This window comes from Mesorhizobium sp. GW821-FHT07A06 (assembly GCF_059419085.1).
The window spans coordinates 729,663-782,158 of record NZ_JBWKRC010000002.1; the positions used below are offsets into that span (position 1 = coordinate 729,663).

At 64.7% G+C, this 52,496-nt stretch carries 60 protein-coding genes, 1 tRNA gene and 1 pseudogene (1 of these 62 only partly in view); 34 read left to right on the forward strand and 28 right to left on the reverse strand.

What is annotated here, in order from left to right; all coding sequences use genetic code 11:
• Nucleotides 1–525 precede the first annotated feature (525 nt).
• The 4 genes from AC07SZ_RS08970 (at nucleotide 526) to AC07SZ_RS08985 (ending at nucleotide 1,816) form a co-directional block, all read left to right on the forward strand.
• Complete coding sequence (locus tag AC07SZ_RS08970) at nucleotides 526–705, forward strand: DUF3606 domain-containing protein (RefSeq protein ID WP_027052489.1); 180 nt, start codon at nucleotides 526–528, stop codon at nucleotides 703–705.
• 41 nt (nucleotides 706–746) lie between these two features.
• A complete protein-coding gene (locus AC07SZ_RS08975; protein ID WP_494913981.1) occupies nucleotides 747–1,190 on the forward strand; it encodes a GFA family protein in 444 nt (147 codons plus the stop codon).
• Between the two features lie 116 nt (nucleotides 1,191–1,306).
• Nucleotides 1,307–1,543, forward strand: a complete 237-nt coding sequence (locus tag AC07SZ_RS08980) for a DUF982 domain-containing protein (RefSeq protein WP_494913982.1) — start codon at nucleotides 1,307–1,309, stop codon at nucleotides 1,541–1,543.
• A gap of 27 nt (nucleotides 1,544–1,570) precedes the next feature.
• The gene (locus AC07SZ_RS08985) at nucleotides 1,571–1,816 is read left to right on the forward strand and encodes a DUF982 domain-containing protein (RefSeq protein ID WP_494913983.1); all 246 of its coding nucleotides are present in this window, start codon (nucleotides 1,571–1,573) and stop codon (nucleotides 1,814–1,816) included.
• Between the two features lie 310 nt (nucleotides 1,817–2,126).
• Here the strand turns inward: AC07SZ_RS08985 and AC07SZ_RS08990 are convergent, their stop codons facing one another.
• Nucleotides 2,127–2,420 (reverse strand): hypothetical protein, encoded by a 294-nt coding sequence (locus AC07SZ_RS08990; protein WP_494913984.1) that lies wholly within the window; start codon nucleotides 2,418–2,420, stop codon nucleotides 2,127–2,129.
• A gap of 488 nt (nucleotides 2,421–2,908) precedes the next feature.
• Here AC07SZ_RS08990 and AC07SZ_RS08995 point away from each other — a divergent pair, with 488 nt between their 5' ends.
• From AC07SZ_RS08995 to AC07SZ_RS09010, 4 genes are all read left to right on the forward strand, one after another.
• On the forward strand, nucleotides 2,909–3,205 hold the full coding sequence (locus AC07SZ_RS08995) for a hypothetical protein (RefSeq protein ID WP_494914168.1): 297 nt from the start codon (nucleotides 2,909–2,911) through the stop codon (nucleotides 3,203–3,205).
• Nucleotides 3,206–3,242: 37 nt separating this feature from the next.
• A tRNA-Gln gene (locus AC07SZ_RS09000) sits at nucleotides 3,243–3,316 on the forward strand.
• A gap of 154 nt (nucleotides 3,317–3,470) precedes the next feature.
• Entirely contained in the window at nucleotides 3,471–3,677 is a 207-nt protein-coding gene (locus AC07SZ_RS09005; protein ID WP_056571572.1) for a hypothetical protein, read from the forward strand.
• 137 nt (nucleotides 3,678–3,814) lie between these two features.
• On the forward strand, nucleotides 3,815–4,060 hold the full coding sequence (locus tag AC07SZ_RS09010; RefSeq protein ID WP_056571570.1) for a DUF982 domain-containing protein: 246 nt from the start codon (nucleotides 3,815–3,817) through the stop codon (nucleotides 4,058–4,060).
• 59 nt (nucleotides 4,061–4,119) lie between these two features.
• Here the strand turns inward: AC07SZ_RS09010 and AC07SZ_RS09015 are convergent, their stop codons facing one another.
• The 3 genes from AC07SZ_RS09015 to AC07SZ_RS09025 form a co-directional block, all read right to left on the reverse strand.
• A complete protein-coding gene (locus AC07SZ_RS09015; RefSeq protein ID WP_494913985.1) occupies nucleotides 4,120–4,521 on the reverse strand; it encodes a hypothetical protein in 402 nt (133 codons plus the stop codon).
• A 74-nt stretch (nucleotides 4,522–4,595) separates the two neighbouring features.
• Nucleotides 4,596–5,684, reverse strand: coding sequence for a sensor histidine kinase (locus tag AC07SZ_RS09020; protein ID WP_494913986.1), 1,089 nt, complete (start codon nucleotides 5,682–5,684; stop codon nucleotides 4,596–4,598).
• A gap of 97 nt (nucleotides 5,685–5,781) precedes the next feature.
• Nucleotides 5,782–6,021 (reverse strand): hypothetical protein, encoded by a 240-nt coding sequence (locus AC07SZ_RS09025; RefSeq protein ID WP_056571560.1) that lies wholly within the window; start codon nucleotides 6,019–6,021, stop codon nucleotides 5,782–5,784.
• 270 nt (nucleotides 6,022–6,291) lie between these two features.
• Here AC07SZ_RS09025 and AC07SZ_RS09030 point away from each other — a divergent pair, with 270 nt between their 5' ends.
• Together AC07SZ_RS09030 and AC07SZ_RS09035 are read left to right on the forward strand one after the other, a co-directional pair.
• The gene (locus AC07SZ_RS09030) at nucleotides 6,292–6,600 is read left to right on the forward strand and encodes a hypothetical protein (RefSeq protein ID WP_494913987.1); all 309 of its coding nucleotides are present in this window, start codon (nucleotides 6,292–6,294) and stop codon (nucleotides 6,598–6,600) included.
• Between the two features lie 65 nt (nucleotides 6,601–6,665).
• Nucleotides 6,666–7,667: an aldo/keto reductase gene (locus AC07SZ_RS09035; RefSeq protein WP_494913988.1), complete on the forward strand. Its 1,002-nt coding sequence runs from the start codon at nucleotides 6,666–6,668 to the stop codon at nucleotides 7,665–7,667.
• Nucleotides 7,668–7,764: 97 nt separating this feature from the next.
• Here AC07SZ_RS09035 and AC07SZ_RS09040 read toward each other — a convergent pair whose 3' ends face one another.
• Both AC07SZ_RS09040 and AC07SZ_RS09045 read right to left on the reverse strand, forming a co-directional pair.
• Complete coding sequence (locus AC07SZ_RS09040) at nucleotides 7,765–8,277, reverse strand: hypothetical protein (RefSeq protein ID WP_494913989.1); 513 nt, start codon at nucleotides 8,275–8,277, stop codon at nucleotides 7,765–7,767.
• 364 nt (nucleotides 8,278–8,641) lie between these two features.
• Nucleotides 8,642–10,615, reverse strand: coding sequence for an AI-2E family transporter (locus AC07SZ_RS09045; protein WP_056571523.1), 1,974 nt, complete (start codon nucleotides 10,613–10,615; stop codon nucleotides 8,642–8,644).
• Between the two features lie 173 nt (nucleotides 10,616–10,788).
• Here AC07SZ_RS09045 and AC07SZ_RS09050 point away from each other — a divergent pair, with 173 nt between their 5' ends.
• From AC07SZ_RS09050 to AC07SZ_RS09060, 3 genes are all read left to right on the forward strand, one after another.
• Complete coding sequence (locus AC07SZ_RS09050) at nucleotides 10,789–11,358, forward strand: TetR/AcrR family transcriptional regulator (protein ID WP_494913990.1); 570 nt, start codon at nucleotides 10,789–10,791, stop codon at nucleotides 11,356–11,358.
• Nucleotides 11,359–11,479: 121 nt separating this feature from the next.
• Nucleotides 11,480–12,349: an SDR family NAD(P)-dependent oxidoreductase gene (locus AC07SZ_RS09055; protein ID WP_494913991.1), complete on the forward strand. Its 870-nt coding sequence runs from the start codon at nucleotides 11,480–11,482 to the stop codon at nucleotides 12,347–12,349.
• Nucleotides 12,346–13,293: an SDR family oxidoreductase gene (locus AC07SZ_RS09060; protein WP_494913992.1), complete on the forward strand. Its 948-nt coding sequence runs from the start codon at nucleotides 12,346–12,348 to the stop codon at nucleotides 13,291–13,293. Before AC07SZ_RS09055 ends, AC07SZ_RS09060 begins: the two co-directional genes overlap by 4 nt.
• 8 nt (nucleotides 13,294–13,301) lie before the next feature.
• Here AC07SZ_RS09060 and AC07SZ_RS09065 read toward each other — a convergent pair whose 3' ends face one another.
• The 7 genes from AC07SZ_RS09065 to AC07SZ_RS09095 form a co-directional block, all read right to left on the reverse strand.
• The gene (locus tag AC07SZ_RS09065) at nucleotides 13,302–13,769 is read right to left on the reverse strand and encodes a helix-turn-helix transcriptional regulator (RefSeq protein WP_494913993.1); all 468 of its coding nucleotides are present in this window, start codon (nucleotides 13,767–13,769) and stop codon (nucleotides 13,302–13,304) included.
• A gap of 169 nt (nucleotides 13,770–13,938) precedes the next feature.
• Entirely contained in the window at nucleotides 13,939–15,018 is a 1,080-nt protein-coding gene (locus AC07SZ_RS09070; RefSeq protein ID WP_172373023.1) for a D-alanine--D-alanine ligase family protein, read from the reverse strand.
• Nucleotides 15,019–15,036: 18 nt separating this feature from the next.
• The gene (locus AC07SZ_RS09075; RefSeq protein ID WP_494913994.1) at nucleotides 15,037–15,654 is read right to left on the reverse strand and encodes a C39 family peptidase; all 618 of its coding nucleotides are present in this window, start codon (nucleotides 15,652–15,654) and stop codon (nucleotides 15,037–15,039) included.
• 120 nt (nucleotides 15,655–15,774) lie between these two features.
• A complete protein-coding gene (locus AC07SZ_RS09080) occupies nucleotides 15,775–16,203 on the reverse strand; it encodes a VOC family protein (RefSeq protein WP_056571508.1) in 429 nt (142 codons plus the stop codon).
• Nucleotides 16,204–16,373: 170 nt separating this feature from the next.
• Nucleotides 16,374–17,198: an outer membrane beta-barrel protein gene (locus AC07SZ_RS09085; protein WP_494913995.1), complete on the reverse strand. Its 825-nt coding sequence runs from the start codon at nucleotides 17,196–17,198 to the stop codon at nucleotides 16,374–16,376.
• 205 nt (nucleotides 17,199–17,403) lie between these two features.
• The gene (locus tag AC07SZ_RS09090; protein ID WP_494913996.1) at nucleotides 17,404–18,120 is read right to left on the reverse strand and encodes an outer membrane protein; all 717 of its coding nucleotides are present in this window, start codon (nucleotides 18,118–18,120) and stop codon (nucleotides 17,404–17,406) included.
• 253 nt (nucleotides 18,121–18,373) lie between these two features.
• On the reverse strand, nucleotides 18,374–19,333 hold the full coding sequence (locus AC07SZ_RS09095; protein WP_172373015.1) for an AraC family transcriptional regulator: 960 nt from the start codon (nucleotides 19,331–19,333) through the stop codon (nucleotides 18,374–18,376).
• Between the two features lie 387 nt (nucleotides 19,334–19,720).
• On the opposite strand from AC07SZ_RS09095, the gene AC07SZ_RS09100 reads away from it, so the two are divergent.
• The 3 genes from AC07SZ_RS09100 to AC07SZ_RS09110 all read left to right on the forward strand — a co-directional run bounded on the left by AC07SZ_RS09100 (nucleotide 19,721) and on the right by AC07SZ_RS09110 (nucleotide 21,553).
• Nucleotides 19,721–19,981 (forward strand): hypothetical protein, encoded by a 261-nt coding sequence (locus tag AC07SZ_RS09100; RefSeq protein ID WP_056571499.1) that lies wholly within the window; start codon nucleotides 19,721–19,723, stop codon nucleotides 19,979–19,981.
• A 193-nt stretch (nucleotides 19,982–20,174) separates the two neighbouring features.
• Entirely contained in the window at nucleotides 20,175–20,924 is a 750-nt protein-coding gene (locus AC07SZ_RS09105) for a DUF4142 domain-containing protein (protein WP_056571496.1), read from the forward strand.
• Nucleotides 20,925–20,950: 26 nt separating this feature from the next.
• Nucleotides 20,951–21,553, forward strand: a complete 603-nt coding sequence (locus AC07SZ_RS09110; protein ID WP_056571493.1) for a general stress protein — start codon at nucleotides 20,951–20,953, stop codon at nucleotides 21,551–21,553.
• Between the two features lie 116 nt (nucleotides 21,554–21,669).
• On the opposite strand, the gene AC07SZ_RS09115 is transcribed toward AC07SZ_RS09110, so the two are convergent.
• The 3 genes and pseudogenes from AC07SZ_RS09115 to AC07SZ_RS09125 all read right to left on the reverse strand — a co-directional run bounded on the left by AC07SZ_RS09115 (nucleotide 21,670) and on the right by AC07SZ_RS09125 (nucleotide 24,281).
• Nucleotides 21,670–22,839: an aminotransferase-like domain-containing protein gene (locus AC07SZ_RS09115; protein WP_494914169.1), complete on the reverse strand. Its 1,170-nt coding sequence runs from the start codon at nucleotides 22,837–22,839 to the stop codon at nucleotides 21,670–21,672.
• Nucleotides 22,840–22,998: 159 nt separating this feature from the next.
• Nucleotides 22,999–23,450 (reverse strand): annotated as a pseudogene (locus tag AC07SZ_RS09120) (GNAT family N-acetyltransferase).
• Nucleotides 23,451–23,561: 111 nt separating this feature from the next.
• Nucleotides 23,562–24,281 (reverse strand): pyridoxamine 5'-phosphate oxidase family protein, encoded by a 720-nt coding sequence (locus AC07SZ_RS09125; protein WP_494913997.1) that lies wholly within the window; start codon nucleotides 24,279–24,281, stop codon nucleotides 23,562–23,564.
• A 38-nt stretch (nucleotides 24,282–24,319) separates the two neighbouring features.
• Here AC07SZ_RS09125 and pdxR point away from each other — a divergent pair, with 38 nt between their 5' ends.
• Complete coding sequence (pdxR, locus tag AC07SZ_RS09130) at nucleotides 24,320–25,783, forward strand: MocR-like pyridoxine biosynthesis transcription factor PdxR (protein WP_494913998.1); 1,464 nt, start codon at nucleotides 24,320–24,322, stop codon at nucleotides 25,781–25,783.
• 66 nt (nucleotides 25,784–25,849) lie between these two features.
• Here pdxR and AC07SZ_RS09135 read toward each other — a convergent pair whose 3' ends face one another.
• Nucleotides 25,850–26,347: a hypothetical protein gene (locus tag AC07SZ_RS09135; protein ID WP_494913999.1), complete on the reverse strand. Its 498-nt coding sequence runs from the start codon at nucleotides 26,345–26,347 to the stop codon at nucleotides 25,850–25,852.
• Nucleotides 26,348–26,452: 105 nt separating this feature from the next.
• Between AC07SZ_RS09135 and AC07SZ_RS09140 the strand changes: the two genes are divergently transcribed.
• Nucleotides 26,453–27,049 carry a DUF922 domain-containing Zn-dependent protease gene (locus AC07SZ_RS09140; RefSeq protein WP_494914000.1) on the forward strand — a complete coding sequence of 199 codons (597 nt, stop codon included), beginning with the start codon at nucleotides 26,453–26,455 and terminating at the stop codon, nucleotides 27,047–27,049.
• 123 nt (nucleotides 27,050–27,172) lie between these two features.
• Here the strand turns inward: AC07SZ_RS09140 and AC07SZ_RS09145 are convergent, their stop codons facing one another.
• Complete coding sequence (locus AC07SZ_RS09145) at nucleotides 27,173–28,702, reverse strand: acid phosphatase (RefSeq protein ID WP_494914001.1); 1,530 nt, start codon at nucleotides 28,700–28,702, stop codon at nucleotides 27,173–27,175.
• 199 nt (nucleotides 28,703–28,901) lie between these two features.
• Between AC07SZ_RS09145 and AC07SZ_RS09150 the strand changes: the two genes are divergently transcribed.
• Nucleotides 28,902–30,188, forward strand: a complete 1,287-nt coding sequence (locus AC07SZ_RS09150) for a cytochrome-c peroxidase (protein ID WP_494914002.1) — start codon at nucleotides 28,902–28,904, stop codon at nucleotides 30,186–30,188.
• Nucleotides 30,189–30,195: 7 nt separating this feature from the next.
• Here the strand turns inward: AC07SZ_RS09150 and add are convergent, their stop codons facing one another.
• Nucleotides 30,196–31,188 (reverse strand): adenosine deaminase, encoded by a 993-nt coding sequence (gene add, locus AC07SZ_RS09155; protein WP_494914003.1) that lies wholly within the window; start codon nucleotides 31,186–31,188, stop codon nucleotides 30,196–30,198.
• A gap of 308 nt (nucleotides 31,189–31,496) precedes the next feature.
• Nucleotides 31,497–32,201: an SDR family oxidoreductase gene (locus AC07SZ_RS09160; RefSeq protein ID WP_056572128.1), complete on the reverse strand. Its 705-nt coding sequence runs from the start codon at nucleotides 32,199–32,201 to the stop codon at nucleotides 31,497–31,499.
• A gap of 127 nt (nucleotides 32,202–32,328) precedes the next feature.
• On the opposite strand from AC07SZ_RS09160, the gene gcvA reads away from it, so the two are divergent.
• Nucleotides 32,329–33,228, forward strand: a complete 900-nt coding sequence (gcvA, locus tag AC07SZ_RS09165) for a transcriptional regulator GcvA (protein WP_494914004.1) — start codon at nucleotides 32,329–32,331, stop codon at nucleotides 33,226–33,228.
• A 261-nt stretch (nucleotides 33,229–33,489) separates the two neighbouring features.
• Here gcvA and AC07SZ_RS09170 read toward each other — a convergent pair whose 3' ends face one another.
• A complete protein-coding gene (locus AC07SZ_RS09170) occupies nucleotides 33,490–34,107 on the reverse strand; it encodes a helix-turn-helix domain-containing protein (protein WP_056572126.1) in 618 nt (205 codons plus the stop codon).
• A 135-nt stretch (nucleotides 34,108–34,242) separates the two neighbouring features.
• Between AC07SZ_RS09170 and AC07SZ_RS09175 the strand changes: the two genes are divergently transcribed.
• The 3 genes from AC07SZ_RS09175 (at nucleotide 34,243) to AC07SZ_RS09185 (ending at nucleotide 38,216) form a co-directional block, all read left to right on the forward strand.
• Nucleotides 34,243–35,376, forward strand: coding sequence for an NAD(P)/FAD-dependent oxidoreductase (locus AC07SZ_RS09175; RefSeq protein WP_494914005.1), 1,134 nt, complete (start codon nucleotides 34,243–34,245; stop codon nucleotides 35,374–35,376).
• Nucleotides 35,377–35,426: 50 nt separating this feature from the next.
• On the forward strand, nucleotides 35,427–37,031 hold the full coding sequence (locus AC07SZ_RS09180) for an ABC transporter substrate-binding protein (RefSeq protein WP_494914006.1): 1,605 nt from the start codon (nucleotides 35,427–35,429) through the stop codon (nucleotides 37,029–37,031).
• Between the two features lie 84 nt (nucleotides 37,032–37,115).
• Nucleotides 37,116–38,216 (forward strand): serine hydrolase domain-containing protein, encoded by a 1,101-nt coding sequence (locus AC07SZ_RS09185; protein ID WP_494914007.1) that lies wholly within the window; start codon nucleotides 37,116–37,118, stop codon nucleotides 38,214–38,216.
• 3 nt (nucleotides 38,217–38,219) lie between these two features.
• Here the strand turns inward: AC07SZ_RS09185 and AC07SZ_RS09190 are convergent, their stop codons facing one another.
• Nucleotides 38,220–38,795: a cytochrome b gene (locus tag AC07SZ_RS09190; protein ID WP_494914008.1), complete on the reverse strand. Its 576-nt coding sequence runs from the start codon at nucleotides 38,793–38,795 to the stop codon at nucleotides 38,220–38,222.
• A gap of 236 nt (nucleotides 38,796–39,031) precedes the next feature.
• Between AC07SZ_RS09190 and AC07SZ_RS09195 the strand changes: the two genes are divergently transcribed.
• Nucleotides 39,032–39,715, forward strand: a complete 684-nt coding sequence (locus AC07SZ_RS09195; RefSeq protein ID WP_494914009.1) for a YoaK family protein — start codon at nucleotides 39,032–39,034, stop codon at nucleotides 39,713–39,715.
• 2 nt (nucleotides 39,716–39,717) lie between these two features.
• Here AC07SZ_RS09195 and AC07SZ_RS09200 read toward each other — a convergent pair whose 3' ends face one another.
• Nucleotides 39,718–40,437 (reverse strand): 3-keto-5-aminohexanoate cleavage protein, encoded by a 720-nt coding sequence (locus AC07SZ_RS09200; RefSeq protein ID WP_494914010.1) that lies wholly within the window; start codon nucleotides 40,435–40,437, stop codon nucleotides 39,718–39,720.
• A 187-nt stretch (nucleotides 40,438–40,624) separates the two neighbouring features.
• On the opposite strand from AC07SZ_RS09200, the gene AC07SZ_RS09205 reads away from it, so the two are divergent.
• Nucleotides 40,625–40,819 carry a hypothetical protein gene (locus tag AC07SZ_RS09205; RefSeq protein WP_056572122.1) on the forward strand — a complete coding sequence of 65 codons (195 nt, stop codon included), beginning with the start codon at nucleotides 40,625–40,627 and terminating at the stop codon, nucleotides 40,817–40,819.
• A gap of 16 nt (nucleotides 40,820–40,835) precedes the next feature.
• Here the strand turns inward: AC07SZ_RS09205 and AC07SZ_RS09210 are convergent, their stop codons facing one another.
• Both AC07SZ_RS09210 and AC07SZ_RS09215 read right to left on the reverse strand, forming a co-directional pair.
• A complete protein-coding gene (locus AC07SZ_RS09210) occupies nucleotides 40,836–42,929 on the reverse strand; it encodes an EAL domain-containing protein (protein WP_494914011.1) in 2,094 nt (697 codons plus the stop codon).
• 140 nt (nucleotides 42,930–43,069) lie between these two features.
• A complete protein-coding gene (locus AC07SZ_RS09215; protein WP_244494080.1) occupies nucleotides 43,070–43,258 on the reverse strand; it encodes a hypothetical protein in 189 nt (62 codons plus the stop codon).
• Between the two features lie 207 nt (nucleotides 43,259–43,465).
• On the opposite strand from AC07SZ_RS09215, the gene AC07SZ_RS09220 reads away from it, so the two are divergent.
• The gene (locus AC07SZ_RS09220; protein ID WP_172372989.1) at nucleotides 43,466–43,915 is read left to right on the forward strand and encodes an ester cyclase; all 450 of its coding nucleotides are present in this window, start codon (nucleotides 43,466–43,468) and stop codon (nucleotides 43,913–43,915) included.
• A 259-nt stretch (nucleotides 43,916–44,174) separates the two neighbouring features.
• Nucleotides 44,175–45,245 (forward strand): phosphatase PAP2 family protein, encoded by a 1,071-nt coding sequence (locus AC07SZ_RS09225; protein WP_494914012.1) that lies wholly within the window; start codon nucleotides 44,175–44,177, stop codon nucleotides 45,243–45,245.
• Between the two features lie 79 nt (nucleotides 45,246–45,324).
• Here the strand turns inward: AC07SZ_RS09225 and AC07SZ_RS09230 are convergent, their stop codons facing one another.
• Together AC07SZ_RS09230 and AC07SZ_RS09235 are read right to left on the reverse strand one after the other, a co-directional pair.
• Entirely contained in the window at nucleotides 45,325–45,825 is a 501-nt protein-coding gene (locus AC07SZ_RS09230) for a hypothetical protein (protein ID WP_056572119.1), read from the reverse strand.
• A gap of 151 nt (nucleotides 45,826–45,976) precedes the next feature.
• Nucleotides 45,977–46,303, reverse strand: coding sequence for a DUF1330 domain-containing protein (locus AC07SZ_RS09235; RefSeq protein WP_172372983.1), 327 nt, complete (start codon nucleotides 46,301–46,303; stop codon nucleotides 45,977–45,979).
• Between the two features lie 177 nt (nucleotides 46,304–46,480).
• On the opposite strand from AC07SZ_RS09235, the gene AC07SZ_RS09240 reads away from it, so the two are divergent.
• The 5 genes from AC07SZ_RS09240 (at nucleotide 46,481) to AC07SZ_RS09260 (ending at nucleotide 50,183) form a co-directional block, all read left to right on the forward strand.
• Nucleotides 46,481–47,173 carry a winged helix-turn-helix transcriptional regulator gene (locus AC07SZ_RS09240; RefSeq protein ID WP_494914013.1) on the forward strand — a complete coding sequence of 231 codons (693 nt, stop codon included), beginning with the start codon at nucleotides 46,481–46,483 and terminating at the stop codon, nucleotides 47,171–47,173.
• 67 nt (nucleotides 47,174–47,240) lie between these two features.
• On the forward strand, nucleotides 47,241–48,368 hold the full coding sequence (ada, locus tag AC07SZ_RS09245) for a bifunctional DNA-binding transcriptional regulator/O6-methylguanine-DNA methyltransferase Ada (RefSeq protein ID WP_494914170.1): 1,128 nt from the start codon (nucleotides 47,241–47,243) through the stop codon (nucleotides 48,366–48,368).
• 21 nt (nucleotides 48,369–48,389) lie between these two features.
• Nucleotides 48,390–48,599, forward strand: coding sequence for a hypothetical protein (locus AC07SZ_RS09250; RefSeq protein ID WP_246738964.1), 210 nt, complete (start codon nucleotides 48,390–48,392; stop codon nucleotides 48,597–48,599).
• 298 nt (nucleotides 48,600–48,897) lie between these two features.
• The gene (locus AC07SZ_RS09255; RefSeq protein WP_494914014.1) at nucleotides 48,898–49,443 is read left to right on the forward strand and encodes a methylated-DNA--[protein]-cysteine S-methyltransferase; all 546 of its coding nucleotides are present in this window, start codon (nucleotides 48,898–48,900) and stop codon (nucleotides 49,441–49,443) included.
• Complete coding sequence (locus AC07SZ_RS09260) at nucleotides 49,440–50,183, forward strand: 2OG-Fe(II) oxygenase (protein ID WP_056571391.1); 744 nt, start codon at nucleotides 49,440–49,442, stop codon at nucleotides 50,181–50,183. The genes AC07SZ_RS09255 and AC07SZ_RS09260 overlap by 4 nt, the downstream gene beginning before the upstream one ends.
• 7 nt (nucleotides 50,184–50,190) lie before the next feature.
• Here AC07SZ_RS09260 and AC07SZ_RS09265 read toward each other — a convergent pair whose 3' ends face one another.
• Nucleotides 50,191–51,093, reverse strand: coding sequence for a LysR family transcriptional regulator (locus AC07SZ_RS09265; protein WP_056571388.1), 903 nt, complete (start codon nucleotides 51,091–51,093; stop codon nucleotides 50,191–50,193).
• A gap of 116 nt (nucleotides 51,094–51,209) precedes the next feature.
• Here AC07SZ_RS09265 and AC07SZ_RS09270 point away from each other — a divergent pair, with 116 nt between their 5' ends.
• Complete coding sequence (locus AC07SZ_RS09270) at nucleotides 51,210–52,124, forward strand: alpha/beta fold hydrolase (RefSeq protein WP_494914015.1); 915 nt, start codon at nucleotides 51,210–51,212, stop codon at nucleotides 52,122–52,124.
• Between the two features lie 106 nt (nucleotides 52,125–52,230).
• Nucleotides 52,231–52,496, forward strand: partial view of an alpha/beta fold hydrolase gene (locus tag AC07SZ_RS09275; protein WP_494914016.1) — the beginning only. 496 nt of this gene lie beyond the right edge of the window; 266 of the gene's 762 nt are visible here — the first part of the coding sequence; it begins with the start codon at nucleotides 52,231–52,233; its stop codon lies beyond the right edge, outside the window.

Genomic DNA, 52,496 nt, shown 5'->3' on the forward strand with positions numbered 1-52,496 from the left:
AGGCGGTCACCCCGCTTCAAACGCCCTTCCGCCCCGGCCGAGTCGCTCGCCACAAAAATCGCGAAACTTGTTCGTAACCATGATCGTGGTAGCCTTAGCTTGGGCTAATGCACAGACTTGTCTGATGCAGTGTTTGGGTGGGTTGAGAATTGGGCGCGCGTGTCAGGCTGGGGACGGGACCCTTTCTGGTCGGGTCATCGGTGGTGGAGTGCAATGGCTGCGGCGGCAGCGGGCAGGTTTTCCAATGCCCGCGCTGGACAAGCTCCAACGGCCTTTGCTGTCCCGCGGGCACCCACCATCGTGGCTGCCCCGGCGCCAGCGCGCCCTGTGCCGAATGCGGCGACACCGGTCAGCGCGACGCCGGCCCGGTTCATTCGCCGGCCTGAACAACGGCTTGCAAGCCGTTCCTGCCGGGGCGATCCGCCGTCATGGAACCAGCAGCGCCGATCGCTGTTATGTCTGATCGCGGCATCGCGTGGTACAATGTCCGCGCGACCATGCGGCTGACAGAAAGCGAGGCCCGCCATGCCTGACGACAAATCGAAGATCAAACAGGACCGCAAGCTGGTTTCGAGCGAGGAAACCTACGAGGTTGCCGCGTTTGCCCGCAAATACGGCATCCCGCAGAGCGAAGCCCAGACCATCATCAAGCGCTACGGACCTTCGCGCAAGAAGCTCGACAACCATATGGCGGCGCGCGGATAGAGGGCGGCTGCCGCGAGCCGCGAGAACGGAGGGCCGCGACCATGTCCGACACCATACGCAGGACCGGCAGCTGCCTGTGCGGCGGCGTGCATTTCGTCGTCACCGGTCAGCCGACGCGGGTCGGCCTCTGTCATTGCAAGGACTGCCGCAAGGCGGGCGGCTCGGTCTATTCGGCCTTTGCCATCTGGCCGCGCGATGCCTTCGAGACATCGGGCGAAGTCGCCACTTACGGGACGCGCAGCTTTTGCCCGACCTGTGGCGGCCGCGTGGCCTGGGTCGGCGACACCGAGGCCGAAATCATGCTTGGAAGCCTCGACGTCGTGCCGACCGACCTTGCGCCCGAATATGAATTGTGGATCAGCCGCCGCGAGACCTGGCTGCACGCCCTGCCCGGCGCGGAGCAATTCGAGCATGACCGGCCGCGGGGCGAAGACGCCGATCCGCCCGCGCCGCGACCTTTGTCGGACGCCGTCGCTGGCGACTGAAAATTGATCCTTCGGGTCTGGAACCCTCCCCTGCCAGCGACGTTATCCGGCGCCCCTTAGGCATGCCGCGGTTTCCTCGAACCGCGGGCCAAACCTACCCGTCACGGAGACTTCAGTTGAACGACAAGATGTTTCCCCGACCGATCCGCCTGAAATTTGCCCCCGAGCGCGAGCGCGTGGTGCGCAGCGCCTGGGAGGGCCTGGAATGCCTCGGCGACTGGCCGTCCGGCCAGGGCCGGCGATACCGGGCGGCGTTGCGCAGCTGCCGCGATGCGCTGGATGGCTGGACGCCGCCGGAAAAGGCGATGCGGGCCATGATCAATGCCGCGCGCGAAGCAGACATCCTCCGATAACTGAAAACAAATGGGGCGGGAAAAACAATGGCCGATGTGATGCTGTCGACACCAATGCGCATCAAACCGCACGGCTCGGACACGATCCGTGAGGTGGTGAGCCTTCAGGACGCCAGCGAGATCCTGATCGACTGGCCGCATGCCAGCCGCGGTCCCTTCTACCAGGCCGCGCGCGAGAAGGTGGAGGCGGCGCTGGAAAACAAGGACGGCGCGGCACAGGCGCAGGAAGCCTTCACCGCGCTGTGCGATGACGCCGGCGTTCTGGTTCGCTAGAACATTCCAGGAAACTGCGAAGCGGTTTCGCCTGACAAAAAAGCAGGCGATGCCCTCGCCTGCTTTTTTGCGGAGCGGGTCTTTTATTGGGCCGGCAGGTCGCCATCCACGATAGGATGAGACGTTTCGAACCCGAAACTCTTCGGCGCCATCAGCATAAGGACGATCACGATTGCGATGGTGGCAATAAACGTGGCTGTGTTGGCAATATCCCTCAAGTTTCCCGTCCTTTCAAATCCGATTCGTTAAAGAAACGTTTCCCGATCTGTGAGGTTCCATTACCCCGGCGGCAAAGCCGCCAGCCTGGCTTCTACTTGGACGGCGGCTGCGCCGGCACTTGGCCGGGCTTGATCACCGGCGTGTTGCCTTGGTCGGGCGCTGGCGCCGCCATTCCCTGGTCGCCGGTGGCCGGCGGCTTCAGCACCCCGCCGCAATCATTGAGCTTTTCAGTCAGATTGCCGTCGCCGGACGGCTGCTTGCCTTGCTCCGGCTGGACACGGCATTTGTCGGCTTGCTGGGCCGGGTTCTGCAGCTGATCCGTCTGTGCCGCCGCCGGCAGCGCTGCCAACACCAGCATCAGGGACGCGATGGCGAGAGGTTTCATCTCGGCCTCCTTCTCCTGCGCGGCCGCCCCGTGGCGACCTTTCCTTTCGCAGGGACAACGCCTGTCGGCGCAAAAGGTGGCATCCAAGGCGGTGATAGGATCAAGGCGGACGTCGGCCACCTGCAAACCGGATCAGCGGGTTTCCCCGGCATCGTCCTCGGACGGGGCAGCCGGCGGGTCCGCCCTTTGCGGGCACTCCTCATAGCGGTGGTCGCGGCCGCCGCAGAAGGAACAGCACATCGCCTCGCGGCCCTCGTCTCCGGGCCACCACCGCGGTGTTTCGTAAGCTTTCCTGTCCATTCCCAGCAATGCGCGACACGCGATTTGGTTGCGCCGATGGCCGCGCCGCGTTCAGGCCTCATGCTTGGCCTGTCGCGGAACCGGCGGGACGAAGGATGAGTTCTGTGGACAATGAGAGCCCGCTCGGGGATCCTCCGGCAAAAGTGAAGCGGCTTTCGACCGAAACCGCGTTAGAAGAGGTAACAATGATGTCGGTTCGCTTTCGAATCTTGTTGATGACCTTGGGCACCGTGCTTGCGGCAACCGGTCTGGCCGAGGCGCGGCCCGACAGCCGTTCCATGAACTGCGCCGAAGTCCAGGCCATGATCCAGAGCCGCCGCGCGGTGGTGCTGACCACCGGCCCGAACACCTATGACCGCTATGTCAGGCAGTTCGGCAATGAGTGCGACTGGCCGGAAGTGCCGATGTCGGCCTATATTCCGGCGCGCGACGGACACTGCCCGGTTTATCGCTGCGAAGAGCCGGTCAACAACTTCCCGAATTGACGCTTCGCCGTACTGGCGCCATAACCGTTCCAGCTTCTCCCGCTTCGTCTAATGGTAGGACAGCGCCCTTTGAAGGCGTGAATCGTGGTTCGAGCCCATGAGCGGGAACCAGTCTTCGACCGGCTGGAGCAATTCCGGGAAACCGTGAAACGGTTATCCCATGGAATTGCGTCAACGAACTCCCGGTTTTGGAACCGGTGCTCCTGAAACCATTTCATGGACCCCGCGTTGACGACCTGGCATGGCCAGACACAGGAGGCATTTCATGACCGTCAACTGCCGCATTTCCATCGACAACCGACCGGACGCCACCGACGCAATTTTCCAGGCGGTGCCCAGGATCGGAGAAAGCGTTTCGCTGTCGGTCGACGGAAGCCCGCAGGACCTGCGGGTTTCGCGCGTCGTGCATGTCCCCGACGGGACACTGGATGGCGCAGCGATCATCGTCGAGGTGACGACCAACATCCTCTAGCCCTGCCCGCCGCCGGTCGGGGGATGGTTGCCGTCGCCGCCGACGGCCACCACCGAGCCTCACGCGACAGTGACTGGCAGGGATGAAACTTTGCGCCGACGCGAACGTTCAATATCCGCAACGCCGTCGAGGTTCCAATGCAGACCGCTTGGTTTTCCAAACCCGTGGTGGTTTCTGTCGGTGTCACCGGTGCCACCCGCAACCTGTCCAACACGCAGCAAGCCATCGAATTGCTCACGACCCATTGGCGCGATGCCGGTAGCCTGAAACATCAGTCCGCGCTGCGCGCCTGCCGCCGGGCGACCAGCGGCGACATGTCCCCCGATACCGCCAGGGAGGCCTTTGTCGAGGCCGCGCGCGAAGCGCACATACTGGTCGAGTAGGAACTGGCTGGTCGAATGGGAACCGGTCGCCGCCCGAATTCACGGGCCGCGGTCCCTATTCACAATCTCGTGATTGATGGAACCGACTGAAACGACAGGCGTTTTTTTGCAGGCGTCTTTTTGTCAGGCAACATCAGGAGGCGTTTATGCGCATCATGAATCTCGTCACGCTCGCCCTCATCATCCTTGGCGGCCTCAACTGGCTGGCCATGGCTGTGACCGGCCATGATATAATCGGCACGATCCTTGGGGGCGCCATGCTGGCCCGCCTTGCCTATCTGATCATAGGCCTTGCAGCGATATGGCAGCTCATGCCGGGCTTCCAGAGCTTCACCGTTGGAGAAGTCGATGCCGAGAGGCATCTCCCGCATCATCGGTGACCGGCAGGCCGGGGCGGCGGAAAAACCTGCCGCCCCACCTGAGCGCAACGCCGCTTGAGCAGCGCTCGTTATTACGCGCATCGCGCATGCTCCGCGATTGCCATCGGCAGGTGCCCGCCATCGGATAAGCGCGACACCAAGGTCTCTGACGGGCGTCAGATGCCGAAGCCGCGCGCTTCGTCATCGGGCTCGGTGCCGGGTTGCGGCACGATGATCGCTGCCAGCGGCGCGGCCAGCTGCCATCTGAGATGCCCCGCGGACCGCTCGAGGACGGCGGAGCCGCCAAGCGACTGCGGCGCCACCCGCTGCAGGACGACGGTGCCGAATCCCTTGCGCGTGGTCTCTTCGCGTCTGTCGTCGGGACGGGGCGCGGATGTCTCGTTCCAAAGCAGTTGGAACTCACGCTCGCCCGAGCCGCCGGCATCGTGGGTGCCGGAGCCGATCGTCCAGGTGACTTCGATCCGGCCGTCTTCGCTGCCAAGCGCGCCATATTTGGACGAATTCGTGCCGAGCTCGTGGAAAGCCATGCCGAGATGCTGCACCGCGTTCGACTGCAGCGTCAGGACCGGACCGGAGAGCAGGATCTGCTCCTCGCGGCCGAAAGGCTTCAAATGTTCCTGGATCAGGTCGAACAGGCTGGCGCCGGCCCATTCCGAGGTGACAAGCAGATCATGCGAACGCGAAAGCGCCATGATGCGGGCACGGATCAGTTCCTCGAACTCGCGCGGGTCATTCGAGCGCTTGCTCGTCTCCCGGACCATCGACAGGATGACCGCGAACTGGTTCTTGACGCGATGGTTGACCTCTCGCATCAGCAGCCTGATCTTGCGCTCGCTCTCCTTGGCTGCGGAAATGTCGCGGGCGATCTTCGAGGCGCCGACGATCTCGCCATTGGCGTTCTTGATCGGCGAAACCGTCAGCGAGACAGAAATAAGCGCCCCGTCCTTGCGCTTTCGCGTCGTCTCGTAGCTGGCCACCCGCTCGCCGGCGCGAACCCGGCTGATAATCTCTATTTCCTCGCTCTTGAGGTGATCGGGAATGAGCATGACGATCGACTGGCCAATCGCTTCCTCGGCGCTGTAGCCGAACATGCGTTCGGCCGCCAGGTTCCAGCTGGTGACGATGCTGTTCAGATCCTTGCTGATGATGGCGTCGAAAGAGGAATCGATGATCGCCGCAAGGCGCGCATCCGCGGTCGCGCTCTGTTTTTGGTTGGTTGCTCCGATGTCAGCTGTCGCCGCCACGATATCGCTCATTTGCATGAGGTAGCGCGCAAACGGATCAAGGCAATCTCGCCCCAGGACAATCCGTACGGGCCGCGCGTCACGACCGAAACGGATTTCACTCCGAAGGCCGATCGTTTATCTTGCCGTCGCTCTCGGGCAGCACGCCGAAGTCTTGCGATTTGACGCCCTGCTCGGCCGTCAGGAAGCCATCCGAGGCAAGGCCACGTCGCAACAACTCCCTGACCGCGGCCGAGCGGCTTGGCATGCGCTTCTCGAATCGCCAGTTTTCCAAGGCCGCCAATTCGTCGGCGGTGAGCATGATTTGCAGCCGTTCGGGCCGTTCCAGTTCAGCCATGTGCGCCTCTCGCTCAAGACTAAAAATACAGCGAGTTAGTATCTAACTCATTATTCTATAATTGGGGTAGTGCGTGTCACACGTCAAGATCGGCCAGTGAGCGCTCCGCGTATCAGGCTCATGATGCGTATCAAACGCCGGACACACATTCCTGTAACTATCATAACTAATTGATTTATTTATGTATTTTATGGAAATTTACTTGTCATCCCGTCACGCTGGGCTCATGTTTCGATCTTGACAGAAAACCGTTCCCCCTGGGAGGTTTCAATGCGGTACGATTACTCCACGCGCTTGCGCGACGACGTCCATTCAGCGGTCCAGAAGGCATTCAAGACGGCTGGGATCGTCAACATCTCGGCGACGGCGGAACAGGTCCGGATGAGGAATCTGGTCGAGAACGTCGCCCTTGAGGACATTGAACACCTGGTGCTGCAGGCCGCCCAACTGCTTGGCGCGGCGATCGAATTCGACGCCTTGAACAGTGGCTTGATTGTGCTTGGAAACCATCTCGTCGAGGATGACGAGGAGAGCGCGATCACCGCAGTCGATCTCGGTCAATCCGCATCGATGCAGTAATCCAGGGACAGTGCCGACAGGCGCCCTATATGATCCGGGAAGCCTTTAACCGGAGACGCCCTGCCATGACCCTTGCCACGCGAAAACTCGGCAGCCAGGGGCTGCAAGTCTCGGCTATCGGCCTCGGCTGCATGGGCATGAGCCAGTCCTACGGTCCGGCGGACGAAGCCGAATCCACCGCCGCGCTGCATAGGGCCATCGAACTCGGCTGCACCTTCCTGGATACCGCCGAGGTCTATGGCCCGTACGGCAACGAGGCCCTGCTCGGCCGGGCGCTGAAGGGCAAGCGCGGCCATGTCACCATCGCCACCAAATTCGGTTTCCGTATCGAAAACGGCAAGCAGGTCGGGGTCGATAGCCGGCCCGGCCATATCAGAGACGTTGTGGACGCCTCGCTCGGCCGGCTCGGAACCGACCATATCGACCTCCTCTACCAGCACCGCGTCGACCCGGCGGTGCCGATGGAGGATGTCGCCGGCGCGGTCGGCAAGCTGGTTGACGAGGGCAAGGTTCGCTTCTTCGGCCTGTCGGAGGCAGGCAGCGCCAACATTCGCCGCGCCCATGCCGTGCATCCCGTCTCTGCGGTGCAAAGCGAATATTCGCTGTGGGAGCGCAATCTGGAGCCAGAGATCATCCCGCTGCTCGGTGAACTCGGCATCGGCCTGGTGCCGTTCTCGCCGCTCGGCCGTGGCTTTCTCACCGGCGACGTCAGGCGCGCCGAGGATTATCCCGAAGGCGACTACCGCCGCAACGACCCGCGCTACCAGGGCAGGAATTACGACGCCAACGTCGAGGCGGCCAGCACGGTGCGCGACGTGGCAACGGCCCGAGGCGTCAAGCCGGGTCAGGTCGCACTCGCCTGGCTGCTGCACAAGGGAAGCGATTTCGCGGTCGATATCGTGCCGATCCCCGGCACCAAGCGGACAAAATACCTGGAGGAGAACATCGCCGCCGCCTCGCTGAAGCTCGACGCCGCCGAAATGGCCGCGCTCGACGAGGCGCTCGCGCCAGGGAAGATCGCCGGCCCACGCTATGGCGAACGTGGCATGGCGATGGTGGACCGATAGAGATGGTGGAGATCGGCAGGAAGCGGATATTGGAAGCCGCTCGGACGAAAGGCCGCTCTGCGGAGGCCGCATCGGGGGCCTCCGATCCGGACTGCATTCAGGATGGCCAAAGCGGCTTCACCCGCTCAATGCGATATCTCTTCTCGAACTCACGGAGCACCATTTCGAGCGTTGCCTCAAAGGCACCCTGATCGAACATCATCGATTTCTTTGCCTCATGAAGGTACCGCCAGTCGGTGAAGGCGTCTTGGTGCTGAGACAGAATGTGACTAATGCTGTAGTCGACGTAGAGACAATTGGGATGATACGGGGCCACTGATCTTTTGAACTCCGCGTCGAGTTTTTCTTGGCTTTCGGGCTTTAGGCGATCAAACAGCTCCATCAGGTTGTGCGATTTGACAACCCTTGGATCGTCGTGGTCGAAGACGAACCACGCTTTGAGTGCCAGTTCCATCGAAAGCGCCAAAAGCATCGGTTCAACACCGACGTGTTGGCGTTCGCTCAGATCTGCATGCTCTCCGAATTCTTGGCTTGGAAAGCTCTGAGTTTTTCGCAAGATCGCCTTTGCGGCTTCCCCGATCCTAATTGCCGTCGATAAGCGCGCACTCATTAGAGGGTCCATTGGATTAATGTAGACTAGCTCTGGAGCTTGAGCTGAGATATCGCAAGAAGGCAATCGCTTAGGCTAGGTGGCACGGAATTACAACTTAACGACAAGTTCGAGTAAGTTCACCGCCGACGACCTGTTTTTCTCGCCTCTCAGGAGGCGAATGCTATCTGGAACTGCGGGCGGTCGCGCGAGCTTACCAGGCTATGTCAGCTCGTCTGCATTCAAATGCTGGCGTCCGGCGAATGAGCAGACTGTTCGCCTTCAGGAGCTCCCCGGAAGGTGGATGAACGTCCGACATGACGCGCGAAGTCGTCATGAGCACCTTTACCGGGAGAGCCGCCCACTCGGTCGCTCGGCTTCATCCCTAGCCAGCCGCCGCGGCCGCCACCTTCCTCGGAGCCGCCCGCCGTCGCGCGCGCCGTTTGGCGACGAGCTTCAACGCGATCGGCGGCTCTTTCGACAGCGCGCCCGTCACCGCGCCGGCCATGCCGTGCGCGACGAAATCCGCGCTGATGTCCTCGGCCAGCCTGGCGGCCGCTTCCTTGTCGCCGTTGCCGGTCTCCGACCAGAACACGATGCCCACCCGAAGTGCCGCCTTCGCCCGCTTCAGCCGGCGAACCAGGAAGCGGGCGTGCTTGACGGAATCGCGGTTGAGGAAGCCGACCACGACCGTGTCGATGGCTTCGAGTTCGAGCCGGCGGATGCTGGCGGGTTCCATGTCGGCAAAGCCCGCCTTCGGCGCGGTCGCCCCCTGGACTTCCAGGACCTGCGCCAGCATCGCGGCCGCGGCATCGTCGAGTTCGCCTCGCCCGCCGGCGCAAAGCACCGACAGGCCGGTGCCGTCTGGCAGGTCGGCCGCGTCCTCATCGGCCGCGTCGCCGGGCTCGCCCCCCTCCTCGGCCTGCTCATCCTCCTCACCCGCTTCCTCTTTCGCTTCGTCCTCCAGATTGGCCACCAGCACCAGGGCGCTGGCCGCCACTTGCCGTCTTTGCAGGTCACCCATGACGCCGCGCACACGGTCCCGTTCGCCCAGCAGAAGGGCCGGAATCGCGACCTTGTCGTAGAACTCGACCAGGTATTTTTCTTCCAGCATCTCCTCGGCATGATCGGTGGCTTCGTCCGGATCGCCGGCCAGAAGCCGCTGGTAGAGCCGCGCATGAGGTTCCAGCACGGGCTCGTTGCCGAACAGCACGTCGAGGAATTCGAACTGCGGCACGTGCCTGCCCAGAACCACCAGGCAGACGGTGAGCGGCGTCGACAGCACCAGCCCCAGCGGCCCCCACAGCCACGTCCAGAAGATCGCCGCAACGATGATCGCCAGCGGCGACAGCCCGGTTCGCGAACCGTAGAGCCAGGGCTCGACGACATTGCCGGTGACCAGTTCCATCACCACGAACAAGGCGGCCGTCCACAGGACGAGTCCCCAGCCGGGCGCCACGGCCAGCGCCAGGAACAGCGGCAAAAGCATGCCGATGGCGGGGCCGATATAGGGAACGAAACGCAGCGCCAGCGCCAGCAACCCCCAAAGCAAGGCATTGGGAATGCCGAGGATCCACAGCCCGATCGCGATGGGAATGGCGTAGACGGTGTTGACCACCAATTGCATGAGCAGATAGAGCCCCACGCGCTTGCCGGCATCCTGGAGCGCCTCGGTGGTGCGGTGAAGGTCGCCATAGCCGACAAGCCTGATGAAGCGGTCGCGCAAATCCTCCCGCTCGAGCAGCATGAAGATGACGACGACAATGATCAGCCCGGCCGATCCGAGCGGGCTGATCAGCGGACCGACGATGTTCTGCAGGACCTCGAGCGGCCTTTCGTGCGCGACGATTTCGACGGGCACCGGCACGCGCGGCGGCTTGTCGGGCGTGGCGGCCGGCAGCGTTGCGTCCTGCCTGTCGATCTCCTGGCCGACACGCTCGACCACGCCGCTCAATCTCGAAATGATCCCTCCCCCGACCCCGGTTTCCTTGAGCGAGCGGATCTTGGCCAGGATGTTGGTCTGATAGACCGGGATGTTCTGCGCCAGTTCGCTGACCTGCGTGGCGACGATGAAGCTGAACAGGGCAAGTGCCGCGAAGGCGGCCAGCACGCTGGCGATGACAGCCGCGATCCTGGGAATGCCCACCCGCTTGAGCGCCGAAACCAAGGGCGCGAGCGCGAAGGTCAGCAGCAGTGCAATGGCGATCGGCAGGAACACCTCGCGCCCGAAATACAGCGCAGCCACCGCGGTGACGGTGGTCGCCACATTTGGCAGTGACGTTCGCGGGTGGGGCGCGGCGGCCGAAAGAATGTCGTCCAGCCCCTGCGACGCCATTCCATTCCGACGATTGTTCGCCACCTTGTACCTCTCCCCTGCCAATGGCCATGGTCCGATATATTGAACCGGCGTGCAACCTTGGCCGGCGGCTGTGCGCTGCTCCCCCAACGGGCGCCGGTCCGAATGGCTCCATGCGCTTGACATTTTGTGCACATGTCAATAAATGAGTGACCACTCACTCAAATGGCTTGGACATGGCACGCCCTCTCAGCGAAGAAAAACGTCAGGCAATCCTGGCTTCGGCTACCGAACTGGTGGCGACGCTTGGAACCGGCGCGGCCACGGCCAAGATCGCCAGGGAGGCCGGCCTCTCCGAAGGCACGCTCTTCAACTACTTCGCCAGCAAGGATGAGTTGCTCAACCAGCTCTACCTCGAGATCAAGACCGATCTCGGCAACGCCTTGCTGACTTCGTATCCGTCGCAGGCCAGCGTGCGCGAGCGCAGCCGCCACGTCTGGAACAACTTCATCGACTGGGGCGCGAAACACCCCATGAAGCGCAAGGCCATGCGCCAGCTCAGCGTCTCGGAGCGGATCACCGAGCAGAGCAGGCGTCAGGGCAACGCGGCCTTCGGCGATATTAACAGGATGATCGAGGAAAGCCTCGTCGATGGCGGGCCGAAGGGCTGCTCGATGGCCTTTGCCGGAGGCATTTTCGAGGCCCTCGCGGAGACGACGCTCGAATTCGTCGCCCGCGATCCTCGGCAACGCGAACACTACAAGGAGACCGGCTTCGCGTTTTTCTGGAGCGGTATGTCGAAGTAGCTCCGGCCACGGTCTCAAGCACCACGCGGATCATGACCACCGCAAATTCGCTACCAAATCAACACCAATGAATGAGTGCCTAATCACTCGTTTATTTGCCAACGCACCGAAAGGAAAAACAATGTCGAAAGTCTGGTTGATCACCGGCAGCGCCCGCGGGCTGGGGCTGGATATCACCGAGGCGGCGCTTGCCGCCGGCAACAGCGTCGTGGCGACGGCGCGCGATGTCACCCGCCTCGCGGAGCTCGAAAGCCGCTACACCGGGCATCTGCGCGGCTTTGCGCTTGATGTCACCGACCCCGCCGCCGCGCAGGCCTCCGTGGATTTTGCGCTGGAGACGTTCGGACGTCTCGACGTTCTCGTCAACAATGCCGGCTTCGGCCATATCAGCCCGTTCGAGCAGACCAGGGAGGCTGATTTCCGGGCGCAGATCGAGACCAACCTCCACGGAGTCGTCAATCTTGCCCGCGCGGCCATCCCGGTCATGCGTGCCCAGCGCTCGGGCCATATCATCAACATCTCCTCGGTCGGCGGGCGGACGGCCACGCCGGGCCTCAGCGCCTACCAGGCGGCAAAATGGGCGGTGGGCGGCCTGACTGAAGTGCTGGCGCTGGAACTCGCCCCCTTCGGCGTCAAGGTCATTTCGGTCGAGCCGGGCGGCATGCGCACCGATTGGGGAGCCACCGCCTTGGCCGCCGCGCCGGCCTTGCTGCCCGATTATGAGCCAACCGTCGGCGCTGTGCTGGGCATGCTCAAGGCCTATGTCGGCAATGCCATTGGCGACCCGCGAAAGGTCGCCGATGTCATCGTCGATCTCGCCGGGCGCGATTCCTTGCCCGCTCACCTGATCCTCGGCAGCGACGCCTTGCATGTCTTTGCCCAGGCCGAAGCCGCGCGCCAGCAGGCGGCGAAGGAATGGGCACCGGTCAGCACCTCCATCGATATCGAGGGTGTCGACCTTTCGTTCCTGTCGCGGGAGAGCCACTCATGAGCGCCTGGACCACGCACGACATCCCGCCCCAGCAGGGGCGCAAGGTGGTGATCACAGGCGCCACCGGCGGCCTTGGTTACGAGACGGCGCTGGCGCTGGCGCAAGCCGGCGCGGACGTGCTGATGACGGGACGCAACGAAGCCAAGGGCAAGGATGCGCTGAGCCGCGTCCAGGCCGAGGTTCCCGGCGCCGCCGTGCGCTATGCCCATCTCGATCTCGCGGACCTCGCCTCTGTCGAAGCCTTCGCCGGCCAGCTCGCCGGCGAATGGGAGGGGATCGACATGCTGGTCAACAATGCCGGCGTCATGACCCCGCCGACCCGCCACGAAACCGCCGACGGCTTCGAACTGCAGTTCGGCACCAACTATCTCGGCCACTTCGCCCTGACCGGACGCCTGCTGCCGATGCTGCGCAAGGGAAGCAGGACGCGCGTCGTCAATCTCAGCAGCGGCGCCCACCGCATCCAGGCGGCGATCCATTTCGACGACCTGCAATGGCAAAAGCGCTACAGGCCCTGGGCCGCCTACGCGCAGTCCAAGCTCGCCATGATCCTGTTCGCCTTCGAACTGCAGCGCCGCAGCGACGCCAATGGCTGGGGCTTGCTGAGCAATGCGGCACATCCCGGCTACGCTCTCACCGACCTGCAGACCAGCGGCCCAACCCTGGGCCACGACGGCCGGCCGTCGCGGCTCGATTGGCTGGGCAGGCTGCTCGCGCCGGTTCTTTCGCAGTCGGCCGCGCAAGGCACGCTGCCGACGCTGTTCGCCGCGACCGCGCCCGACGCGAAGCCGGGCGGCTATTACGGTCCGCAAGGTCTGTTCGAACTGAAGGGCGCGGTCGGCGAGGCAAGGATAGGCCGCCACGCGCGCGACACTGCCGTCGCCTCCCGGCTTTGGGACGTGTCGCGGGAATTGACCGGCGTTGGCTGGCCGGGCGGGGCCTGATGCGCCCGTCAGCCGTCCCTGGCAAACAGCGTAATGTCGGCGGCGCCGGCGACCTTCAGGACTTTCCCCAATTCGAGCGTGGGCTTGCCGTTCTCCAACTCCGACAGGAAGCGCCGGCCGACCCCGGCGAGATCGGCGAACTGCTGCTGGGAGAAATCTCGCCGCTTGCGGGCCGCGCGCACCAGCCGGCCGAGATCCGCCGGCGACGTTATGGTGCTCCCCTGCAAGGCCGCTTGCGCCAAGGCGTCCCCGGCATCGTCGCGGACCGGAGGTAGCCGCCGTGGCAGCGCCGTACGGACGGGCCTGGGTTCATCGCGGAGGTCACCAAGGCTCCCGTCATGCTTGTTCGAAACGCCGTCAGTCGGGACGGCCGGCGCCAGCGACCCGAATAAATCCCCCTGCTCGGCGGGAGCGGATCGTGCGGCGCGGCGCGCAATTTCGACAGCGCTTTCAGGCGGGGGTGTCTGTGTGGTCATGATTCTGCTCCCGAACGGTAGCATATGCTTTGCCGGAATGAAATCAAAGCCACTTGTTACCGTACGGGATCATAAATCATGACCCCGTACGGGAGCGGCCGTAGATTGCCGCCGGCCTCCACCCGGAAGCAAGCGCGGGCGGAGACTGCTCCCGAACGGTATCAGCCGATCACCGTGCCGCATACCTTGCCAGCGCGTGCTCGATCAGCACGTCGATAACCCTGCTGTAGCCGATGCCTATCGCCGCCAGCGCCTTGGCGTACATCGAAATGTCGGTGAAACCCGGCAGCGTGTTGACCTCGTTGACCAGCAGCGAACCGTCGGCGCGCAGGAAGAAGTCGACGCGCGCCATGGCCTCGCAGCCGAGCGCCCGGAAAGCCTGCGCGGCCATCTCCTTGGCTCTGTCGGCAACAGCGGCCGGCACATTGGCGGGCACCTGGACCACCGCGCCGTCGGCGTCGAGATACTTGGCCTCATAGGTGTAGAAGCCATGCTTGCCGGCCGGAATGATCTCGCCGGGGAGCGACACCGTGAGCGAGCCGTCGGCCTGCTCCAGCACCGAACATTCGATTTCGCGGCCTTCGACGAACTCCTCGATCAGCACCTTGCCGTCATAGCGGAAGGCCGTTTCGACAGCCTGCTCGAAGCCATCCCTGTCATTCACCTTGCTCACGCCGAAGGAGGAGCCCTGGCGCGCCGGCTTGGCGAAGAAGGGCAGCCCAAGCGCGCCGGCAATTTCCTGGAACGAACCTCTGTCGTTGCGATGCACGGTCACGGAGCGGGCAACCCCAAGCCCCGCCTCGCGCATCAGCCGCTTGGCGACGTCCTTGTCCATGGCGACGGCGGAGGCCAGGATGCCGCAGCCGACATAGGCGACATCGGCGACCTCGGCATAGCCCTGCACCGAGCCGTCCTCGCCGAACGGCCCGTGCAGCACGGGGAAGACGACGTCGACCGGCGGCAGGTCATGCCGCGCTCCACCGTGCGGCACGGCCACCAGCCGTCCCTTGCCGCCTGGCAGCAGGGCGACCTCGATACCGTCCTCGGATACCGCGGCCCCTGCCCCGTCGACATCAGCCTCGGACAACGGTTGCAGCAGCCATCTGCCGTCCCTGGTAATGGCGATCGGGACCACCTCGTAGCGCGTCCGGTCGATTGCCTTCAGCACATTGGCCGCCGACAGGCGCGACACCTCATGCTCGGCCGAGCGCCCGCCATAGAGGATGGCAACCCTTGTCTTCCCGGTCATTGAAACCCCTCGAAAAAATCAAATGGCGACGGCAATGCCGCGATTGGCAAAGAAACGGTCGAAATCGTATGGCGCCAACATTGCGTTCTCTTGTGTGGCGCTGGTATGGCCGGATGGATTGTGAAAGCGAAAACCATCATCGGATGCGGCCGTCACCAGCACCAGATGGCCGCCCTTCGAGGGCGGCTCGCGCTCGGGCCAGCGGATCGAGCTGCTGACCGAAGCGATGAAAAAGCGCGGCTGCCTGAGGATCGCCGGGATGTCCGCGGTCGCGACATTGGTCATCACCTGCGCCTCCAGGCCGAATTCCGCCTTCACGAAGGTCACGAAAGGCGCGTAGATCAGGCCCTTGATCGAGCCTTCATTGACGACATAGCCGCCATATCTAGTGCATCGCCTGGCCAGCTCGATCGTCGGCACGATCTCGCCCCGCGTCGCCAGGATCATCTTGAGGCACGCCATGCCGCAGATGTTGTCGGCCCAGACCGCGTATTCGTCGAGCGTATCCGCGCCTGATCCTCGCCACAGCGGATCCCGCCGCAACGCGGCCTGGGCGCCATCGGCGATCACGGCCAGCGTCATGTCGGGCGTTTCCCACTGGCTGAAAAACGGCACGGTTTCAGGCAACGGGCTCATGCGAATCCTCGGGCCGGCTCATTCCATCTCGTATACGAGGATACGAGATCAAAGAAAAGCCGACGCTTGGACTGTTTCGAATTCGTTCTTGCCGCCAGGGTGGAATGTCCAGACAGTCTCTCAGAAGGTGATCCTCACCGAAGGGGTACTGCGCGCGTGCGGACCGTGATGAACAGCCTCGATGTTGTTGCCGTCCGGATCGAGCAGGAAAGCGGCGTAGTAACCGGGATGATAGGGCCGCTCGCCTGGCGCGCCATTGTCCTTGCCGCCGGCCGCCAATCCGGCCTTGTAAAAGGCGTCGACCATCGCGTGGTCCCTTGCCTGGAAGGCCAGATGGTGACGGCCGGTGAGCTGTCCGAGCGCGGCGCGGCTGTCGGCACTGGAGATGAACAGCTCGTCGCACCAGAAATAATCGGCTGCCGTCCCGCCGATCGGCACATCGAGCACGTGCAGGATCGCCTCGTAGAAACGCCGGCTGGCGGCGAGATCCCTTACCACCAGCTGGATATGGTCGATGAGCCGGCCGCGATGCAATTCGTGGGTTTCCATGCAGATCCTCCTCGCAAAGCCCCGAATGTAGATTCGGACCGGGCGCCGTCAATACGGGCGACGGTGTCAGCTGACATGCCTTGCCTGGTTTCGCTGGATCTCCCTCGAGCCGGCCCTGCGCGGCGGCTGGTGAATTCCCGGACACCATCCGCCGCGCTCGGCCCGCCGCGTCACTTCGTGTTGATCACCGAGGAGGACCGGTAGGTATCCATGGTGGCGCCGTTGCGGTCTTCGTCGAACAGCGTGTCGCTGCCGAAGCTGGCGCGCAGGCCGATGACGAACTTGTTGGCCCTAATGTCGTCGGTAGACGTTTCGAACTTCCTCCGTTCGAATTCGTAACGTCCGAACACCGCCCATGGCGTTTCGTCGAAGCGATACATTGCCTGGACGGCGGCACCGACCACGTCCTCGCTGGTGCCGTTATAGTCGGTTTGGTTGAAGTCGAGCTCCGCATCGAGGCGAAGGTTCTTCTGGACGAAATAGCGCGCCACGCCGCGCACGCCCCATTGGTCGCCGTCAAAATCGTTCACGGTGAGCTGGCCGACACTGGCCTGGCCGTAAAGGGTCAGGTTGCCGAGGTAGAGCTGTGCCTCCGGACCGACCGCATAGTTGTAGACGGTCACGCCTTCGGCGAAGCCGAACGATGTGTAGGCGGCGAAGATGCCGGCGGCAAAACGGTCGGGATCGCGATAGAAGCCATGGACCGCGCCGCGCGTGTCATCCAGGGGGTCGTAGTGGCCCCATATGCGGTCGTATGTCAGGTCGCCCTGCAGGTTCCAGCGCTGCGCGAATGCGATGTTGACGCGCGCTGCCCCGCCGCCGGCCCGGGTCGTGTAATCGTCGCCGACAAAGCGGAGCCCGCCGAGATAGAGTTCGCCGTAACCCGAAATCCGCGGCGTCGCCACTGTCTCCTCGGCCAGCGGCGGCGGGGCGTCTGCGGCGAAAGCGGAGGTCGTGGCGGCCAGTGAAGCGACGACAAGTAAAAAGCGATGCATTGAGAACCCCGAAAAATATGCGTTCCGGACCCCGCGTCCGGCGAATGACCGTCAATTGGCCGATACCGCGGCCGGCGCTGACGGGCCTTCCCGTGTTGCATCGTTCGCCGTGCCGCGTCTTGGGCCGGACCGCATGCGAATTGTCCTGGAGTGCGCCGCCGCACTTGGAGCGCCGGTGTGACCATTCGGCATCAGCCGACACCGTTCAGAATCTGTAGGCGATGCCGAGCCGGATATCGTGCGTCTTCAGTTCGATCGCATCGGGGTTCGCGGCGGCCCCATCGAAGGTCGAGTGCCGTATGGAGGTGTGGCGGCCGAAGTCGGCAAAGCGATATTCACCCCGGACCACCCAATTGTCGCTGACCGCATATTCGGCGCCGGCGCCCAGCGCATAGCCCGCGATGGTGTCCTCGACATCGGCATAGGCATCTCCGCTCGGAAGGAAGACGGTGCTGTGCTTGTAGTGCGCCATCGCCACGCCGGCGGTGACGAAGGGGAGCCACCGATCCATCGCGTAGCCGGCCCTCAGGCGAGCGGACCCGATCGGGTTCAGTTCCAGCACACCGCCGAAGCCCGGATCGTCGACGCCCAGCGCCTGATAGACGGTCGTGTCCTTGAGATTTGCGAAGTTGTAATCGCCCTCGACGCCGAGGACCAGGCCGCCGTCGAACTGCTTCATATAGCCGGCATATAGGCCACTGAGGCCGCCCGAAAGGCCGCCGTAGCCCCAGCCGTAGCCGCCAAAACTGTCAGGTGCGAAAGTCTGGCCGATCCTTGCGTCGCCCCATCCGTATCCGGCCTGCGCGCCGATATAGCCGCCGGACCAGTTGTAGGTGGCCGAGGCCGGCAGTCCGGCGTCGGCGGCTGAAGCCATGCCGGCGTGAGCAAGAAAGAAGGCTGTGGCGAGAAGTATCGTTTTCATTGCTTGTCCGCGGTCCCCGAGATGTTCGCCACGGCGGAAGTGCTTCGCGGCGCTACATCGCGGTCTTGCATTGTTCGCCGTCCCGCGTCTTGGGCTGGACCGCACCGGACTTGTCTTCGGGCGTGCCGTGATGCTTTCCTGCCCGGTGTGGCCGTTCCGCACCGGCCGGATCAGACCGGATCGTCCGATTGCGGTAGAGCGTCTCACGGCGACGGCGAACCGCCCCGACTATTCCCGGGGAAAGCCGTTTGCCTTACCTGGCGCAGCTCGGCGTCGAGCCGAAGCGGCGGCGGAAGCAGCGGTTGAAATAGGAGACGTCGGAAAAACCGCTCAGCAGCGCGATCTCACTGATGCGCATGCGGTCGTTGCGCCGGTCGCCAAGCATGCGGTGGGCCCTCTGCAGGCGCAATTCGAGAATGCGCTCGGCGAAGCTCGCCCCGGTCTCCTGCAGGAGGTCGTGGACATAGCGCACGGAAAGCCGCAACTGCTGGGCGACCTGCTGGGCCGAGATGGCGGGATCGGCGAAATTGTCGCGGATCTTGTCCAGTATGGCCTGCAGCCTCGCCGCGCGCAGGCCGCGCATGCCGGCGAGTTCGGCGGGATCGCCCTTGGCGCCGGTCACCAGGCCGACCAGGTCGACGATGGTTTCGGTGGCATGGGTGACAAGGTTGGGCGAGACCAGGGCCGGGCCCGCCGCCAGGAAGCTGCAGTACCGCCTGAGCATGCCGAGCGCCTCATTGTCGGCCGCGACGGTCAGTGCCAGCCGATCCTCGACACGGGCGAAGGCATTCTCCAGTATCTCGCGCGGGACGACGATGTTGGCCCACACATTGCTGTCGCCGCCGCTCATTTCCAGCGCTTCCGAGGCCGAGACCAGCGCGGCCTCGTTTTTGCCGACGCTGTAGTCGCGGCCGGCCTGGGCGCCGCTCAGCCTGGTATCGCCATTGTTGATCAGGAGGAGATAACCGTCGCGGCCGTCATCGGCGATGTTGCGGGCCTTGCGGCTGGCATGCTGGATCGTTCCGGCCATCTGCCCCAGCACCAGCGGCCCGACCGCCGTCGCCTCGATGGCCGCGGCAAACGGCCGATTGGCCGAGATGGCATATTCGACCGACCAGATCTCCGCGACATGGATATCCTGCCAGAGCGCGAACCGTGCTTGATCGTCGAGATGTGAGGGCAGGTCGACCGACGAGAAGACGTTCTTTTTCAAAAATAACCGGCCCTTCCCGCGCCTTCTAGGAAATGCAGCGTATGAAACTTGCTCGCGTCTTGTCCAGAGTTGGCGATATTTGTGCCTTGCACGACAATTTCATTGCCGTCCCGGTCAAGAATTCAGCCGATATTGCCAAAACTGGCGTTCGAAATTTCAAAACAAGCTGAAATATACAGGAGCGCGGGAATCATCTCCGCCGCATCACCTTCGTACACTCGCGGTGGTTGAGCCCGTACTTGCGCCTTTCGCCGATCTTCCCGAAATGTGTGTGTCGCACCGGTTGTCAAACCACCGGATCGGAACGAAAGCGATTTCTTTTCGCGGGACCGTTCCGAGGCGGAACCTTCCACCGCTGACCAGGTTTTGTGGCGCGGTCAGGGAGGAATGGCATTGGACAGTTTTCAGAGGCTCGAAGCACTCCTCGACAGTGCCGGCGGCGACAGTATCGAAGAAGCGGCCGCTTTGCTGCGCCGCTTCACGGGCAGGTCGCAGGAGATCGCAGCGGCGGTGGACGAGTTCATGCTGGACTTCAAGACATTGGTCTTCGTTATTGAAAGCGGCAAGGAAGGGTTCGAGAAATCGATCCGCAAGCTGGCGCGCGCCAGGCTTTCGAAGATCAAGCTCCTGATCGGCGTCCCGGCGTAGCGGGGCACGTCCACAAGCCGAGCGCCGATACGTGTCTCCGCGCAGCCGCTTCAAGTTTCTTCGCTGGTCGCAAAGTCAGGGAACCGACTTTCTTGCCATTGGCGACATCGCTTTATCGCTTATCCCTGGGAACAAAGCGCTCGGGCGCAGATTAAGTCCTCAGCACATAAGTGCATAAACAAGGACCTTCCCGATGAAAACTCGCCTTCTTATGGCCACACTGGCCACAGCCACAACTATGGCTTTTGCGCTGCCAGCCTTTGCTGCCGACAGCGCCCAAGACTTTGTCGACAAGGCAGCGAACGGTGCGATGTTCGAAGTGGATTCGAGCAAGATCGCCGAGACCCGATCGCAGGATCAGAGCGTCAAGGATTTTGCGCGTAAGATGATCGACGATCACGGCGCGGCCAATGCCAAGCTCGAGACGATCGCCGGCGAGCAGAAGCTGACGGTTCCCAAGGAACTGGACGCCAAGCACAAGAGTGATGTCGACACCCTGAAGAACGGCAAGGATCCGGTCGACGGCCCCTACGTCCAGATGCAGCGCGACGCGCACACCGATGCCGTGAAGCTGTTCGAGAGCTACGCCAAGGACGGCGACAACGCCGAGCTGAAGACGTTCGCCGGGCAGACCTTGCCGACACTCAAGATGCACCAGGAGATGATCGAAAAGATCGCGGCGACCTCGGGCACCCAGTCATCAAGTTCGCAGACGCCCAAGGTCACGGTCGGCGACAAGCCTGAGCAGGCCCCTCCGCTATCCGGCGCGAACAGCTTCACCGAAGACCAGGCAAAGGACCGGATCCAGGCCGCCGGTTTCTCGGATGTCTCGAAGCTGACCAAGGACGACCAGGGCATCTGGCGCGGACAGGCGAGCAAGGGCGGCAAGAACACCACCGTTGCGCTGGACTACAAGGGCAACGTTGTTGCCGGCACCAACTGAATCCGAAAATCGAGGAGATCAAGCACATGAAAACCGTAACCGGACTATTCGACAATTATGACGACGCTTCCGATGCCGTTGGCGAACTGGAAGCCACGGGCATTCCGCATTCCGACATCAGCATCGTCGCCAACAACGCGGACAACCGGCACGAAAATGACGGCTCCAAGGTCGCGGATGATGCCGCGGGCGGTGCTGGACTGGGAGCCGCGATCGGCGGAGCCGGCGGGCTGCTGGCTGGACTTGGCCTCATGGCCATTCCGGGCGTCGGCCCGGTGGTGGCGGCTGGATGGTTGGCGGCCACCGCGGTCGGCGCGGTGGGAGGTGCCGTGGTTGGCGGGGCCGCGGGTGGCATCGTCGGCGCGCTGACCGATTCCGGCGTGTCTGAAACCGATGCACATGTCTACGCCGAGGGCGTGCGCCGTGGCGGCACATTGGTCACGGCCAAGGTCGATGACCAGTTCGTGCCCGAGGCTGAAAGGATTCTCGGGCAGGCCAATTCCGTGAACCTGGAAGAACGGCGCGGTGAATACGAGGCTGAAGGTTGGACCGGCTTTGACGCCGATGCGGAGAATCACCGTTCGAACGAAATCGGACGCGACCGAGCTCGTGACGTGAACCGCATCTGACCTCGAGCAATTCCAGGACATAAAGAGTTGGGGCGGTTAGCCGTCTCCATGAAACGGTGAACCGCTCCGGAAGCTTCGCTGCCGCATCGTCATTTCGGCGGCGAAGCTCCCTAAGCCTATCCTTTCAGCAGCGCCGCCAGCCTTGGAATGCCCTCGGTCACCGCGCGGCGGTCGGCCAGGGTGAAGGACAGCCGCAGCGTGTTGCGTCCGGTGCCGTCGGCATAAAAGGCATTGCCGGGCACAAAGGCGACGCGCGCCTCCTTCACCGACCGCGCAAGCAGTTCGGTTGCATCGATCCCTTCCGGCAGCGTCGCCCAGACGAACATGCCGCCTTCCGGACGGCTCCAGGTCACGCCCTTGGGCATGTTGGCTTCCAGCGCGCCGAGCAGACCATCGCGACGCTCGCGATAGGCGCCGATGAGTTTTTCGACCTGGCCGTCGAACACGGATTCGGCGACGCGGTGCATGACGAGCTGGTTGATCGAGGGGCTGTGCAGGTCGGAGGCCTGCTTCATCAGCACCAGCTTCTCGACCACATGGCGCGGCGCGCAGACCCAGCCGACGCGCATGCCCGGCGACAGGATTTTCGAGAACGAACCGCAATAGAGCGTGCGCGCCTTGTCGATGCCGCCGGAGCGCGCGCAATCGAGCGCCAGGATCGGCGGCACGCCCTCGCCGTCATAGCGCAGTGCACGATAGGCGGCGTCCTCGATGACGGCGATGTCGAGTTCGCCGGCAAGGTCGAGCACCGCCTCGCGCTGCTGCCGGTCCAGCGTGTTGCCGGTCGGGTTGGCGAAATCGGGAACCAGATAGGCGAACTTGACCTTGCCGCCATTTGCCGCCGCCGCCGCGCGATAGGCATCCGGCGTCATGTTGCCGCCTTCGGGCCGCAGCCGGTCATAGCGCGGCTCATAGGCGTTGAAGGCCTGCAGCGCGCCAAGATAGGTCGGCCATGTCACCAGCGCGGTGTCGCCTGGCGACAGGAACAGCTTGCCCAGATAGTCCAGCGCCTGCTGCGAGCCGGAGGTGATGAAGATGTTGGCCTCGTCGCAGGCGACGCCCAGCTTGCCCATCTGCGCGGCGATCCAGCGCCGCAACGGCAGATAGCCTTCCGAGACCTGGTACTGCAGCGCCGCCCCCGCCTCCGCGCCACCGAGCACCTCGGCGTAGGCATCGCGGATGGCGTCGGCCGGAAACAGCGCCGGATCGGGAATGCCGCCGGCGAAGGAGATGATATCAGGCTGGTCGAGCAGCTTCAGCAGCTCGCGGATTTCTGAGGCTTTCATGCGCGACGAGCGCGAAGCCAAGAGGTTCAAAAGGGTCAAGTCACGCCTCCCCGGACGTTTTGTATATAGGTCAACTTGGCTGACCTATATCCGCTTTGCCAGGCAATTTGAATAGTGCCTGAAAGCCTGGCGGTATACGCCAGTCACCGCGGAATTGCCCTAAAGGCTCTTCTTGTAGCCAATATGGCTGCCCGTGAAGCCGAGGCTTTCGTAGAAACGGTGTGCGTCCGCCCGCCCCTTGTCGGTGGTCAGTTGCACGAGACCGCAGCCGCGTGCCCGGCACCGGTCGATCGCCCATTCGAACATCCGCCGGCCGATGCCGCCCGAGCGGCGATGGCCGGTGATCCGCACCGCCTCGATCTGCCCGCGCCAGGCGCCCTTGCGTGAAAGTCCGGCAAGAAAGGTGATCTGCAACGTGCCGATCACCTCCACGCCATCCACGGCCACCGCCAGCAACTGGTTGGGATCGGCGTCGAGGCGTTGAAGGCATCGACATAGCCTTGCGCCAGCGGCAAGGAGGCATCCTCGCGGGCGGCGCCCAGCGGATCGTCGGCTAGCATGGCGACGATGGCGGGAAGATCGGAGGCTTGCGCCTTGCGGAAGGTGATCATGGCGCCGGGATAGCGCGAGGCGGTGGTGGCGGCAATAGATCGAGAGCGAGCCTTTGGGTGCGAGACTGATAGTGGGTAGACTGGCAAGGCCGGCGCTGCCAACCTCGCAGGTTATGCCTCGCCCTCATACACCCTCTGCGCATGCGTCAACGCCGCGTCCAGCCTCTCGCCCTCGGCATAACCAGCCAGGTTCTCCGGCCGCTCGATGCCGGGCAGCAGCCTTGGACATGGCTCGGCCGCGCCGATCACCATGCGCACCGGGATGACGCCCGCCCAGACGGGATGGCCGTAATCCTCCTCGTCATCGCCGACACCCTTGGCGCGCACCTTGGCGGACGCTTCCTCGATGCGCATGCCGATCACCGTCGTCGCCTTGGCCTCCTGCGCCGAGATCGGCCGCAAGGTTTCGCTGCGGCCCGGATAGAAGCGGTCGACGACGCCGGCCAGTGCCTTCATCTTCTCTTCCGGGTCATCGACGATGCGTGCGGTGCCGAAGCACATGGCCGAGCGGTAGTTGGCGGAATGGTTGAAGCCGGTGCGCGCCAGCACCAGCCCGTCGAGATGCGACACGGTGAGACAGGCCGGCGTGCCGCCGCGCAACTGGCGCAGCATGCGGCTGGCCGACGAGCCGTGCCAGTAAATCCAATCACCCTCGCGCCAGTGGATGGTCGGCGTGCAATAGGGCTGGCCGTCGAAAGTGTAGGCGACGTGGCAAAGCAGCCCGGCATCCAGCACCGCGAAGACGGCCGCATGGTCGTAGCTGCCGCGCTCATGCAGGCGCTTGACCCGGTTGCGGCTGGTGGTCGGAAAGCTGGCGGCAACATCGTTCACGGCTTGCATCCTCAACTATTGTTTGCCAACCATGCGCCATGACATTGGTCGATAAAAGAACCAATCAAGGCAATAAAACTCAGACCAATCCACCGGATTGGTCAGCGCTGATCCCGGTTCTGCCCGGCGACGGCCCGCGCAGCCGCGAGCTTTACGCCGCGCTCAGGCGGCTGATCGAGACCGGCGCGCTGGCCGCCGGCGCCAAGCTGCCGACCACCCGCGACCTCGCCCGGCGCTTCGGCCTGTCGCGCTCGGCGGCGGTCGCCTGTTTCGAAATGCTGATCTCGGAAGGTTTTGCCGTCGCCAAGGTCGGCGCCGGCACTTTCGTCGCGCGCGATGTACCCTATCTGCCGACAACACTGGCCAAGGCGCGTCCGCCAGAGATCGATCCCGCCACGTCGTTGCCTTGCGGCCTTGGCGTCGCTGTGTCCGACCCTCGCACGCTCAACCTGTTCCGCATCCTGTTGTCGCGCCACCTCGCCCGCCCCGGCCCCGAACATTTCCGCTATGGCGATCCGCGCGGCGGCGTCGCGCTGCGCACCGCGATATCAACCTATCTGCGAACCGCGCGCGGCGTGCGCTGCGACGCCGGCCAGATCGTGCTGACCTCGGGCACGCAGCAGGGGCTCGACCTGCTGGCGCGCGCCGCGCTTCGCCCCGGCGACGCCGTCTGGCTGGAAAACCCCTGCTATCCCATGGCGCACGCCGTGCTGGCCGGCAGTGGGGCCAGGATTGTCGCCGTGCCGGTGGACAGCGAAGGGCTCGATCCCGAAATCGGCGAAAGCCTGTGCCCAAGGGCGCGCGCGGCCTACGTCACGCCCTCGCACCAATATCCGCTCGGCGTGACGATGACGATGCGCCGCCGCCTCGCCCTGCTCGACTGGGCGCGGCGCAACGATGCCTGGATCATCGAGGACGATTACGACAGCGAGTTCCGCTATGCCGGCCCGCCGCTGACCTCGCTGCAAGGCATGGACGGCGCCAACCGCGTCGCCTATCTCGGCACCTTCTCCAAAGTGCTCTTCCCGGGCCTGCGCATCGGCTATGTCGTGGTGCCGGAACCGCTGCTCGATGCCGTGATGGCGGTCAGGGCCCGCTCCGACCGCTACCCCTCGACACTGGCCGAAGGCGCGCTGACCGACCTGTTGAACGAAGGCCACTTCGCCGCCCATCTCAGACGCGTGCGCCGCCGGGTGCAAGCCGCGCGCGACGTGCTGGTGGCTGGCCTGCACGCCAATTGCGGCGATGCGCTCGATGTGACGGTTCCCGAACAGGGACTGCATCTGATGTCGATGCTGAAGGGTGCGGGACCGGACACCGCCATCGTCGAAGCCGCAAAAGCGGTGGGCGTCGGCGCGCGGGCGCTGTCCGCGATGTTCATCGACGGCGCGCCGAAGCACGGGCTGGTGCTGGGCTTTTCCGGGTTCTCGGATGAGGAGTTGAAGGCGGCGACGGCAAGGTTGGGCGGGGTGATGCGGCATTCTCTCGCTTCGTCATCCTAGGGTCTGCGCCGCGTCGCTTCGCTCCTTGCTTCGCCCTAGGATGACAAAGGCGCGGGTACCGCCTCATCAATCCCCATCCGCCGCGGGCTTGGCCTTGCCGCACTGCGCCAGCACCTTGCCTATGGCCCCGCTCGAGCCCTTCAGCGGAAAGCTGATCGGGCCATATTTGGCGGCACTGACCGACACATCCCCCTTCGAGCGCAGCAGGTCGAGCAGCGGATCGGCCTTGGCCAGATTGACCACGAAATAACCGTACATTTCCTCAAGCTGCAGCGTCTTGGTCACCGTCTTGCCGTCGGCCTTGAAGTCGAACGCGCCGCTGATTCCGGGCTCCGTCTGCTGGCCGCTGGCGCCCAGATCGTAGCTCAGCACCGGCGTTTCGAAACAGGTCAGCATCAGTTGCGCGTCGCCCTTCGGCCCGCCGCAGACCGAGGCGGTCAGCACCTTGCCGCCTTCGTCTTCCTCCATCTTCGCGCTCCAGCCGCTGCACGACGCGGCAAAGGCCGGCTGCGCGGCCTGCAGCGCGGCCAAGGCACCGGCGACGACGAGATGTCCTGCTTTCATGAATTCCCCCTGACAATTGCAGCACCCGCGGCCAGCATATAGGAAAAGCGATCCCGTGGCATCGCCTGTCGCGGCACGGCCGTTCGGGTCGTTTTGGAGAGCGTTGTGTCGAGAGTTCGCCTGTGTCTTCTGCTGGCCGCCCTGGTGGCCTTGCCGCCCACCGCCCATGCCGAGTGGAAGCCGGTCGAGAAGGTCGAGACCTACGCCATTTCGGGCCAGTCCGGGCTGGAGCTCTACCGGTCGATCGGCGAGAACGGACCCAATGTCGGCATTACCCGCGCCATCGCCTACACCAATTTCAAGCTGACCTGGGGGGTCCGGGACTACAAGCCCAGGGGCAAGGATTGCGTGCTGACCGCGGGGAAGCCGAAACTGATCATCACCTACACCTTGCCAAGCCCATCCGCCCCGCTACCGCCGGCCGTCCAGAAGAACTGGGAAGTGTTCATCGCCGGCGTCAGCGCCCATGAGAAGGTGCATGGCGCCAGCATGATAAAAATGGTGCATGACATCGAAGCCGCGACAGACGGCCTGACCGTCGCCGATGACCCCAAATGCAGCAAGACCAGGGCCGAAGTGGTCAAGCGGCTCGATGCGATCTCGAAGGCGAGGATACAGGGCAGCCGGGATTTCGACCGCGTCGAGTTCGGCCAGGGCGGCAATCTGCAGAAGCTTGTGCTAGCCTTGGTGAATGGCGGCTGAGCACCATCATCGCGGCTCGATCAGGTCCGGCCCCCCAGCCCCGACGCCATGGCGCGGTCGCCACGGTGGCAAACTCGCGCCTTTCCTCTTCCCCGTCGATCGAGGGCCGCTCGGCCCGCCGCCCTACCGGCCCAGATCAAGCGCGGCGCTCAAATCCCCCATCGGCGGCTGGTCGTTGTTGCGCAGCGCCTTGTCGCGGGCGACGATGCCCGGCAGCACCGGCAGGTCGTAGCGCGCGGTGATGAAGCGCAGGATCGACGTCGTGTCGTATTGCGTGTGGTCGACCGTGCCCATCTTGGCGTAGGGCGAGATGATGAAGGCCGGGACGCGGTTGCCCGGGCCCCAGCGGTCGGCTTTGGGCGGCGCGACATGGTCCCAGAAGCCGCCATTCTCGTCATAGGTGACGACCACCAGCATGTGGCTCCATTGCGGGCTCTTCTCCAGATGCGCGACGAGGTCGGCCAGATGCTGGTCGCCCGATGTCACATCGGCATAACCGCTGTGCTCGTTGAGATTGCCTTGCGGCTTGTAGAAGCTGACAGAAGGCAGCTTGCCGTCGTCGATCGCCTTGATGAATTCGGAGCCGTCGAGACCGCCATCCCTGAGATGCGCGGTACGCGCGGCGGTGCCCGGCGCATAGGCGGCGAAATAGTTGAACGGCTGGTGATGGAACTGGAAGTTCGGCACCGGCGTCGCGTTCTTGCCGTCGAGCGTGGCCTGCCAGGCGCCGGCATACCAGGCCCAGTCGATCCCCCGCAGCGAAAGGAGGTCGCCGATGGTGATATCGTGCTGCGGCGGCAGCGTCGTCGGCTGCGCCGGGTCGGCCAGCGCCTTGTCGCCGCCCTCGGCCGGCTTGTTGGCGCTGGGCTGGTAGGGTGGCTGCATGGTGTTGACGACATGGAAGTCGGGCGTGATGGCGCCGTCATTGACGAATTTCGGCACGCCGCCAAGGGCGGAGGGCGGCGAGTTGTCGGCGACCTTGAGTGTCTTGCCATCGGCCTCGACGACGGCGATCTGGCCCTTCACCGGGCTGGTATCGGCGTTTGGATAGACCGGGACGCAGGCGCAGGCGAGCTGGAAATGGTTGAGGAAGGAACCACCAAAGGCGCCCTGGAAGAAATTGTCGGCCAGCACGTATTTCTTCGCCACCGCCCACATCGGCAGGCTGGAGCCGTCATAATGGCCCATGACAAGACCGCCGGAATCGGCCCAGGCGGCGAACTTGTCGTTCCGGCCGTCATCGATCTGCATCTGCTCCTGGTAGAACCGGTGCCAGAGGTCGCGCGTGACGACGGAGGTCTTCTCGTTGAAGCCGCTGGCGTCGTCTATGGCGAAGCTGGCGTTGCCGAGATGCGCCGACTGCGCCTCGGTCACAACAGGCGTCACGCCCTTGGCGGTCAGCCCGCCCCAGGCCGGCGGCAGTTCTGAAAGCGGCTTGCCGTCGCGGTCGAGCTGGCGCGCCTGGTCGGCCGAGACATTGGCCAGCCCATTGGCGCCGGGGAAGCCGCCATAAAGATTATCGAAGCTGCGGTTTTCGGCATAGATGACGACGACGGTGTCGATCTTGTCGTAGCCGGGAGGGGCGGCGTTGGCAGCGCCAGCGACCGATGCCAGGGCGGTGGAGGCCAGGAAAAGCGAACTGAAGGGCCGCATCAAGGAGTCCTCATGGCTAAGGGGAATGGCTAGAGGCGTCGTGCATGGCCGGAGGCCGCGCATGCAAAGAGCTACGTCGATGCCTTGTCACCTTTGTGACACTTGCCTCGCCCGCGAACACGGTTTCGTGAAGAACGGGAGCAGTCATCAATCCGTTGCAGTGCGACCCTAACTGCGGAGCGAAATGGACCGGGAAGCGATGACGACGGGACGAGGCAAACGCCTGATGATCGCGGCCGCTGCCGCCTCGTTGTTCGGCCTTGCCCTCGCCTGGCCGCAAACCCTTGTCCATGCCGGATCCGGCAGCGTCCACCCCGGCCCGCTGTCGCGTGCCGATGCCTTCGCGCGGGCGCAGGCACTCACGGCGCTTGGCCGAAAAATGTTCTTCGATCCGGCCCTGTCCGCCTCGGGCAGGCAGGCCTGCTCGTCCTGCCACGACCAGCGTCACGCCTTCGGCCCGGCCTCGGCCAAGCCGGTCGAGATGGGCGGTCCAAACCTCGACCAACCAGGCGTGCGCGCCGTGCCGTCGCTGCGCTATTTGCAGGCGGCGCCCGCCTTCACCGAGCATTTCTACGATTCCGAGGACGAGGGCGACGAGAGCGTCGACAATGGCCCGACCGGCGGCCTGACCTGGGACGGCCGGGCCGACCATGGCAAGGACCAGGCGAAAATCCCCCTGCTCTCGCCTTTCGAGATGGCCAACAAGGACGGGGCCGCCGTCACATCAGCCCTGCGCAAATCAGCCTATGCCGGCGAGTTCAAGGCGGCCTTTGGCGACGACGTGTTCGACCACCCGGACGATGCTTTCGACGCCGCCGCCGAGGCGCTCGGCACGTTCGAGCAGAGTGCGCCCGATTTCTATCCCTATTCCAGCCGCTACGACGCCTTCCTCGCCGGCAAGGCTGAGCTCACGGCGCAGGAGCTGCGCGGCCGCGCGCTGTTCGAGGACGAGGCCAAGGGCAATTGCGCCAGCTGCCATCTCAGCGAACCCGCCAATGACGGCGAGCCGCCGCAATTCACCGATTTCGGCCTGATCGCCATCGCCGTGCCGCGCAACGCGGCAATTCCCGCCAATGCCGATCCCGACTATGTCGATCTCGGCCTGTGCGGCCCGCTGCGCACCGACTTCAAGGGCCGGACCGAGTATTGCGGCCTGTTCAAGACGCCGACGCTGCGCAACGTCGCGCTGCGCAAGAGCTTCTTCCACAACGGCACGTTCCACACACTGCGCGACGCGGTCGCCTTCTACGCCAGCCGCGACACCGATCCCGGCCGTTGGTATCCCAGGAATGCCGATGGCACGGTCCGGCAATATGATGATCTGCCAAAGGCTTACTGGCCGAACTTGAATCAGGAACCGCCCTTCAACGGCAAAAAGCCCGGCGACGGACCGGCGCTCAACGATGCCGAGATCGACGATATCGTCGCGTTTCTGCAGACGCTGACGGACGCCGATCAGCAGGCCGGGACAGTGCCCGCGAACTGACCCCTTGCTAGCGCCGCCAGGCCGCCAGATCGGCCAGGATCCCTGCCTTCAGCGCGGGGTCGGCGTAGCTCGCCTGCACCGATGTCGCGGCGAGCTGGCGGATGGTTTCGTCGTCCCAGGCGAAGGCCTCGGCGCAAGCGGCGTAGGATGCTTCAAGCGTGGTGTCGAGCAGCGCCGGGTCGTCGGTGTTGATCGAGACCGGGACACCGGCCTTGCGCAGGGCGTCGAGCGGATGTTGCTCCAGCGAGGGATAGACGCCAAGCGCCAGATTGGAGACCGGGCAGATGCCGAGCGGAATCCGTCTTTGCGCCAGCAAGTCGACAAGGTCCGGATCCTCGATCGCCCGCACGCCGTGGTCGATGCGGTCGGCACCCAGCAGTTCTATTGCGTCGCGAACGCCTTCGGGCCCGCTCGACTCGCCGGCGTGAACCGTGCGCCGCAAACCCGCCGCGCCGGCACGGCGAAACGCCTCGGCGAAGCGCGGGCCGGTGCGCCCGGCCGCCGCTTCGTTCCCGTCGATCGACAAGGCGACCACGCGCCTGTGCCTGATGTCGCTCAGCAACTCCACCAGCTCGATCGCTTCCGCCGCCGACTGGGTGCGCAGCAGGCTGACGCAAAGCCCCGCCGGCGGGTGCCCATCCTGTTCGGCGGCAGCGAAGCCCGCGTCGAACGCGTCGATCATCCCCGGAATATCCTTGTGCCAGTGCGGCCAGTGGGTCGGATTGACGATGACGTCGGCGTAGCGCACGCCGCTTCGGCCCATGCGCTGCGCGAATTTGTAGGCCGTGGTGGCGAGGTGTTCGCGCGTGCGGAATGTCCCGCACAACCAGTCGAGCATCTCGAGGAAGCTTTTGAGGTCGTGGGCTTCGAACAGCCTGTCGCGCGGCGCCCACAGCGGAATGCCGGCTTCCTCGCAGTTCCGGATCACATCGTCGGCCTCGAAGCAGCCCTCGATATGGATGTGCACTTCGGCTTTCGGCAGTCCGATGAAGTCGGTCAATGACGCCCCCCCTCTTGGCCGGCACCATCAAACCATGAAACGGTCGCTGTCGGTTTCAAGAAATGATTGAAAGAACTGCGCAAGGGCCGCGAGATTGGCGGCGCCTGCCAGAAACTGACTCCTCGCCCCGCTTGGTCTACGCACAACGCTCGTCCGGCAAAGCTCCCTTCCTTTCCCTCCGGAGGGGGGAAAGGTGGCGCTGCGAAGCAGCGACGGATTGGGGGAACCGCGTGCCAATCAAGCCTCGGGCCGATCAGTCACGCCAGTCACGGAAGATGTGTGCATGGCGTAGCCGATCGAACCCAAGCTCACAGCGCCCTGATGACACCCCCATCCACCCGAATGTTCTGGCCGGTGATGTAGCCCGCACCGTCCGAAGCCAGGAACGCGATGGTCGCGGCGATTTCCTCCGATGTGCCGTAGCGTTGCATCGGCACGTTGTCGCGGCGCTCCTCGGTGGCCGGCAGGCTGTCGATCCAGCCGGGCAGCACATTGTTCATGCGCACATTGTCGGCGGCGTAGGTGTTGGCGAAGATCTTGGTGTAGGCGGCAAGGCCGGCCCGGAACACGGCCGACGTCGGGAACATCGCATTCGGCTCGGCCACCCAGGCGGTCGAGATGTTGATGATGGCGCCGCCCTTCTGCTTGACCATCTGCGGCGCCACGATGCGCACCGGCCTGATCACGTTGAGCAGATAGACATCCATGCCGGTGTGCCATTGCTCGTCCGTGATCTCCAGGATCGGCGCACGCGGGCCGTGGCCGCCGCTGTTGACCAGCACGTCGATGCGGCCAAAACGCTCCAGCGTCAGGTCGGCGAGGCGCTGCAGATCCTCATTCGACTGGTTGGAGCCGGTGACGCCAAGCCCGCCCAATTCCTTGGCCAGCGCCTCGCCCTTGCCCGACGAGGACAGGATGGCGACCTTGAACCCATCCGCCGCCAGCCGCTTGGCCGCCGCCGCCCCCATGCCGCTGCCGCCGGCCACGACCACAGCCACTTTTTCTACACTCATTGGATTTTCCTCTTCGGGTTGGCGGGAGCCGCAAACGGTGTTTTCGGGATCCGGGCGCTGATATAGCTGGTTTTTCCGCTCGGTTCGAACCAGAATGCCTGAAATCAACCAGTAGAAAAACTCCTGCATGCCCGAAGCCTTCCTGAGCCTGCCGCCGCTGAATGCGCTGCGCGCCTTCGAGGCCTCGGCGCGCCATCTCAACTTCCGCATCGCCGCCGAGGAGTTGAACGTCACCCAAGGTGCGGTCGCCCAGCACATTCGCGGGCTGGAGGCCGAGCTCGGCACGAAACTGTTCGAACGGCTGCCACGCGGCCTGGCGCTGACCGATGAGGGCCGCGCCTATGTCCCCAACATCCGCCGCGCCTTCGACCTGATCTCGGAAGCAACCTTGCTTCTGCGCCCCGAACCGGCGCGGCTGACGATCAGCGTGACGCCGAGCTTCGCCACCAAATGGCTGATCCCCAGGCTGCAGGACTTCATGGCCGACAATCCGCTGGTCGACCTGCGCGTGCTGGCCAGCGAAAGCCTGTCGAGCTTCCAGGCCGACGGCGTCGACATCGCGGTGCGGCAGGGCCGCGCCCCCTTCGGCTCCGGCCTGATCGTCGACCTGTTGTTTCCCCAGCAGATCATCGCCGTCTGCAGCCCGGCCCTGCTGCCGGCCGGCACAACCGAAATCGCGGCGACCGAAATCCAGCATCACCTTCTTCTGCACGACGCGCACAATCTATGGCCGGAATTCATGGAAAAGGCGGTCGGCCTGAAGATGACGACCGAGTTGAAACGCATGCGCTTCAACCAGACCGGGCTCGCCATCGACGCGGCCATCGCCGGCCAGGGCATAGCGCTGGCCAGCCGCTTCCTCGTCGCCGCCGACCTCGCCGCCGGCCGGCTGATCCAGCCAGTCCGCGGCGAGATGCGGGGCACGCAGGATTTCTATGTCGTAATGCCGAGAAAACAGCGCCATCCCGAGCCGACGCAGGCCGTGCGGCAATGGCTGCTCGATGCGGGGGATCGGGCGTTCTCATGAACGTCGTGACGAATACGAACCGGTCGTGCGTCAACCGCCCAAGCCAGCGCCGCCCCTCATTGCCCTGCCGGGCATTTCTCCCCGTATAGTGACGGGGAGAAAGAGCGGATCGTAACGTCGGCGCCTTCACTGCAACGTTGGCGATTGGCGAAATCATTCACGACAGCGTCCCTCTCCCCGTCACTATACGGAGAGAGGATGCCGGCAGGCAGATGAGGGGCAGCGCTGGCATCCGGTAATGGAACTCGAGCCTTCCCGCCCCTACCCCTCCACGGTCTCCAGCACGCTCAACAGCGTACCTTCCATGTCGGGCTCGTCGCCGGAACACACGCACAGCATCTCGGCGTCGCCTTCGCCCACCGAGAGATAGGCGTGGCCCATGGTGGAATCGATGTAGACGCTGTCGCCCTCCTTGAGCCGCACCGGCGCGTACTGGTCGGTGTGCAGTTCGATCTCGCCCTTGAGCACGATCAGGAATTCCTCGCCGGCATGCCTGGTCAGAGGGCCGAATTCCTGCGGCGTGCGGGCCCGCGCATAGGCGCGGATCGGCACCATGCGCTTGCGCACCAGGTCGGTGGCCAGATAGCGATAGTCGTAGTTGCGGGTCAGCTGGCGCAGCGTGTTGGCCGGTGACGTCACCGAGCGGCGGGTGCGCGACGCCGGCTGCTTGCGGTCGCCGCTGAGCAGTTCCGTGACATGGATGCCGAGCCCCTCGCAGATCTGCAGGAGCTTGTCGTAGCTCAGCGACATCTGGTCGTTCTCGACCTTGGACAGCGTCGACACCGCGACGCCGGTGAGCGTGCTGACCTCCTGCAAGGTCCAGCCATGCGCTTTTCTCAGCGCACGCAGACAATCACCGAGGTTCGGTTGCTCCGACATCGTCAGCTCCATGGCGCGGCCATCCGTCGCTCGCTTGCTCTAGGTAGTCGAACGCCCCGCCGCCATCAACAACATCAACAATTTTCTTATACGCTAAATATTGACTGGATACGAAAACATTTTTACGACTGGCGGATGCAGTCGAAGTCTTCCAAAAAAATCGTCGTCATCGGTGGTGGCATTGCCGGCCTGTCGCTGGCCGCGGCCGTGCGGGACTGGGCGGAAGTCACCGTCATCGAGCGTGAGCCGCATCTGGGCTACCATGCCAGCGGCCGCTCCGCCGCCCTGTTCACCGAGACCTATGGCAACCGGGTGGTGCGCGGGCTGACGCTGGCCAGCCGGGAGGCCATCGTCGAGGGCGGCTTCGTCGCCCACCGGCGTGGCGCCCTGCATGTCGGTTGGCGCGGCGACGACGCGGCGATAGACCGGCTGGCCGGCGAATTGCAGGCGCTTGTGCCGAGTGTGCGCCGCCTCTCCGCGGCCGAACTCCACGCCCTGGTTCCGGTCATTGCCACGGAGGCCACCTGCGGCGGCGTCTATGAGCCGGACGCGGTTGATGTCGACACGGGCAAGATGCTGGGGTCAAGCGCCTCGGCGCTGAAGGCCAGCGGCGGCATCATCCGCACCGGCGAGGAAGTCCGCGAGATCGCCCATGCTGGAGACGGCTTCCGCATCGCCACCAGTGCCGGCGAGCATCGGGCCGACATCGTCGTCAATGCCGCCGGCGCCTGGGTCGATGTCGTCGCCGGCCTTGCCGGGCTCTCCGGCCTTGGCTTCCAGCCCAAACGGCGCACCGCCTTCCTGTTCGACCCGCCCGCGGGCACCGACATTGCCGGCTGGCCGCTGGTGGTCGACTTGCACGAACAATTCTACTTCAAGCCCGATGCCGGCAGGCTGATCGGCTCGCTCGCCGACGAAACGGACTCCGAGCCTTGCGACGCCTGGCCCGAAGACATCGACATCGCCATCGCTGTCGACCGCATCGAGCAGGCGACGTCGATGCGCATCGGCCGGCCCTCGACGCCGTGGGCGGGCCTGCGCACCTTCGCGCCCGACCGAACCCCGGTCGCCGGCTTCGACCCGCGCCTGCCCGGCTTCTTCTGGCTCGGCGGCCAGGGCGGCTACGGCTTCCAGGTGTCGCTGACGCTGGCCAGGCTAAGCTCGGCGCTGATGCGCGGCCAGCCCTTGCCGGCGGATGTCACAGCGCTTGGCGTCAGCGCCGCGGCGCTGGCGCCCGACCGCTTCCTTGTCCCGGCGGCAACGCCATGAAGTTCATGCCCTTCCCTCAACCCCCGAAACTGTCATCAGGAGCGTTTGCGATGAAATCCACCGTTCTGCGCGCCGTGCTTGCCTCGACCCTTCTGGCCTCGTCCGTCCTTCTCGGCGGGCAGGCCTACGCCAAGACACTGGTCTATTGTTCGGAAGCCAATCCGGAGACCTTCAACCCGGCGATCGGCATCGCCGATTCCACCATGGACGCCGCCGCCAAGACGATCTTCAACCGGCTGGTCGAGTTCAAGCCGGGTACGACGGAGGTCGGGCCGGCGCTGGCCGAGAGCTGGGATGTCTCACCGGACGGCAAGACCTACACGTTCCACCTGCGCCACGGCGTGAAGTTCCAGTCGAACGAGCATTTCACCCCGACGCGTGATTTCAACGCCGACGACGTGCTCTACACCTTCAACCGCCAGCGCGATGCCAACAATCCCTACCACAAGCTCGGCGGCGGCACTTACGAGTACTTCAACGCGCTGGGCATGGGCACGCTCATCGACAAGATCGACAAGGTCGACGACTACACGGTGCGCTTCACGCTGACAGCAGCCAACGTCACCTTCCTGGCCGGGCTGGCGCTCGACTATCTCTCGATCCTGTCGCTGGAGCAGACCGAGAAGATGGTGGCGGCCGGGACGCCGGAGCTGATCGACAGCCAGCCGGTCGGCACCGGCCCGTTCATGCTCGAGGCCTATGTGCCCGACAGCCAGGTCCGCTACAGCGCCAACAAGGATTACTGGCGCGGCGCGCCGAAGATCGACACGCTGGTCTTCGCCATCACGCCCGAGCCGACCACCCGCGTCGAGCGCATCAAGGCCAATGAATGCCAGGTCGCCGCGCCGCCGCCGCCAAGCGCGGTGGCCGAGCTGCGCTCCGATCCCGACATCACGGTGCTCGATCTCAAGGGCCAGAACATCGGCATTCTCGGCTTCAATGTCGAACACCAGCCGCTGGGTGATGCGCGCGTGCGCACCGCGCTGGCCAAGGCCATCGACCGCAAGGCGATCGTCGAGGCCGTCTATGCCGGCGCGGGCACGGTGGCCGGCAGCGTCGTGCCGCCGGCGCAGCTCGGTGCCGTCACCGATGCCGGCATCGACTATGATCCCGACGGCGCCAAGAAGCTGCTGAAGGAAGCCGGCCACGAAAGCGGGCTGAAGATCAGCCTGTGGGCGATGCCGGTGTCGCGCCCCTACAATCCCAACGCCAAGCGCATGGCCGAGATGATCCAGGCCGACTGGGCCAAGGTCGGTGTCCAGTCGGAGATCGTCAGCTTCGAATGGGGCGAATATCTCAAGCGCACCGCCGCGGGCGAGCAGGACACCTTCCTGCTCGGCGGCAGCAGCGACAATGGCGATCCCGACAACATGCTGAGCTACCTCCTGTCCTGTGACGGCGTGAAGGGCGGTTCGAACCGCTCGCGCTGGTGCGACAAGGATTTCGAGAAACTGCTTGACGAAGGCCGCGTCGCCGCCGACCCGAAGGAACGCGCCGCGATCTACGGCAAGGCGCAGGCCATCCTGAAGGTGGAGGTGCCGGTGGCGCCGATCGCCCATTCCATGGTGGCGATCCCGATCCGCAAGAGCGTGCTCAACTACGTGCTCGACCCCTTCGGCCGGCAGAATTTCGCCGCGGTCGACATAGCGGAGTAAGGCCCGGCTCCTCCTGGTCCATCCCTCGGCTGGATGGACCACGACATCCATGAAACCAGCAATTTAGCGGCGAAAGCAGAATCGATGCGTGAAAACTTGACCGCCCTCCTCGACAGCTACCTCGCCGATGGCGCGGTAGGCGCCTCGCTGGCCTATGCGCGAAACGGCGCGACGCCGACCGCCCTCGCATCGGGGCTTTCCGACCGGCAAAGCGGCGCCGGCGTCACACCGGACCAACTGTTCAAGATCGGCAGTTGCACCAAGACCTTCGTCGCGGCGGCACTGGTCAAGCTCGCCGAGGCCGGCAAGCTCGACCTCGGCGCGCCGATCTCCGCCTGGTTCCCGGACCTGCCGGGGGCGAAAGACATCTCGGTGCGCCAGCTGATCAACCATCGCAGCGGGCTGCCGGAATTCGAATATTACATTCCGATGGACCCGAGCCGACGGTGGACGCCTCGGCAGCTGGTCGACATCGCCTTCGCCTCCGACAAGCAGAAGGCCCCGGGCGGTCCTGCCGTCTACAACAACACCGGCTATGTGCTGGCCGGCATGGTGATCGAGGCCGTCACCGGCCAGTCGCTGGGCGCCTATGTCAGAAGCGCGATCCTGCAGCCGCTCGGCCTGAAAAACACCTGGTCGCCGGCGACCGAGGCCTTTCCGGAAAAATCGATGGTCCGTGGCTATTACCACCGGCCGCCGCCGGCGCCGGACGCGCCGGCCGACATCGCCTCGGGCGCCGAGATGTGGCGCATGGACGGCGTGCTGCCCTATTCCGACGCATTGCAGGATTCCTCCGATTCCTTCCCCTTCGGGGCCGCCTATGGCTGCGGCGACATGGTGTCGACCCCGACCGACATGGTGGGCTTCATGCGCGGCCTGTTTTCCGGTGGGCTGCTGTCGCCGCCCTTCTTCGCGGAGATGTTCGAACACCGCGTGCCGGCGAGCTTTCCCGGCACACGCATGCGCGAAACCGGCGCCGGCATGTTCCAGAGCGCCTATGCCGACCGCGCCTTCTACGGCCACCAGGGCAGCATTCCGGGCTATGTCGCCGTCATGCTGCACGACCCCGAAACGGATCTCACCATCGCCATGACCAGCAATGTCGGCTCCGGCAACCGCCTCTCCTTCCAGGCCAGCGGCCTGCATCCGGTGGTCGATCAGGCGATCCGGATCATTCTCGAGTAAGAGTCAGGGCCGCGCCTGGCGCCCGAAACCGGAGGACGGATCGGGCAAGCCAGGCAGCATCTGGCTGAGCACGCGATCGCGAAGAAAGACGTGATGGAAGATGGCCGCGGCCGCATGCAGGCCGGCGAGCCACATGATGATATCGCCAAGCGTGCCATGGATTTCCGCCAGCGGAGCACCCCAAGTGCCTGAAAACGGGCCGATTGCTCCCAGGCCGTAGACCGTCACAGGGTGACCTCCGAACCAGGCGCCGAGCATGGCGGTCACCGGGATCGCGAAAAGCAGTGCGTAGAGCGCCCAATGCGTTGCCTTCGAAGCGACCTCCATCCAGGCTGGCATGGCCGGGGCATCGGGAATGCGGTCGAACAGTCGCCAGGCAAGGCGGATGACCAACAGCCAGAAAACGGCGAAGCCCAGCGATTCATGAACCAGCAGCGTCGAGGCCCTGGCCGCTGAATAGACGCGCTCGGGAGGACCACCTGCCGAAACCAGGAAGGCAATGAGCACGAGCACTGCCGTCAGCCAGTGCAATGCCTGGGCAAGGCCTCCGTAGCGGGTTGTAGTACCGGACAGCGACATGCGAGAGTTCCCAAACAGTTGGACACGTTCCTCCCGCACCCCTCTCCGAACTTGCCCTCGTTTCGATTGTTCCTCAAGTGCCCTCTAATAAATTTGTCATGCGCCGGTCTGTATGACGGGATGTCTCGCCCGCCGCCGGCAAGAGGTGCCGCGATCGATACGGTTGGTGCGCTCGCAGCTGGATTGCCGCGCGGGGATATGAGACGCTGCCTGATCCCCGGAAGCGAGATGCCGCCATGAAGCCCACTCTGCCGCTGCTGTTGAGTCTCAATGGCGGTTATGTCGACACGGCGGGCTTCCTGGCGCTGCAGGGCTTGTTCACCGCGCATGTGACGGGAAACTTCGTCACCCTGGGCGCCTCGCTGGTGCTCGGTATTTCGGGCGTGCTGGCAAAGCTCCTGGCGCTGCCGGTGTTCTGCATCGTCGTCATCCTGACCCGGCTGGCCGGCGAACATCTGCGCCGGCATGGCCGGCCGGCGCTCGGGCCGCTGTTGGGAACCAAACTGGCGCTGCTTGTCATCGGGGCCGCCCTGGCGATCCGCTTTGGCCCTTTCGCCAGCGGCGACAGCGCGGCCGCGATCGTCACCGGCATGGTGCTGGTCGCCGCCATGGCGATCCAGAACGCGGTGCACCGGGTCCATCTGGCGGCAGCCCCGCCCTCGACGCTGATGACCGGCACCACCACCCAGATCATGATCGACCTGGCCGACCTCGTCGGCGGGCTGGCGCCGCAGGCCCGCCCGGCGCTTGTTGCCCGCCTGCGGCGCATGGCGGCGGCGGTCGCCGTGTTCGCCGCCGGCTGCGCGGCAGCGGCACTCGGCTTCGCCTTCGTCAATGTCTGGTGCTTCGTCGTTCCGCCGGTGATCGCGCTGGCCGCGCTGGTGCTGCGGATCGCGGCGCCGGAGGAGACGAGGCAATAGGATCAGCCCCGCGACGAGAAAATCGCCGCCGCCGCCGCAACGATTTCGGCATTGTCTTTCGCCACCGTTCCATCGGCCAGCGTCTTGCCGTCTTCCAGCCCGACCCGCGTCGACCAGCGTTTTTGGCGCGCCAATTCCACGAACGGCCAGACCGTGGCGTCGGCGCCATGCAGCAGGATCGGCCGCCGCATTTCGGCGCGTTCGAGCACGGCGCCGATGCCTCGAGCCTCGTCGAGCGCTGCCGCCAGGTCCTGGATGTCGATCTCGACCAGGATGCGCAGCACCCGGTTGCGGTCGGCAAGCGCCACGAAGCGCTCGGCATCCTCTGTCGTGGCAAGCCCGGCCTCGATGCCGACGCCGCGCTGGCGCAACAGCTCCATCACGGCGGGCGCATCGGCTTCCGACAGGTTGACAGAGGCGTAGTCGGGCAGTTCGCGCCAGCCGGCGATCGCCGCGCGGGTCCGCCCGACATCGTTCTCGATCCAGGCGCCGGTCGACACACCGACAAGCGTGCCCGGGCAAGCCCGGCGCACCGCCAGCACCGTCGCGTCGACGGCCGCCAGGCTTTCGCGCCCGTCGGCGCCGCGCGGATGGATGTGCAGTTCGCCGGCGCCGGCGGCGACACAGGCCGCGGCATCGCTTGCCATGGCCTGCGCGTCGAGCGGCAGCTTCGGGTGGAAATCGCGCGGACGCGCGCCGTTGATGCAGGCCTGGACGATCATGAATGTCACCTCGGGCAAGGAAGTCGCAGTCTAGCCGTGCGGCCAGGCCGGGCAAAGAGTTGCGCGGTGCCTCTCCTGACAGCGCGGCAAGGTCCGGCGGCATTTGAATAAAAAACGCCTGTGGATATTTACCCAGCGTTCCGGCGGGCGAGCCAAGATAAATTAGGGCGGGATCATGGAGGGACCATTGACCAGCGATTTTTCAGCCGCCCGCATCCATCTCGAACGCGCCTATCACTATCTGCGCGGCAATGACGAGACGAGTCGCTCGACATGCGAGGCCCTCGACCTCCTCATCGAGACGGTGGCGGAAGCACAGCACAGGCGGTCCGAGACCGGAGTGCTGGCCTTTCCCCAGGCGACGATGCGGCAATCCAGCTGATTTTGAGCGACAGGCATCAGGATGCCTTGCGGGCTCCGCTTGCCGGCCCGGCCGCACGTGCCACGATCTGCTCCAGCGGTTCGGGCCGGTGCAGCAGGAAGCCCTGGCCGAAATCGACGCCCATTGCCTGCAGGATGCCGAGCGTCTCGGCCTGCTCGATCTTCTCGGCCACGACGGCGCAGCCGACACTGCGGGCAATGCCTGATATGGCCGAGACGATCTCGCGGTCGAAGCGGCTCTCGGCGATGTGCTCGATGAAGGAACCATCGATCTTGATGGCATCGACCGGAAAACGCCTGAGATATTCGAACGAACTCATGCCGGCGCCGAAATCGTCGAGACTGACCTTGCAGCGCCGCTCGCGCGCCTTGCGCACGAACGCCTCGGCGGCGTCGAAATTGGTGACGGCGGCGGTTTCGGTGATCTCGAATCCGATGCCCGAATGCGGCGCCCCGGTTTGCTCGATGATGCCGTCGACGAAGTCCCACAGGCCCGGGTCGCTCAGCGTCTGCGCCGACAGGTTGAAGCCGAGCGTGATCGCGCCGGACTTCATGGCCGCGCCGTGCCGCGAGAGCGCGGTGCGGATGATCCAGCGATCGAGCCTGGCGGCAATGCCGAAGCGCTCGGCCGCCGGTATGAATTCGCTGGGCGGAATCAGCTTTCCGGCGCGCCCGGCAAGCCGCGCCAGCACCTCGACATGGCGGCTTTCCTGCCAGGGCCGGCCCAGCCGGTGGATCTCCTGGCCGAACAGTTTCAGCCGGCCGTCCTCCATGGCGTCGACCGTGTCGGCGGCGAGCCGTGCCGCGTTGAGGCCGCCCGAAGCGGCCTCGGCTGAAAACACCGCGAAACGGTCGCGCCCGGCGGCCTTGGCCGCGTAGCAGGCATCGTCGGCGCAGGCCAGCGCGTCGGCAACCGTGGTGGTTCGGTCATCGACGATCGCGATGCCGATGCTCGCCGCGAGCCGGCGCGAGGTCGCGGCGAGGCCGAGATCGGCGCCGCGCACGGCCGCCAGGATGGCGCCGGCCAGCCGCTCGGCCTGTGTGGCGTCGCAATGGGGCACCAGCAGGGCGAACTCGTCGCCGCCCAGCCGCGCCGCGTGCGCCGATGGCGGCAGGCAGCGGCCGATGCCCGCCGCCACGCTCTTCAGCGCGAGATCGCCGGCGGCGTGGCCGGCGAAGTCGTTGAGCGCCTTGAAGTAGTCGAGATCGATATAGAACACCGCCAGCGGCATGCCCGTGGCGATATGGTCGGCAAGCAGCCTGTCGAAGGCGGCGCGGTTCCACAGGCCGGTCAGCGCATCGTGGCGGGCGGCGAAGGCAAGCTCCTGCTCGCGCAGCTTGTCCTCGGTGATGTCGCGCACCGTGCCGAGGACCTGGCCGGCAGCGCCCGCGGCGGCGACGAAACGCACCAGCGATTCGATATGGCGGATCTCGCCGTCGCGCCTGATGATCCGGTACTGCGAGGCGGTAACGCCGTCCGAGCCGGGTGACGGCAGGTGCGCCCGTTCGGTGGCTTCCTTGTCGTCGGGGTGCAGGTAGGTGTGCCAGAGGTCGCCCGCCACCTCGTCTGTGTCGGCGACGAGGCCGAATATGTCCCGGGTGCGGGCGTCCCAATAGCTCTTGTTGGTAGCGATGTCGTAGTGCCAGATGCCGGTGCCGCTGGCGGCGAGCGCGAGGCGAAAGCGCACATTGACCTGTTCGAGCGCGGCTTCGGCCGCTTTCTGCTTCGAGATGTCGGTCTGCACGCCCATCAGCCGCAGCGGCCGCCCGTCCGCGCCGCGTTCGACGATGCCGCCGCGATCGAGCACCCACACCCAGTGCCCCCGCTTGTGCTTCAGCCTGAGTTCGGTCTCGATGGTATCGGTCAGCCCGGCGATGTGGCGATCGCCACTGGCCAGCGCGCGTTCGCGATCCTCGGGATGGGTGAGTTGCAGCCACAGGTCGCTGGCGTTGGCGAGTTCATCTTCCCCGTAACCCAGCATTCGCGCCCAGGTCGCCGAATAAAAGCAATCGCCGCTGCGAAGATCCCAGTCCCAGACGCCAAGTTGGGCGCGTTCCAGGGCCTTGGCCCAGAACGCTCCGTTGCGACCTTTCCTGCTCTGACGCGCCATAGTCTGTTTCGCTTGCCCCACCCACGGACAATCTGCCGCAAAACCAGAGAAGAAACAGTTACCGGAGCGGCGGATGGCCATGTCGGGAAGGTCAGCGGCCCGTCAAGACGCCCACGCTGCATGCCGCAGCAGGCGGCCCGTCAATTTTCCTCGACCGTTGACACGCCAGTGGCCGCCGTCACGCTGGACAGTTTTTCGCGCTTTTCGAGCCTCGGCTTTTCGTAGGTCTTCTTCATGGCCAGTTCCTTCTTCAGTGCCCATTCACCGCTCAAGTCTATCCGGGCCAGGTGGCCAGGCTTGGGCCCAGCGGAACAGAGTTTGGCCTGCACGGCCCTGTCCAGGTCCCGGTACCGACGCTTCGCGGTCTTTTGATTGGCCGACAAGAAGCGGAGTTCTGTCGCCGGCCAATGGTCCTAGTGATCGCACGAGGCCGCCCATCCCGGCGGTCTCGGGAGAAGCAGCCGCCCATCAGCCATCGGGCCGAATGCGCCCACGCCTTGGGGAAACGGCATGCACGACAACAAGAGGACCCTCCCATGACCAAACAGGAAGACAACAAGGCCGTCGTCGTCAGATGGTTCACCGATTTCTGGGGTGGAACCTGCGATCTGTCGGTCGTCGACGACATCGCCGCGCCCGACATGCTGCTCAAATATTCCTTGCATGAGCCACGCCGGGGCCGCGACGACATCAAGGCCTTCATGACCGATTTCCGCGCCGCCTTCCCGGATCTCAACTTCTGGGCCACCGCCGATCTCATCGCCGAGGGCGACTATGTCGTCGGCCAGTGGGAGGGCGGCGGCACGCATACCGGCCCGGCTTTCGGCGATTTCCTGGCCGGTTCGCTGCCCGCCGCCACCGGACGCGCCATGCGCTTCACCGGCACCACGGTGCTGAAGGTGATCGACGGCAGGATCGTCGAGGAGATCGGCCTCGACGACGGCGTCGCGGCGCTGACCCAGCTCGGCCTGATCAAGGCAGCCTGATCGGCGGGGCCATCGCCGCCTGGGCGGTGGCCCCTTGGTCCGACAACCCGTCAGGGTGTTCGGCAGCGCCACACGACATCGTCAATAGTTATGCATTTCACGGTGACATCTTCGTCAACGATTCCTTGATGAACAAGGAAGAATTATAGACGTCTAATATTTCGATTTTTATCCTTTTCCAAGTGTAACTGAATAGTAATACACAATATGCAAAAATACCCGTCAATAGTGCTTTGGGCTGCTGGCGGGACGTCCTTCGATGAGTGCGCACACCGGGCAACGGGGCCGCGATCGCCGGTCCCTTGCCGTTTTCGACCTGGACATCGCGGTCACCAGGAGCGACTGGCTGCTGGCCGCCCTGTGCCTTACCTGTATCGCGGCGGCGATTTGCCTGCGGCCGGAGCGTTATCTGCGGCTGTCCATACAGTATTTCGGGACATTCCTCAGCGTGCTGCCGGTGCTCCTGGTGGTTGGCCTCGGGCTGGCGGCGCTGATGTATGGCAGGCCAACGCCGACAAGGTTCATAGTGCGGGTGCTCAGGGAACGTGGCCCGGCGGCCGCGCGGGTCGTCCTGCTGTTCTTTCTCGGCATCACCGCCTTCACGACGTTCAGGATCACCATACCGGAGATCGTGCCTTACTATGCCGATCCCAAGCTGGCCGAATTCGATCTTTGGCTGCACGGCATCGATCCCTGGGTATGGACGCACCGCATTGTTTCAGAGCCCGCCTCCATGCTGGTTTTCAAGGCCTACATGTCCTGGTGGTTCATGCAATGGTTCGGCGTCATGCTCTTCGTCGCCTTCTGGAACAACCCCGTCCGGCGCATCCGCTATCTTTGGGCGTTCGCGCTCACCATGATTTTTTGCGGCGCCGTTCTTGCGACCATGCTGTCATCCACCGGGCCGATATTCTACGACCGGTTCTATGGCGGCGACCGATTTGCCGGGGTGCTCGCCGCGCTGCTGGCGGACCCGCATGCCTTGCCGGTGAGGTTCGCCGCCAATTATCTGCTCGATGCACACGACAGCGGCAGGTCCCGGTTGGGCACCGGCATCACCGCGATGCCCAGCATGCATGTCGCCATCGCCACGCTCAATGCTTTCTTCCTCACCGGTTTCGGCCGCCGCTGGGCCTTCGCCGGATGGTCTTTTGCAGCACTCATCCTGTTCGGCTCGGTCTACACCGGCTGGCACTATGCCGTGGACGGCTACCTTTCGATCCTTGTCGTGTCCGCGATCTGGTATCTGACAGGGCGTTTCCTCCTGCCGCAAGCGAGCCGGGACACCGTCGGGCTGGATCTGCCGCTGCCAGAACCGGTGTCGCAATGAGCGGGTTCGGCTGAGGCCGGCAAACCACTTCCAGCTGGCGTTCGGCCAGGCGGCCCTGGAGCCGCCTGGCCCTGGCTCGCTACTGGCTCGGCGCCATCGCGTGTTCGCAAGACACTTTCGGGTTCATGTCGGCGAAAGTGCCGGTCGGGTTGCCCTTCCAGGCCCAGACATGCAGCTCGTAGAATTCACCAAGGCCATAGCGGTTGGGCGCGCTGTTGAAGTTGAACAGCTGTCCGTCCAGCGACGCCGGTCCCTTGGAGGTGATGTATTCGACCGCCACCAGCTTCAACGTGCCGTCGGCCATCGGCTCGTACATGACGGCCTCGGGACGGGCGATGTCGATCTTGTCGTCCTTCAGGTACTGGCCGTTGACGTAGTGGATGCCCATGGCGCCGCCGGTGATGCCGCTGGCGCAGGGAATGGGCGCATAGCCCTCGGCCGTCGCCGCTTTCACGTCGAGAAACCGGTTGTTGGCGGCCCGCACCTTGTCGGCCAGCGGATTGGGGCCGGACACGGCTTCAGCCGCCTCCTGATGCGCCTGTGCGAAGGTGGTGCAGACGGCCAGCATGGCCCCCGCCATGACAAGCCTGTTGCGGAAATCTGGTATCATATCCATTCCATTCTTCTTGAAAAAGCACAGCTGGCCGGCCGCCGGAAATACGGCGGCGCGACAGGCAAGCGCCGTGGCTGTTGTTGCTTGGAGATCCCGAAAACGATGCGGCGGATGCCGGTCATCCCTTCGGCAGATACGGGATCGTTCCGGCCAGGTCGGTGTCGTCGATCAGCTGGAAACGGCTGTCGCTGCCGCCTTGACGGGCCGAAACGAAAGGCGCGTAGGCCGGATCGTTGGTGAAGGCGCGCGCCGCCGCCTCCGACGGGAACGCCATCAGGGCGATCAGCGTGGTGTCGAGCGGCTTGCCTTCGAGCGTCTTCACATTGCCGCTGCGCGACAGATACTTGCCGCCATGCTTGTGGACGAGGTCGTGCACCGAGCCGGCATAGGCCGGCACCCATTTCGGGTCCTTCATCTTGATGTCCGCGATAAGATAAGCAGTCATGGTCGTCTCCTGGTTGCGGTGCACAGGGATATCCCGTGTCACCGGCCAAAGGGCTCGCATGGCGGGGCTCTCGCCTACCAGTCCGCGATCTGTACCGGGCCGGTACAGTTTCTGTACTCGCCGCCTCAATCATGAAGGGCTAATGTTCGGCCTTGCTTCGAGGGAGGGACACCAATCATGGCCCAGCACGGATACAAGCAGTTCTGCCCGCTATCGATGGCCGCCGAGGTGCTGTGCACCCGCTGGACGATGGTGCTGATGCGTGAATTGGTGGCCGGTTCGACCCGCTTCAACGACCTGCGCCGCGGCGTCCCAAAAATGTCGCCGACCCTTCTGTCGCAACGGCTGAAGGAGCTCGAGCTGGCGGGGATCGTCGAGCGCAAGGAGGTCCAGGGCGAGAAAGGGATCTTCGATTACCGGCTGACCGAGGCCGGCCGCGATTTGCGCCCTGTCGTCGAGGCGATGGGCTTCTGGGGGCAGAAATGGGTCGAGTCACGGCTGTCGCTCAAGAACCTCGATCCGTCGCTGCTGATGTGGGACATGCGGCGCAATCTGAACCCATCGCCGCTCCCTGAAGGGCGCACGGTGATACAATTCCTGTATCAGGATCTGCCGGCATCCAAACGCTCATGGTGGCTGATCGTCGAAAAGCACGGCGAGGTCGACCTGTGCTGGTACGATCCCGGCTTCGATGTCGATCTCTACGTCTCGACAGACCTGCACACGATGACGGCGATCTGGATGGGATTGTTGACCGTCGAGAAGGCCGGCGCCAAGGTTTCGCTCAACGGCGACCGGGCCATCGGCAGGAAGATGCAGACCTGGCTCGGACTCAGCCCGTTCGCGGTGGAGCCCAAACGCGCGGCTTAGGAGAACCGAGAGCCGCTTGTCAGGAAACGGGTGGCGGGGCCGGTCCCAGGCGGGCTTCAATGCCGGCATGTTCATCACGCTGCAAAGAGATCTGAAATCGACGCCGCTGGCGGTGGCCGACGACCCACGCTGGGCGCGCATCGTTGCGCGTGACAAATCGGCGGACGGAGAATTCTGGTATTCGGTGGCGACGACCGGCGTCTATTGCCGGCCCTCCTGCCCGTCGCGGCAGGCCAACCCCGCCAATGTGCAATTGCACGACACGCTGGCTCAGGCGAAGGCGACCGGCTTTCGCGCCTGCCGGCGCTGCAAGCCGGATGGTCAATCGCTCGAGGCCGGCAATGCCGCGATGGTCGCCGATGCCTGCCGCAGGATCGAACAGGGCGAGCAAGAGCCCTCGCTCGCCGAACTCGCCGATGCCGCCGGCCGCAGCCCCGGCTATTTCCACCGCGTCTTCAAGGCGATCACCGGGCTGACGCCGAAGGACTATGCCGCCGCGCACCGCGCCGCCCGGGTCCGCCAAGGGCTGGAGGACGGCGCCAGCGTGACGGCCGCGATCTACGATGCCGGTTTCAATTCAAGCGGCCGCTTTTACGAGAAATCGACCGGCATGCTCGGCATGACGCCGACGCGCTACCGCGCCGGCGGCGCCAACGAGGATATCCGCTTCGCCGTCGGCGAGACCTCGCTCGGCACCATACTGGTCGCGTCGAGCCGCAAGGGCGTCGCCTCGATCCTGCTCGGCGGCGATCCGGACGCGCTGGTGCGCGACCTGCAGAACCGTTTCCCCAGGGCGCGGCTGATCGGCGGCGACCGCGACTACGAGGCGCTGGTCGCCCGCGTCGTCGGCTTCGTCGAGGCCCCACAGTTCGGCCTCGACCTGCCGCTCGACGTGCGCGGCACCGCGTTCCAGCAGCGTGTCTGGCGGGCCTTGCGGGATATCCCGGTCGGCAGCACGGTGTCCTACGCCGAGATCGCCGAACGCATCGGCTCGCCCAGGGCAACCCGCGCCGTCGCCGGGGCCTGCGCCGCAAACGCCCATGCGGTCGCGATTCCCTGCCACCGCGTGATCCGCAAGGACGGCGCCCTCTCAGGCTATGCCTGGGGCGCCGAGCGCCGGCGCGCGCTTCTTGACCGCGAGGCCGACGGGACGGCGACCGCGGCCGACAGGGCCAACCGGCCTTCACGGGCCTGACGAGGATCGGCGATGCGCGCGATGGCAAGGTCCTCCACCGCCGGCGCAAACCGCCAGATCGCGGTCAGCCGCCCGGAAGACGCCAAGTCGCGGGTGTTGGCCGCCATCGTTGAGCTGGTCGACAGCGGCAGGGCGGAGTGGAGCCGCACCGCGACAGACGAGATCGAGCTGCGGCTGTTGAGCGGCGAAGTGTTCGTGCTCGGCGAGGTGTCCGTCACGCGTGTGGGATAAGCACACTCAGCACCCTACGGCGCCCCCTCTGTCCTGCCGGACATCTCCCCCACAAGGGGGGAGATTGGCTGTCATCACGGCCTTCGCCAATTTTCAACGTCGCGGGACGAGCGGAGGCGCCAAAGCTGCCAATCTCCCCACCCGTGGGGGAGATGTCCGGCAGGACAGAGGGGGGCGCCGTAGGGTGATTACCCTGGCATCGCTAGCCCCTCGAAGATTTGAATTTGAAAGCAAGCACCGGAGTGGGCGCGCGCCGGCACATGGCTAGGGTTCAGGCACAGACAAAGGAGTGAAGGCAATGAATATCATGCAAACCCCCATGACCGAACCGACGGCGCACATCGACACCATCGCCTACGCCATCGGCCAATCCGCGATCGGCAAAGTCCTGGCCGCTCGCAGCCCCATCGGCGTCTGCGCCATCCTGATCGGTGACGACGCCAAGGCAATGGAGCAGGATCTCGCCAACCGCTTCCCCGGCAAGGTTCTGGTCAAAGACGAACCGGGGCTGCGTGACGATCTTGCTGCAATAGCGCGCTTCGTCGAAACGCCCGCCGCCGGCCTCGACCTGCCGCTCGACATGCGCCACGGCACGCCGTTCCAGCAACGGGTGTGGGAAGTGCTGCGCACCATACCGTGCGGCGCCACGATGACCTACACCGCGCTTGCCCGGCTCCTTGGCCAGCCGAACGGCGCCCGCGCCGTGGCGCTCGCCTGTGCCGCCAACGCGATCGCGCTCGGTATTCCCTGCCATCGTGTTGTCAGAGCCGACGGCACGCTGTCGGGCTATCGCTGGGGCATCGAGCGCAAGCGCGCGCTGCTGGACAAGGAGGCCGCGATATGAACGCCCATGCCAAGGTTGCCACATCCGTGGTCGAAGCCGCGGAGGCCCGCATCGCCGGCTACGACTGGCCGGCCCTTGCCGCCGAACTCGACGGCTTCGGCTGCGCGGTGATGCAAAAGCTGCTCTCACCCGAGGAGTGCCGGCGGATCGCCGGCCTCTACCCCCAGGAACAGCATTTCCGCAGTCACGTCCACATGGCCAGGCACGGTTTCGGCAAGGGCGAATACCGCTACTTCCGCTATCCCTTGCCCGACCTCATCGGCGGCCTGCGAAGCGCGCTCTATCCAAGGCTGGCAGAGGTCGCCAACAGATGGAACGAGCGCATGGGCATCGCCCTGCGCTATCCCCGCACCCATGCCGGGTTTCTGGACCAGTGCCATGCGGCCGGCCAGGAACGGCCGACGCCGCTTCTGCTGCAATATGTGCCCGGCGACTTCAACTGCCTGCACCAGGACCTCTATGGCGACCTCGCCTTCCCTCTGCAGGTGGCGATCCTGCTCTCCGAGCCGGGCGAGGATTTCACCGGCGGCGAGTTCGCGCTGACCGAGCAGCGGCCGCGCATGCAGAGCCGGGTCGAGGTGGTGCCGTTGCGCCAGGGCGATGCGGTGGCCTTCGCCGTCCACAACCGGCCGGTGCAGGGAACCAAGGGCAACTACCGCGTCAACCTGCGCCACGGCGTCAGCCGGCTGCGCTCGGGCATGCGCCACACGGTCGGCATCATTTTTCACGATGCCAGGTGAGCGCCGCTCAAGCCTCCCAATAGGGCGGATCGCCAAAGGCGTCGCGCAGCCATGTGGTGAGCGCGCGCAGTTTGGCGGATCCGCGCCTATCCTCGGGATAGGCGATATAGATGGTGGCGCCTTGCGGCTCGGCGCCGACATCGACGACCGTCAATCGCTTGTCGGCGATCTCGGTCTGGATGAAGTACGCGGGGAGCAATGCCAGGCCGAGGCCGGCAAGAGCGGCGTCGCGCATCAAGATCCCGTTGTTGACGCGCAGCGCGGTTTGCGGGCGGATCGTCACCAGCCGCCGCGAAATCTTGAACCGCCAGTCGGCGGCGCCCCGGATGGAATAGATGATGCCCTTGTGGCGTTTCAGGTCGTCGGTGGTCGCGGGTCGTCCGAACCGCTCGATGTAGTCCGGCGAGGCCACCAGGAATCGCGCGCTGGAAGCCAGCTTCCTGACGATGACCGGTCCGTCATCGACGACGGGCCCGTGACGCACGATCGCATCGTAACCATCTGCCACCATGCTGACGAAACGATCGTCGAGATCAAGCGTCAGTTCGATCCCCGGGTGCCTGGCCAGGAAACCATACAGCGCGGGGCCGAGATGGAGGATGCCGAAACTGGTCGGCGCCGATATCCTGAGCGGCCCAGCCAGTTCGCCGCGATGTTCGGCGACTTCGGCTCTGGCATCGGCCACCTCCTGCATGATGCGCCTGGCGCGTTCGTAGAAACCCCGCCCCGCTTCGGTGATCGAGAGTTTGCGGGTGGTGCGGTCCAGCAGTTTTGCGCCGAGGCTGCGCTCGAGCTCCGACAGCCGCTCGCTGATGACGGACTTGGACAGGCTCATGCGCCTGGCCGCCTCGCTGATCGAACCGGATTCCGCGACGGCGACAAACGCGGCGGCGGCTTCAAGCTTTAGCATTGTTCGGCGTTCCCGAATTCACAATCAGGCGACCGGCGCCTAACGAAATCAAGGACATGGTGCCATAGTTCGAAGGACCGCGATACGGCGGCCACAAAAGCTCGGGGTAATGCATCATGTTTCGTCCTTTGGTTATCGTGCTTGGTCTGCTGTCACTCGCCGCTCCGGCCTCGGCGCGCGTGATCCCGTTTCCGGCGGGCTTCAAGACCCAGTCGATCGAGACCAACGGCACCAGCCTGCATGTGCGCGTCGGCGGACAAGGGCCCGCGGTCATTCTACTGCACGGCTTCGGCGATACCGGCGACATGTGGGCACCGGCGGCGACAAAGCTGATGAAGGATCACACGGTGATCGTGCCGGACCTGCGCGGCATGGGCCTTTCGGCGCATCCGGACAGCGGCTACGCCAAGAAGAACCAGGCGATCGACATCGCTGGCGTGATGGATGCGCTGAAGATCGACAAGGCCGACCTGGTGACGCACGACATCGGCAACATGGTCGGCTATGCGCTGGCCGCGCAATATCCGAAGCGCATCACGAAATGGGTTGTCATCGACGCACCGCTGCCGGGCATAGGTGACTGGGACAAGATCAAGCAAAGCCCGCTGCTGTGGCACTTCAACTTCCGCGGCCCCGACATGGAGCGGCTGGTGGCGGGCCGCGAGCGCATCTATCTCGACCGCTTCTACAACGAACTGTCGGCCGACCCGAAGAAGATCGACGAGGCGACGCGCGTCCACTACGCAAAACTCTATGCGCGGCCGCATGCCATGCATGACGCTTTCGAGCAGTTCAAGGCATTCGACCAGGACGCCGTCGACAACCAGGCGATGCTTGCCGCCGGCGGCAAGCTGCCCATGCCGGTGCTGGCAGTCGGCGCGGAGAAATCGGCGGGCACGTCACAGGCCGACATCCTGCGGTTCGTCGCGTCGGACGTGACGGGCGCCATCGTGCCCGCATCCGGCCATTGGATCATGGAAGAAAACCCGGATGCCACGGTCAAGCTCATCACCGATTTCCTCGCCAGGTGACAACCGGCCGGCGATCGTCTGGGGCCTGCTGAACCCGATCTCATGAAACCAAGCCGATGGGTTGTCCCGCGCAAGCGGCCTGTCACGACAAAAATGGAGCCATTCGATGTCGTTGTCGCATCTTCTCTTGTCGGGAGCCGCCGTCCTGATGGCGATGGCCGCGCCGGCCTCGGCGGCCGGCGCGCCGAAGAAAACGGTCGTGCTGGTGCATGGCGCCTTTGCCGACGGCTCGAGCTGGAGCAAGGTCATCCCCTTGCTGGAGGCCAGGGGGCTCAATGTGGTGGCGGTGCAGAACCCGTTGAGCTCATTGGCCGCCGATGTCGACGCAACCAGGCGGGTCATCGATGCCCAGCCGGGGCCGGTCATCCTGGT

What these genes read in the sequence shown, in the direction of transcription:
- AC07SZ_RS08970 (WP_027052489.1), top strand. Translation starts at nt 526, where the DNA reads ATGCCTGACGACAAATCGAAGATCAAACAGGACCGCAAGCTGGTTTCG.
- AC07SZ_RS08975 (WP_494913981.1), top strand. Translation starts at nt 747, where the DNA reads ATGTCCGACACCATACGCAGGACCGGCAGCTGCCTGTGCGGCGGCGTG.
- AC07SZ_RS08985 (WP_494913983.1), top strand. Translation starts at nt 1,571, where the DNA reads ATGGCCGATGTGATGCTGTCGACACCAATGCGCATCAAACCGCACGGC.
- AC07SZ_RS08990 (WP_494913984.1), bottom strand. Translation starts at nt 2,420, where the DNA reads ATGAAACCTCTCGCCATCGCGTCCCTGATGCTGGTGTTGGCAGCGCTG.
- AC07SZ_RS08995 (WP_494914168.1), top strand. Translation starts at nt 2,909, where the DNA reads ATGTCGGTTCGCTTTCGAATCTTGTTGATGACCTTGGGCACCGTGCTT.
- AC07SZ_RS09005 (WP_056571572.1), top strand. Translation starts at nt 3,471, where the DNA reads ATGACCGTCAACTGCCGCATTTCCATCGACAACCGACCGGACGCCACC.
- AC07SZ_RS09010 (WP_056571570.1), top strand. Translation starts at nt 3,815, where the DNA reads ATGCAGACCGCTTGGTTTTCCAAACCCGTGGTGGTTTCTGTCGGTGTC.
- AC07SZ_RS09015 (WP_494913985.1), bottom strand. Translation starts at nt 4,521, where the DNA reads ATGCGCGTAATAACGAGCGCTGCTCAAGCGGCGTTGCGCTCAGGTGGG.
- AC07SZ_RS09025 (WP_056571560.1), bottom strand. Translation starts at nt 6,021, where the DNA reads ATGGCTGAACTGGAACGGCCCGAACGGCTGCAAATCATGCTCACCGCC.
- AC07SZ_RS09030 (WP_494913987.1), top strand. Translation starts at nt 6,292, where the DNA reads ATGCGGTACGATTACTCCACGCGCTTGCGCGACGACGTCCATTCAGCG.
- AC07SZ_RS09035 (WP_494913988.1), top strand. Translation starts at nt 6,666, where the DNA reads ATGACCCTTGCCACGCGAAAACTCGGCAGCCAGGGGCTGCAAGTCTCG.
- AC07SZ_RS09040 (WP_494913989.1), bottom strand. Translation starts at nt 8,277, where the DNA reads ATGAGTGCGCGCTTATCGACGGCAATTAGGATCGGGGAAGCCGCAAAG.
- AC07SZ_RS09050 (WP_494913990.1), top strand. Translation starts at nt 10,789, where the DNA reads ATGGCACGCCCTCTCAGCGAAGAAAAACGTCAGGCAATCCTGGCTTCG.
- AC07SZ_RS09055 (WP_494913991.1), top strand. Translation starts at nt 11,480, where the DNA reads ATGTCGAAAGTCTGGTTGATCACCGGCAGCGCCCGCGGGCTGGGGCTG.
- AC07SZ_RS09060 (WP_494913992.1), top strand. Translation starts at nt 12,346, where the DNA reads ATGAGCGCCTGGACCACGCACGACATCCCGCCCCAGCAGGGGCGCAAG.
- AC07SZ_RS09065 (WP_494913993.1), bottom strand. Translation starts at nt 13,769, where the DNA reads ATGACCACACAGACACCCCCGCCTGAAAGCGCTGTCGAAATTGCGCGC.
- AC07SZ_RS09070 (WP_172373023.1), bottom strand. Translation starts at nt 15,018, where the DNA reads ATGACCGGGAAGACAAGGGTTGCCATCCTCTATGGCGGGCGCTCGGCC.
- AC07SZ_RS09075 (WP_494913994.1), bottom strand. Translation starts at nt 15,654, where the DNA reads ATGAGCCCGTTGCCTGAAACCGTGCCGTTTTTCAGCCAGTGGGAAACG.
- AC07SZ_RS09080 (WP_056571508.1), bottom strand. Translation starts at nt 16,203, where the DNA reads ATGGAAACCCACGAATTGCATCGCGGCCGGCTCATCGACCATATCCAG.
- AC07SZ_RS09085 (WP_494913995.1), bottom strand. Translation starts at nt 17,198, where the DNA reads ATGCATCGCTTTTTACTTGTCGTCGCTTCACTGGCCGCCACGACCTCC.
- AC07SZ_RS09090 (WP_494913996.1), bottom strand. Translation starts at nt 18,120, where the DNA reads ATGAAAACGATACTTCTCGCCACAGCCTTCTTTCTTGCTCACGCCGGC.
- AC07SZ_RS09100 (WP_056571499.1), top strand. Translation starts at nt 19,721, where the DNA reads ATGGCATTGGACAGTTTTCAGAGGCTCGAAGCACTCCTCGACAGTGCC.
- AC07SZ_RS09105 (WP_056571496.1), top strand. Translation starts at nt 20,175, where the DNA reads ATGAAAACTCGCCTTCTTATGGCCACACTGGCCACAGCCACAACTATG.
- AC07SZ_RS09110 (WP_056571493.1), top strand. Translation starts at nt 20,951, where the DNA reads ATGAAAACCGTAACCGGACTATTCGACAATTATGACGACGCTTCCGAT.
- AC07SZ_RS09115 (WP_494914169.1), bottom strand. Translation starts at nt 22,839, where the DNA reads ATGAAAGCCTCAGAAATCCGCGAGCTGCTGAAGCTGCTCGACCAGCCT.
- pdxR (WP_494913998.1), top strand. Translation starts at nt 24,320, where the DNA reads ATGACATTGGTCGATAAAAGAACCAATCAAGGCAATAAAACTCAGACC.
- AC07SZ_RS09135 (WP_494913999.1), bottom strand. Translation starts at nt 26,347, where the DNA reads ATGAAAGCAGGACATCTCGTCGTCGCCGGTGCCTTGGCCGCGCTGCAG.
- AC07SZ_RS09145 (WP_494914001.1), bottom strand. Translation starts at nt 28,702, where the DNA reads ATGCGGCCCTTCAGTTCGCTTTTCCTGGCCTCCACCGCCCTGGCATCG.
- AC07SZ_RS09150 (WP_494914002.1), top strand. Translation starts at nt 28,902, where the DNA reads ATGACGACGGGACGAGGCAAACGCCTGATGATCGCGGCCGCTGCCGCC.
- AC07SZ_RS09160 (WP_056572128.1), bottom strand. Translation starts at nt 32,201, where the DNA reads ATGAGTGTAGAAAAAGTGGCTGTGGTCGTGGCCGGCGGCAGCGGCATG.
- gcvA (WP_494914004.1), top strand. Translation starts at nt 32,329, where the DNA reads ATGCCCGAAGCCTTCCTGAGCCTGCCGCCGCTGAATGCGCTGCGCGCC.
- AC07SZ_RS09170 (WP_056572126.1), bottom strand. Translation starts at nt 34,107, where the DNA reads ATGTCGGAGCAACCGAACCTCGGTGATTGTCTGCGTGCGCTGAGAAAA.
- AC07SZ_RS09175 (WP_494914005.1), top strand. Translation starts at nt 34,243, where the DNA reads ATGCAGTCGAAGTCTTCCAAAAAAATCGTCGTCATCGGTGGTGGCATT.
- AC07SZ_RS09180 (WP_494914006.1), top strand. Translation starts at nt 35,427, where the DNA reads ATGAAATCCACCGTTCTGCGCGCCGTGCTTGCCTCGACCCTTCTGGCC.
- AC07SZ_RS09185 (WP_494914007.1), top strand. Translation starts at nt 37,116, where the DNA reads ATGCGTGAAAACTTGACCGCCCTCCTCGACAGCTACCTCGCCGATGGC.
- AC07SZ_RS09190 (WP_494914008.1), bottom strand. Translation starts at nt 38,795, where the DNA reads ATGTCGCTGTCCGGTACTACAACCCGCTACGGAGGCCTTGCCCAGGCA.
- AC07SZ_RS09195 (WP_494914009.1), top strand. Translation starts at nt 39,032, where the DNA reads ATGAAGCCCACTCTGCCGCTGCTGTTGAGTCTCAATGGCGGTTATGTC.
- AC07SZ_RS09200 (WP_494914010.1), bottom strand. Translation starts at nt 40,437, where the DNA reads ATGATCGTCCAGGCCTGCATCAACGGCGCGCGTCCGCGCGATTTCCAC.
- AC07SZ_RS09210 (WP_494914011.1), bottom strand. Translation starts at nt 42,929, where the DNA reads ATGGCGCGTCAGAGCAGGAAAGGTCGCAACGGAGCGTTCTGGGCCAAG.
- AC07SZ_RS09220 (WP_172372989.1), top strand. Translation starts at nt 43,466, where the DNA reads ATGACCAAACAGGAAGACAACAAGGCCGTCGTCGTCAGATGGTTCACC.
- AC07SZ_RS09225 (WP_494914012.1), top strand. Translation starts at nt 44,175, where the DNA reads ATGAGTGCGCACACCGGGCAACGGGGCCGCGATCGCCGGTCCCTTGCC.
- AC07SZ_RS09230 (WP_056572119.1), bottom strand. Translation starts at nt 45,825, where the DNA reads ATGGCGGGGGCCATGCTGGCCGTCTGCACCACCTTCGCACAGGCGCAT.
- AC07SZ_RS09235 (WP_172372983.1), bottom strand. Translation starts at nt 46,303, where the DNA reads ATGACTGCTTATCTTATCGCGGACATCAAGATGAAGGACCCGAAATGG.
- AC07SZ_RS09240 (WP_494914013.1), top strand. Translation starts at nt 46,481, where the DNA reads ATGGCCCAGCACGGATACAAGCAGTTCTGCCCGCTATCGATGGCCGCC.
- ada (WP_494914170.1), top strand. Translation starts at nt 47,241, where the DNA reads ATGTTCATCACGCTGCAAAGAGATCTGAAATCGACGCCGCTGGCGGTG.
- AC07SZ_RS09250 (WP_246738964.1), top strand. Translation starts at nt 48,390, where the DNA reads ATGGCAAGGTCCTCCACCGCCGGCGCAAACCGCCAGATCGCGGTCAGC.
- AC07SZ_RS09255 (WP_494914014.1), top strand. Translation starts at nt 48,898, where the DNA reads ATGAATATCATGCAAACCCCCATGACCGAACCGACGGCGCACATCGAC.
- AC07SZ_RS09260 (WP_056571391.1), top strand. Translation starts at nt 49,440, where the DNA reads ATGAACGCCCATGCCAAGGTTGCCACATCCGTGGTCGAAGCCGCGGAG.
- AC07SZ_RS09265 (WP_056571388.1), bottom strand. Translation starts at nt 51,093, where the DNA reads ATGCTAAAGCTTGAAGCCGCCGCCGCGTTTGTCGCCGTCGCGGAATCC.
- AC07SZ_RS09270 (WP_494914015.1), top strand. Translation starts at nt 51,210, where the DNA reads ATGTTTCGTCCTTTGGTTATCGTGCTTGGTCTGCTGTCACTCGCCGCT.